Here is a 57,671-nt window from a genome sequence, read left to right on the forward strand (position 1 = left end):
ACAAGGCTTGGGGTGAAGTTCGCGAGGAACGCTCGGACTGGGCCAAGCAGCACGGCCTGGGCAACCCGATTCGCTTCCAGGGGCAGTATCACGATCACGAGACGGGGCTGCATTACAACCGCTTCAGGTATTATGATCCACGGGCTGGCCGATTTATCGGACAAGATCCGATTGGCTATGCGGGTGGCTTGAACCTCTTTGCGTACGTCCCTAATCCCATCGGGTGGATAGATCCACTTGGCTTGTCGTCTAAGGTTAAAGATGGCGTAGGAAAATTGGTTGATGTTACTGACTTAGGTATACCGGACAGCTCGCAATTTGAGCCTAATCCAAATGTCAGTCAGCCTTATGCTAGGACAAGTAAGCTAGGCCCGACGAAAGCTCAAACAGATAGCGTCGCAAACTTGCCGTGCGTTAGATGTGGAACAGTTCAACCGAAAATGGTTGCAGACCACAAGGATCCTTTAGTTGTAGAGTACTATCGGACAGGCACCAATGACGCCACTGCACAAACTTCGCTTTCGGCGGTGCAGCCACATTGCCAGATATGTTCTAGGCAACAGGGTGGGCAGGCTTCCGTGTTTTCAAAGTCGATGAAGAAAAAGCGAGGACTATAATGGTTAATGAACTCGAAATTTCCCCCAGCAGTGATCAGATAGATGTCTGTAACCGTTACAATGTTGTACCTAGGACACCCGAAGATCGAGTAGCTGTAGCGCTCCATACGCTAAGCGATTCTCCAATTTATGGTACCCGCATACGAGATGCTAAAAGCGGCGCAATTAGTTGGTTTCTCTACTGTGGAAAGTTTTCAGAAGCCGATGATTTTTTTCAGCCGCTTCATACTGATCACCTGGTGGAAGATTTACCGGAGGTGGTGAAGTACTTGTATCTTCCTGAGGGCGCTAACTTCATCATTGACAGGAGTGGGTACGAAGATGTCTGGTTTGAATAACTGACTCTAAACATGCGTTCCCGCTGCCCAAGGAAGGCAAGCCGCACTACAACGCAGTGGAGTACTTCACTCTGGTGCGCACCAGTGAGGAGCAATTGCTGCGCGGCCTGGGCCGCCGTGAGACCTACGCCCGCCACGGTGAGCGTTTCTACCTGACCCATATCCACCTGCGAAGCGGCGCGGTGGCAAGAGCAGAAAGGGGACAGATTTGAATGGCACTTACTTAACAGTTCGATGCTTTGCCCGTGGCAAACGCGACCCCAAAAAAGGGGCGCCGACCAAGCGCCCCACAAGCCGTGTAGCACACAACGAAATCGGTCAGTCCAGCAACGCCATCGCCTCGGCGCTGCACGCCTCGATCCGCGCCCAGTCGCCGTTCTTGATCCAGCTGCTGTCGAGCATCCAGGTGCCACCCACGCACATTACATTGGGCAGGGCCATGTAGTTACGCACGTTGGCCGGGTTCACCCCGCCGGTGGGGCAGAAGCGAATGTCGCCGAACGGGCCGGCAAAGGCCTTGATCGCCGCCACACCACCGCTGATCTCGGCGGGGAACAGCTTGAAGCGCCGGTAGCCGAGGGCGTAGCCCATCATGATTTCCGACGGTGTGCTGATGCCCGGCAACAACGGGATATCGCTGTCCACGCCGGCCTCGAGAATGTCCTGGGTAATGCCCGGGGTGACGACGAACTGCGCGCCCGCCGCCTCGACAGCCGCGAACATGCCGCGGTCGAGCACGGTACCGGCGCCGACGCACAGCTCCGGGCGCTGCTCGCGCAGCACCTGGATGGCCTTCAGGCCGTGCTGCGAGCGCAGGGTCACTTCCAGGGTGCGGATGCCGCCCGCGGCCAAGGCGTCGGCCAGGGGCAGGATGTCTTCCTCACGGGCGATGGTGATCACCGGCAGGATGCGCGCCTTGTCGCAGATCGCGTCGATGCGTTGGGCTTTATCGGCCATCGAGAGCAAAGGCTGGGGGCGTTCGAGGGTGGTCATGACAATGGGTCCTTGGCTCATGGGCACCAGTAGATGTCCAGGGGGTCGTGAAGAAAGGCGCGGATCGGCATTTCGGTTGGGTCTTCGCCCGCCAGCGCGGTGCGCAGGGTGGCGAGCTTGCCCGCGCCCTGTACCGCCAACAGGGTCAGGCCGGCACTGGCCAGCAGCGCGCGGGTCATGCTCAGGCGCTGGTGCGGTACGCTGGGCGCCAGCATCGGCAGGCAGCGGCGCTCGCCGACCTTGGCCAGGCCCTGGCGCAGGTTGGGGCTGGCCGGGAACAGCGAGGCGGTATGGCCATCGTCGCCCATGCCCAGCACCAGCACGTCGATCGGCGGCAGGTCGGCCAAGACCTGGTCGGCTTGCTCGGCAGCAGCTTCCAGGGTCGCGGCGCTCTGGTACAGCCCGATGAACCGCGCCTTGGCTGCCGGCCCCTTGAACAGGTGGCGGGCCAGCAGGCCGGCATTGCTGTCGGCGTGGGCCACCGGCACCCAACGCTCATCGGCCAGGCTCACGGTCACCTTGGACCAGTCCAGCACCTCGGCCGCCAGCTTCTCGAGGAATGGCACCGGGCTACGCCCGCCAGACAGCACCAAGCAGGCCTGACCCTTGCTGGCGATCGCCTGGCGCAGGCGCTCGGCCACATCATGGGCCTGGGTCGCCGCCAGGGTTTTCGGATCGGCCAGCTCGTGAACCTTCACGGTCGCCGGCAGTTGCAGTTCAGATATCGCCATACCAGGCCCTCCCATCGCGGGTGATCAGTGCAATCGAGCTCATCGGCCCCCAGGAACCGGCCGCATAGGGCTTGGGCGCGTCGCCGGTGTGCTTCCAGCCGGCGATCAGCTGGTCGCACCACTTCCAGGCGTACTCGATCTCGTCCTTGCGCACGAACAGGTTCTGGTTGCCGCGCATCACTTCCAGCAGCAAGCGCTCGTAGGCATCCGGAATCCGCGCGCTGCGCCAGGTGTCGGAAAAATTGAGTTGCAGCGGGCCGCTGCGCAGTTGCATGCCCTTGTCCAGGCCCTGCTCCTTGGTCATCACCCGCAGCGAGATGCCTTCGTCCGGCTGCAGGCGGATGATCAGCTTGTTGCCGATCTGCAAGCGCTGCTCCGGGGCGAAGATGTAGTGCGGGGTTTCCTTGAAGTGGATGACGATCTGCGACAGCTTCTGCGGCATGCGCTTGCCGGTCCGCAGGTAGAACGGTACGCCCGACCAGCGCCAGTTGCGAATATCGGCACGCAGGGCGACGAAGGTCTCGGTGTCGCTCTGGGCATTGGCGTTGTCTTCCTCGAGGTAGCCCGGCACCGGCTTGCCGTCGCTGTAGCCGGCGATGTACTGGCCACGCACCACGCGGGTGCTCAGTCCATCACCGGTGATCGGCGCCAGGGCCTTGAGCACCTTGACCTTCTCGTCGCGGATACTGTCGGCCGACAGGTCGCTCGGCGGGTCCATGGCGATCAGGCACAGCAGCTGCAACAGGTGGTTCTGGATCATGTCGCGCAGCTGGCCGGCCTTGTCGAAGTAGCCCCAGCGGCCTTCGATACCGACCTTCTCGGCGACGGTGATCTCCACGTGGGAGATGGAGTTCTGGTTCCACTGGGTTTCGAACAGGCTGTTGGCGAAACGCAGGGCGATCAGGTTCTGCACCGTCTCCTTGCCCAGGTAGTGGTCGATGCGGTACACGCGGTTCTCGGGGAAGAAACGCGCCACGGCATCGTTGACCCGCCGCGACGACTCCAGGTCGTGGCCGATGGGTTTCTCCAGCACGACCCGGGTGCGCGGCGCCAGGCCTGCACGGTCGAGGTTTTCGCAAATGGCGCCATAGACTGCCGCCGCCGTGGCGAAATAGGCGATCAGTGGTTGATCGCTCGGCGCCTGTTCGGCCAGGGCCTGGTAGCCCTCGGGCTCGACGAAGTCCAGGTGCAGGTAGCTCAGGCGCCCGAGGAAACGGCCCAGGGAGGCAGCGTCGATTTCCGCCTCCGGCACATGCAGGCGCAAATGGGCCTCGATGTTGTCCAGGTGCGCTTGCGCGCTACCGGCTTCGCGGGCCAGGGCCAGCAGGCGGGTATCTGGGTGCAGGAGGTCGGCACGGTCGAGCTGGTAGAGCGCAGGAAACAGCTTGCGCAATGCCAGGTCGCCGAGGGCGCCAAAGAGGGCAAAGGTGCAAGGTTCGACACTGATCGCTGCCATGATGTTGGTTCTTTTATAAAGTTGAGCTAGGAATACCGCTTTCAACCCTGCTTTTCAAGGGTCAATGTAGTAAAAACCACAACATTAGTTACACCCATTACAGACAAGTGGTGTGACAATCTTACCGACAGTAGGATACACACCATCGCAAAAAGCCTGCTTCCCGACCCAAGGACCCACCATGGACCGCGTGCGCAACCTCCTGGAACAGATCCAGGGCCGCCTCGACGAGCTGAACAAGGCCGAGCGCAAAGTCGCCGAAGTCATCCTGCTCAACCCGCAACAGGCCACCCGCTTCAGCATCGCCGCCCTGGCCCAGGCGGCCAAGGTCAGCGAACCGACCGTCAACCGCTTCTGCCGCTCGTTCGGCGTCAGCGGCTACCCCGAGCTCAAGCTGCAACTGGCGCAGAGCCTGGCCAGCGGCGCCGCCTACGTGAGCCGCGCGGTGGAGGCCGACGACGATCCGGCGGCCTATACCCAGAAGATCTTCGGCAGCGCCATCGCCTCGCTGGACAGCGCCTGCCAGGCGCTCGACCCGCAGCAGGTCAGTCGCGCCGTGGACATGATGATCCAGGCCCGGCAGATCCACTTCTTCGGCCTTGGCGCCTCGGCCCCGGTGGCCCTGGACGCCCAGCACAAGTTCTTCCGCTTCAACCTGGCGGTGTCGGCCCATGCCGACGTGCTGATGCAGCGCATGCTGGCCTCGGTGGCGCACACCGGCGACCTGTTCGTGATCATCTCCTACACCGGGCGCACCCGCGAACTGGTCGAGGTGGCGCGCCTGGCGCGGGAAAACGGCGCCTCGGTGCTCGGCCTGACCGCCGCCGGCTCGCCGCTGGCCCAGGCCTGCAGCCTGAGTTTGTTCATCCCGCTGCCCGAAGACACCGACATCTACATGCCGATGACCTCGCGGATCATCCAGCTCACCGTGCTCGATGTGCTGGCCACCGGCATGACCCTGCGCCGCGGCGTGGACTTCCAGCCGCACCTGCGCAAGATCAAGGAAAGCCTCAACGCCAGCCGCTACCCGGCCGCCGACGACGACCTCAGCTGAGCCGGTGCGCCTGCAAGCGCAGGTGTGCCCGTTCGCCCGGGGCCAGGCTCAGCCCCTCGTCGCTGCCACTGGCGACTTCGACGCAGACGAACCCCTGGCACTCGCGCCCGCTCACGCCCATCAATGGCCGGTTGCCCGGGTGCCAGACCACGGTGTCGTCGCTGTCCCCGGTGTCGATGCACAGCTCACGCTGCCAGGCCGGGTCCTGCAACTGCACGCGCGGCGTGCCCGGGTAGACCTTCTGGCAGCCGCCCTTGAGCGTCAGCGCGCCGTCTTCGCGACAGGCCTGGCGATTGAGGCGATCATAGCCGTCGATGTCCTCGAGCCCAGACAGCGCTATCTTCGACACGTCGCTGATGCGCCAATAGGCCAGTAGCGCATGGCTCAGCTGGCAGGGCTCGCTGTCCTGGTGCTCGGTGCACAGGCTCAGCTCCATGCTCGCGCCCAGGCGGGCGTGCAGATCGACCTGCCAGTCGCACAGGTCCAGGCGCCAGGTCAGGCTCACGCCCTCCTCGTCCTCGCGGCTGTCGATCAGCTTCCAGTCCAGCAGCCGCGCCCAGCCATGGGCCGGCCACAGGTCTTCGCTGGGATGACGGCCGTACCAGGGCCAGCACACCGGCACGCCGCCACGGATGGCGCCAACCTGCGGCCACTGCTCGGCACACCACAACCAGGGCTTTTCACCGGCCGGCTGGAAATGCAGCAACTGCCCGCCCTGGCGGCTGAACACCGCCTGGCACCGGGGGTGATCGATGATCAGGACATCGCGCTGCTGGTAACGCTCCCACTCGAAGGTCGGCCTGGGCCGTTGCGAGGTGAAAAAGTGATGTAGCGGATGTTCAGGCATGGTTCCAAGCTCTTTTGTTGTTCGAGATAGCGCTGTCTTGGCCTGGACCCATTCACCACTGCGCAGCAGTGGTGAATGGCAGACCAAATGGATGGCGTAAATTTACAACAATTTTTCTCAGAATGACGACTGAATCTTCAAGCCCGCGACCAGCGCGTTGTCCACCTCGTCGACACCGCCCGGGCTCTTGATGTACTGCAGGTTGGGGCGCACGGTCAGCCAGTTGGTGACGTGGAAGCCGTAGTAAAGCTCGGCGTTGTATTCGGTGCGTTGCAGCGGCACGAAGCCTGGGTTGTCGTAGTCGTTGATGCCGGACTGGGCGTTGAGCAGTTCGGCGCGTTTCTTCACGTCGTCGTTGACGTGGATACGGGCGATGCCGAAGCCGATGTCGTCCTTGGGCCGGGCATCGAAGGCGCCCTTGTAGACCAGGCCAACCTGCTGGTAGTTGTCGACCACGTTGGTGGCCTTGTCGTGCACGGTGAAGTTGGCGAACAGGCTCAAGCCACGGTTGACGTCACCGGCCTGGGCAGTGACCTGCTGCTGCGCCACCACCCACCAGCCATGCTTGCTGGAGTGCGACTTGAACGCCGCGCCAGTCAGTGCCTGCGGGTTGCCGTTGACGTCGTCGTATACGTCGTCGGCCTTGGCGGTGCTGTAGTAGTAGCCCAGGCGGTATTCGCCGGGCAGGCCGTTGACCTTGGGCGACCACACCGCCTCCACTGGCAGGATCGCGCCCTTGGTGCCGCTGCCGCTGAGCTTGAAGCCGTTGCCGGTCTCCAGGTTCGACGGGTTCTGCTCGAAGGCGCCGACCTGGACGAAGAATTGCGGGGTGATGTTGTACTTGACCCGCAGCGCCCACTGGCTGACCGGCCAGTTGTACCAGATGCCACCGACCCAGTTGCCCACCTGCGAGCCGCAGAACGCCAGGTTCTGGAAGTCGCAGGGGAAGCTGTTGAAATCCTCCCCCTCGCCGAAGCGGCCGAATTTCACGTCCAGCGCGCCGTCGAAGTACTTCTGCTTGATCCACATCTGGGTCAGGCGCCAGGTCTGGCCCCGGCCCCAGACTTCCTGCACCGAGCTGAACTGCCCGGCACGTGGGTCGCTGATGCGGTCGTTGGACAGGTTGCGGCCGCTACGCTCGGTGATCGCCAGCTTGAACTCGGTGTCCTTCCAACCGAAGATCTTCTCCAGGTCCAGGTGTGCGCCGAGGGCGAACTGGTCGCTGTAGCGCGCGGTCTTGTCGTCGTTGTAGCCGCCGTGCAGGTTGCCGGCCACCTCGCCCACATAATCGAGGGTGAAGTCATAGCCCTTCTCCAGCAGCTCGGTGCGGGTGCCGCCCCAGTCGCCGGTCATCCATTTCGATTCCGACGAGAAAGCCTCGGCGGCCTGGGCCCCGCCGCTGCCGACCACGGCCAGCAACGCCAGCGAGCCCAGTGTCCTGATGCGATTGCGATGTTCCATCCCTTTGCGTCCTCTTTTCTTGTTATTAACAGAACGGTTTAACGGCGCGGGTCTGTAGGAGCGGCCTTGTGTCGCGATAGGGCTGCGTAGCGGCCCCAGGATCTGCGCATCCCGCACAATTGCCGGGGCTGCTTTGCAGCCCTTTCGCGACACAAGGCCGCTCCCACAGGGTACGACCGCCGTCCTTAACGGCCTTTGAAACGCGTCACGTTGTCCTTTATGGCGGTGGCGGCAAGATCCAAGCGTTCGCCGCTACTGGCGTCGAACAGCAGCACCCGCGCCGGGTCGAACTGCAAGTCGAGGCTGTCGCCGACCCGGCACGCCACATCCGGCGCCAGGCGGCAGCAGACCTTGGTCTGGTTGAGGGTGACGAACACCAGCAGGTCCGGCCCGGTGGGTTCGGTCACCTGCACCTCGGCGCGGATACCCGGCAGGCCATTGCCCTGCGCGGTGCCCAGGCTGATCTGCTCCGGACGCACGCCAAGGATCACCTCACGCCCCTCCAGCTCATCCGCCGCCACGCCCAGCGGCAGCTCGCAGCGCGCCTGACCGCTGTCGAGCAGGGCCAGCACGCGACCTTCCTGGCGGCTCAGGCGTACCGGAATGAAGTTCATCGGCGGCGAACCGATGAAGCTGGCGACGAACAGGTTGGCCGGGTCGTTGTAGATCTGCTGCGGGGTGCCGAACTGCTGGATGATGCCGTCCTTCATCACCGCCACCTTGTCGCCCAGGGTCATGGCCTCGATCTGGTCATGGGTGACATACACCGTGGTGGTCTTCAGGCGCTGGTGCATCAGCTTGATCTCGGTGCGCATCTCCACCCGCAGCTTGGCGTCGAGGTTCGACAGCGGTTCGTCGAACAGGTAGATCTTCGGCCGCCGCGCCAGTGCCCGGCCCATGGCCACGCGCTGCTGCTGGCCGCCGGACAGCTGGCCGGGCTTGCGCGCCAGCAGGTGCTCGATCTGCAGCAGCTTGGCCACCCGCGCCACCTCGTCGTCGATGGCCGCCTGGGGCAGCTTGCGGATCTTCAGGCCGAAGGCGATGTTGTCGCGCACGTTCATGGTCGGGTACAGCGCGTAGGACTGGAACACCATGGCGATGTCGCGATCCTTGGGGCTCATGCCGCTGACGTCTGCGTCGTCGATGAGGATCGCCCCGCCGCTGATGCTTTCCAGGCCGGCGATGCAGTTCATCAGCGTCGACTTGCCGCATCCCGAGGGGCCGACCAGGATCAGGAACTCGCCGTCCTTGATCGCCAGCTGGATGTCCTTGAGCGTGTCCGGCAGGCCCACGCCGTAGGTCTTGTGCACATTGCGAAGTTCGAGTGTTGCCATGACTTACCCCTTGACCGCGCCGGCAGTCAGCCCGCGCACGAAATACTTGCCTGCGACCACGTAGACCAGCAGCGTCGGCAGCCCGGCGATCATCGCCGCGGCCATGTCGACGTTGTATTCCTTGGCCCCGGTGCTGGTGTTGACCAGGTTGTTCAGGGCCACGGTGATCGGTTGCGAGTCGCCGCTGGAGAACACCACGCCGAACAGGAAGTCGTTCCAGATCTGGGTGAACTGCCAGATCAGGCAGACCATGACGATCGGCGTCGACATCGGCAGGATGATCCGCCCGAAGATGGTGAAGAACCCCGCGCCATCCAGGCGCGCAGCCTTGACCAGCGCCTCGGGGATGCTCACGTAGTAGTTGCGGAAGAACAGCGTGGTGAAGGCCAGGCCATAGACCACATGCACCAGCACCAGTCCGCTGGTGGTGCTGGCCAGGCCCAGCTTGCCAAGGGTGAACGAGGCCGGCAGCAGCACGGTCTGGAACGGCAGGAAGCAGCCGAACAGCAGCAGGCCGAAGAACAGCTGCGAGCCGCGAAAGCGCCACATCGACAGCACATAGCCGTTGAGCGCGCCGATGGCCGTGGAAATCAGCACCGCCGGCACGGTGATCAGGATCGAGTTGACGAAGTAGCCGTTGACCGTGGCCCAGGCCTTGCTCCAGCCAATGGCGGTGAATGCGCTCGGCCAGCTCAGCAGATTGCCGCTGCCAATGTCCTCGGGGGTCTTGAAGCTGGTCAGCAGCATCACCACCAATGGCACCAGGTACAGCAGCACGGCAAGCAGCAGCACGCCATGAATGGCGATGCGGCCAAGGTTCAGCGTTGGTTTGTCGGCAAGGCTAGTCATGGCGTTTGCCCCGCAATTCGGAGTACAGGTAAGGCACCAGGATGGCCAGGATCGCCCCCAGCATGAGGATGGCGCTGGCCGAGCCCATGCCCATCTGCCCACGGCTGAAGGTGAACGAATACATGAACATCGCCGGCAGGTCGGAGGCGTAGCCCGGGCCACCGGCGGTCATCGCCGCGACCAGGTCGAAGCTCTTGATGGCGATGTGCGACAGGATCATCAGCGCGCTGAAGAACACCGGACGCAGGCTGGGCAGCACCACGGTCCAGTAGATCCGCGGCAGGCTGGCGCCGTCGAGCTGGGCGGCGCGGATGATCGACGGGTCGACGCCCCTGAGCCCTGCCAGGAACATCGCCATGATGAAGCCCGAGGCCTGCCACACGGCGGCGATCACCAGGCAGTAGACCACCCGGTCGGGGTCGATCAGCCAGTCCAGGCGAAAGCCTTCCCAACCCCAGTCGCGCAGCAGCTTGTCCAGGCCCATGCCAGGGTTGAGCAACCATTTCCAGGCGGTACCGGTGACGATCATCGACAGCGCCATGGGGTACAGGTAGATCGTGCGGATGAAGCCTTCGCGGCGGATGCGCTGGTCGAGCAGCACGGCGAGTAACACGCCGATGGCCAGGGTGATGCCGATGAACAGGCCGCCGAACAGCAGCAGGTTCTTGCTCGCCACCCACCAGCGGTCGTTGTCGAACAGCCGGGCGTACTGCGCCAGGCCGGCCCATTTGTAGGTGGGCAGGAAGGTCGAGGTGGTGAACGAGAGGACGAAGGTCCACAAAATGTAGCCGTAGAAGCCCACCAGGACGATGAACATGCTCGGCGCCAGCACCAGTTTCGGTAGCCAGCGCTGCAGCGCGTCCAGTGGGGAAGCCCGCAGGCGGGCGGTTGCTGTGGTCATGGTTCGGATCTCGTTTCGAGAGCGACACGGAGCCCTGTAGGAGCGGCCTTGCCGAGGCGTCGGACCGGTCGGAAAGGGCTGCGCCGCAGCCCCGGGGCCTGATGAGCTAAACCGCAAGGACCTTCCTGCTGGGTTCCGGGACCGCTACGCGGTCCTTTCGCGGCGCAAGGCCGCTCCCACAGGAAGCCTCGCCAGACAAGGACTATTGAGCCGCCTTCACCGCCGCGTAGAGCTTCTTCGCCGCATCGGCCGGATCGGCCTTGGGATCGTTGATGTAGTTGGTCACCACATCGAAGAACGCCCCCTGCACCGCCAGCGTGGTGGCCATGTTGTGCGCCATGCTCGGTTGCAGTCCGCCGGTCTTGGCGTCGGCCAGGAAGTCCTTGGCCGCGGTCTGGGCGCAGCTGTCGAAGCCGTACTTGCCCATGTCGGCAAGCATGTCGTTGCGCACCGGGATCGAGCCCTTGTTGATGCTGAAGACCTTCTGGAAGTCCTCGCCCAACACCTTGCGCGCGATGTCCTGCTGGCCCGCCGCAGTACCCTTGTCCTTCTGCTTGAACACCACCAGCGAGTCGATGTTGTAGAGGAACGCCTGGTCGGTGCCGGGGAACGGCACGCACTGGTAGTCCTTGCCGGCGGTCTTCTTGGCCAGGGTCCATTCGCTCTTGGCCCAGTCGCCCATGATCTGCATGCCGGCCTTGCCGTTGATGACCTTGCCCGCTTCCAGGTTCCAGTCCTGGCCCTTGCCGTCGGGGTCCATGTAGGTGGCGACCTTCTTCAGCTCGGTGAGCGCCTTGACCATTGCCGGGCCGGTCAGGGCATCCTTGTCCAGCTCGACCAGGGCCTTCCTGTAACCGTCGGCGCCCATGACCGAGAGCACCACGCTCTCGAACACCGTGCTGTCCTGCCACGGCTGGCCACCGTGGGCCAGTGGGATGAAACCGGCGGCCTTGAGCTTGTCGGCGGCGGCGTAGAATTCGTCGAGATTGCTTGGGGCCTTGTCGACACCAGCCTTCTTGAACACCTGCGGGTTGATCCACAGCCAGTTGATGCGGTGGATGTTGACCGGCACGGCCACGTAGTCACCTTCGTACTTCACGGTGTCGGCCACTTTCTTGTCGAGCAGGCTGTCCCACTTTTCTTGCTTGGCCACATCCTTGAGTACGTCGGGATCGAGCAGCCCGGTGGCAGCCCAGTCCTGGATATCCGGGCCCTTGATCTGCGCGACTCCAGGCGGGTTGCCGGCCACGGCGCGGCTCTTGAGCACGGTCATGGCGGTGGCGCCACCGCCACCGGCAACGGCGCCGTCCTTCCAGGTGAAGCCATCTTTCTCGACCTGGGCCTTGAGCACATCCACCGCGGCCTTTTCACCGCCGGAGGTCCACCAATGGACGACTTCCACGCTGCCTTTGGAATCGGCGGCCTGGGCGCTGAGGGAGAACAGGGAAGCGAAGGAGATCGCGGCGGCGAGACGAAGCGTCGGATGCATGGGAATACCTTTCTTGTTGTTATGCGAGGCAAGACTGTCGCTTGCATGGCATGGAGTGTAGGGAGGTCGCGCGCGGCGCCAGGTAACGAACGGATGGGCGAATGTCATCATTTGGTTACATAGCCAGGGCGCAAGCCAAGCTGGGCGCCAAGGGCAGGCGTGGCAGCAGCAGCGCCTGCAGGGCGTGATAAAGGTCAGGCTTGCCACCCCAGATACGCGCGCTGGGCTGGTTGGACGGGTCGAGCTCGTGGTGCCAGCTGCCATGCACGGGGTCGATGAAGTGCGCGGCGATGAACTCCCAGAAGCAGCGATACCAACCCTCGTACTGCGCCTCGCCGGTGCGTTGCAGCAGGGCCGCGGCGCAGGCGCTGGCCTCGGCATGCACCCAGTGCAGGCGCTCGCGCACCACCGGGCGCGCGTGCCAGTCGAGGGTATAGACCAACCCCGGCGCGCCATCGGCTTGCCAGGCGTGGCGGCAGGCACCGTCGAACAGGCCCCTGGCGGCCGACAGCAATGAGCTGGGCACGGGCAACCGCGCCCGTTGCAGGGCCGCCTCCAGGTGCAGCACCAGGCGCGCCCATTCGAAGGCATGCCCTGGCGTGGTGCCGTAGGGGCGAAAGCCATCGGCGGGGTTGTCGCGGTTGTAGTCGGGCAATGGCTGCCAGTGCGCGTCGAAGTGCTCGGTGACCCGAAAACCGTCGGCGGCGGCCTGGGCGAGGATCAAGCGTTCGACGATCCGCAGGGCACGGCGCAGCCACCGCGTGTCGCCGGTCACATCGGCCAGGGCGAGAAACGCTTCGACGCCATGCATGTTGCTGTTGGCGCCCCGGTAAGCCTCCACCTGCCGCCAGTCGCGGGAGAACGACTCGCGCCAGGCGCCCTGCTCCTCGCACCAGAAGCGCTGCTCGATGACCTGGACCACCGCATCCAGCAGGGCCTGGGCCTGGGTGACACCCGCCACCAGCGCCGAACTGGCGGCCAGGGCGACGAAGGCATGCAGGTAGGCGGCCTTGGCAGTGTCGCCATGACCTTCGGGCTGCGCGTACCAGCCGTCGTGCTCCTGGTCGCGTAGCGGGCCTTGCAGGGCCTGGACACCATGCTCGACCAGTTCGCGACACCCCGGCACACCCTGGATATGCGCCAGGGCGAAGCTGTGGCTCATGCGCGCGGTGTTCAAGGTCTCGGCCAGGGCGCAACGGGGCAGACGACCTGCGTCGTCGAGGTTGCCGAAACCCTGGGGCAGGCGCGAGGCTTTAGCGAAGGCAAGCAGGCGCAGGGCCTCGGCGTCGAGCCAGGCACGGTGTGTCGGGGAGTCGATCCAGCGGTTGGCCATGGGCGATGTCTTCCTTGTTGTTGTCAGCCGAGTCTAGTCAGCCGTCCTGGCTGGCATGTCACGAAGACCGGCTCGATTGTCACCGTTTAGTGACATCAGTCCCCTGTAGGAGCGGCCTTGTGTCACGAAAGGGCTGCAAAGCAGACCCAGCAATTTCAGTATCTGCGCCGAGATCCTGGGGCCGCTCTGCGGCCCTTTCCGACCGGTCCGACGCCTCGGCAAGGCCGCTCCTACAGGGGATCGCGTCATTCGGCTGTACGGGGTAGGTACAAGGTCACCCGCAACCCACCTTCACGCAGGTTCACCAGGCTCACCTCGCCGCCATGGCTGTGGGCGATGTTGCGCGCGATGCCCAGCCCCAGCCCATAGCCCTGCTGCTGCCCGGCCAGCCGGAAGTGCGGCTCGAAGACCTGCTCCAGGCGCTGTTCCGGCACCCCCGGCCCTTGGTCGTCCACCTGCAGGACGAAGCTCTCGGCACTGTCGAGGATCCGCAGTTGCGCCCGTTCGCCGTACTTGATGGCGTTGTCGATCAGGTTGCCGATGCAGCGCCGCAACGCCAGTGACTTGCCCAAATACGGCGCCAGCGCCCGGCCCTCGAGGGTGATGCGGCCATCGCCCAGGTAAGGCTCGGCGAGCATCTCCAGCACCTGGTTGAGGTCGATCGGCTCGATGTTCTCGTGAATGTCGGTGTCCTTCACGCACTGCAAGGCGCCCTTGACCAGCAGCTCCAGCTCGTCGAGGTCGCGGCTGAACTTCGCTTGCAGTTGCTCGTCCTCGAGCAGTTCGACCCGCAGGCGCAGGCGGGTGATCGGCGTGCGCAGGTCGTGGGACACCGCGCTGAACAGCTGGGCGCGCTCGGTCAGGTAGCGGCTGATGCGCTCGCGCATGCTGTTGAATGCCCGCCCCACCTCGACCACCTCGCTGCCGCCGCCCTCGGCCACCGGCGCCACGTCGGCGCCCAGCGACAACTCCCGCGCCGCCCGCGCCAGGCGCTTGAGCGGCCGGCTCTGCCAGTGCACCAGCAAGCCGATGAACAGCAACAACAAGGCAGTGGTCAGGGCGATGAAGCCGATCTGCTGGCGCGGCAGGCGCTCGGCCTCGAGGCTGGTGTAGGGCTCGGGCAGCAACGAGGCGATGTACAGCCATTCGCCTTCGCCCAGGCGGATCTGGGTCACCAGCACCGGGGGGTTGAGCGGCTCCAGGGTCAACGAGTAGTGCGCCCAGGAGCGAGGCAGCTCATCGAGCTTCAGGCCGCTGTTGAAGATGCGCAGATCGTCCGGGCTGACGAATTCGACGGAAATCTCCATCTGCTGGCCCAGGCGCTCGTGCAACACGTCCTGGAACACCTCGATCACCGCCAGCTTGCGCGGCGTCACCGGCAGCACCGCCATGTCCAGCGGCTTGACGTTGAGCGAGACGAAAAAGCGCGTGCCGCCCATGCTGCGCAACTGGTCGAGGACCATCGGCCGGTACGCCACCGGCAACGAGCGGAAGTAGCTGACACTGGCGCTCATCGAGTGGGCCAGGCTGCTGGCGCTGGCGCGCAAGCCCTGCAACTGGCTGGCGCGCAGCTGCGCCACCCAGATCAGGCTCGACAAGCCCTGGGCCAGCAGCACCACCAGCAAGGTGAGCAGCAGCATGCGCCCCAGCAGCGAGCGCGGCAGCAGGCGCCAGCGCCCGTCGCTAGCCCGCGCAGACATGGGCCGCCAGCAGGTAGCCACTGCCACGCACGGTGCGGATCAGCCGCGGCGGCTTGTCGGTGTCGCGCAGGCGTTGGCGCAGGCGGCTCACCGCCATGTCGACGATACGGTCCAGTGGCATCGGCTCGCGGCCCCGGGTGGCGTTGCCGATGGTGTCGCGGTCGAGGATCTGTTGTGGGTGGTCGAGGAACAGCTTGAGCAAGGCAAAGTCAGCGCCGGAGAGAATCACCTCCTCGCCGTCGCGGTGGAACAGGCGATGGCTGACGGTGTCCAGGCGCCAGTCGTCGAAGGCCAGCACGGCACTGGCCGGCGCGGCCTGGCCAAAGTCGGCGCGGCGCAGCAGGGCCTTGATCCGCGCCTGCAACTCGCGCGGGCTGAAGGGCTTGCCCAGGTAGTCGTCGGCGCCCAGTTCCAGGCCGATGACCCGGTCGGCCTCGTCGGAGCTGGCGGTGAGCATGATGATCGGCACCCGTGCCTGGCGCGGGTGCTGGCGCACCCAGCGGCACAGGCTGAAACCATCCTCGTCGGGCAGCATCACGTCGAGGATCACCAGGTCGTAGGGGGTGGCGTCCAGGGCGCGGCGAAAGCCCTGGCCATCGGGTTCGGCATGGACCTGCAAGCCGCAGCGGGCGAGGTAGGTCTGCAACAGTTCGCGGATGTCCTGGTCGTCGTCGACCATCAGGATCGATTTGCCGGCAGTGGTCACAATGGTCAATCCTCTTGTCAACGCAGGTCTTCATGCCTGCTGTTGGGGCCTCATCGCGGGGCAGGCCCGCTCCTGCGATGAGGATCAGTGAACCAGCGACTGCTGCAAGGCGACCCCGGCCCCCAGCAACCCGGAAAACTCCGCCGTCACCAACCATACCGGCACCCCGGCGAAGTAGCCGCTCATGCAGCCCTTGTCGGCGAAACTGGCGGCAAAGCCACTGCGCAGGAACAGTTCGGCGAAGCGCGGGATCACCCCCCCGACAATGTAGACCCCGCCCCGGGCGCCCAGGGTAAGCACATTGTTGCCCGCCACCCGGCCGAGGAAGCGGCAGAACTGCTCGACCACCGCCAGCGCCCGTGGCTCGCCGCCCAGCGCCGCGTCGGTGATCTGCGCCGGGGTCTTGTGCGTCGGCGTGGCGCCATCGAGGGTACAGATCGCCTGGTACAGACGCACCAGCCCACCACCACTGAGCACCGTCTCGGCGCTGACATGGCCGATCTGCCGTTGAATTTCCTGGTGGATCGCCGCCTCGCGGGCATTGCCCACCGGCAGGTCGACATGCCCGCCCTCCCCCGGCAGTGCCAGCCAATGCTCGCCCAGGCGCAGCAGGCTGCCCACGCCCAGGCCGGTACCGGGGCCGATCACCAGCGCCGGGCGCGACGGGTCGGCGAGGCCTGCGCAGACTTCGCGGAACTCACCGTCACGCAAGCGCGTCATGCCCAGGGCCATGGCGGAGAAATCGTTGATCAGCAACAGGCGCTCGACCTGCAGCGTCTGGCAGAACGCGCTGCGGCTCAGGCGCCAGTGGTTGTTGGTGAAGCGGAACTGGTCGCCGTCCACGGGCCCTGCCACCGCCAGGCAGACCGCTGCCAGGCCGTCGCGGGCGATGCCCTGATCGGCCAGGTAGGCCTCGATGGCTTGTTCGGGGCTGCTGTAGTCGGCAGTGGCCAGCACCTGCACTGCCTGCAATTGATTGTTCCGCCACAAGGCGAAACGTGCGTTGGTACCACCGATATCGCCGACCAGCAGGGCGTTCATTCAAGGTGCTCCAGAGCCGAGGTAAAGGCGCTCGCGCCCTTTTCGGCCGAGCTGAACGCCACGCGCATGAAGCCGAACAGCTCGCGCCCGCAACCCAGGTCGTTGCCCGTGGGCGGCGTGGGCAGCTCACGGCTGGCCAGTTCCTCGGCCGACACCATGATCCGCAGCGTGCCTTCGGCACCATCGACGCGCACGATATCACCATCGCGTACCCGTGCCAGCGGGCCGCCGTCGTAGGCTTCCGGGCACACATGGATGGCCGCCGGGATCTTGCCCGAGGCGCCGGACATGCGCCCGTCGGTGACCAGCGCCACCTTGTAGCCGCGGTCCTGCAGCACGCCAAGGAAGGGGGTCAGCTTGTGCAATTCGGGCATGCCGTTGCAACGCGGACCCTGGAAGCGCACCACCGCGACGAAGTCGCGCTCCAGCTCGCCGGCCTTGAACGCATCGGCCAGCGCCTGCTGGTCGTGGAACACCCGCGCCGGTGCCTCCACCAAGCGGTGCTCGGGGGCCACGGCGGAGACCTTCATCACCCCACGGCCCAGGTTGCCCTCCATCACCCGCAGGCCGCCCTCGGCGGAAAACGGCCGCGCCACCGGGCGCAGGATGCTCTCGTCGAGGCTGGCCTGGGGGCCGTCGCGCCACACCAGCTGCCCCTGCTCGAGGAACGGCTCCTGGGTGTAGCGGCGCAGGCCATGGCCGGCCACGGTGTTGACGTCCTCGTGCAGCAGGCCGGCATCGAGCAGCTCGCGAATGAGGAAGGCCATGCCGCCGCTGGCCTGGAAGTGATTGATGTCGGCCTTGCCGTTGGGGTAGACGTGGGACAGCGTCGGTACCACCTCGGACAGGTCGGCCATGTCCTGCCAGGTCAGCTGGATACCGGCAGCCTGGGCGATGGCCGGGATGTGCAGGGTGTGGTTGGTCGAGCCACCGGTGGCGTGCAGGGCGACGATGGCATTGACCAGCGCCTTCTCGTCGACGATCTCGCCGATGGGCATGAAGCTGCCGCTGGCCTTGGTCATGCGCGTGACCTGGCGCGCGGCCTCGACGGTGAGCGCGTCGCGCAGCGGCGTGTAAGGGTTGACGAACGAAGCCCCCGGCAGGTGCAGGCCCATCACTTCCATCACCAGCTGGTTGGTGTTGGCGGTGCCGTAGAAGGTGCAGGTGCCGGGGCTGTGATAGCTCTTCATCTCCGACTCGAGCAGCTCCTCGCGGCTTGCCTTGCCCTCGGCGTAGCGCTGGCGCACATCGGCCTTCTCCTTGTTGGAGAGGCCCGAGACCATCGGCCCGCCGGGGACGAAGATGGTCGGCAGGTGGCCGAAGCGCAGCGCGCCCATCATCAGGCCCGGCACGATCTTGTCGCAGATGCCCAGCATCAGCGCGGCATCGAACATGTTGTGCGACAGCGCGATGGCGGTGGACATGGCGATCACTTCGCGGCTGGCGATGGCCAGCTCCATGCCCGGTTCGCCCTGGGTCACGCCGTCGCACATGGCCGGCACGCCACCGGCGAACTGGCCGACCGAGCCGATCTCGCGCAGCGCCTGTTTGATCTGTTCGGGGAAGTGCTGGTACGGCTGATGCGCCGAGAGCATGTCGTTGTAGGCCGAGACGATGGCCACGTTGGCGGCGTTCATCAGCCGCAGGGTCTGCTTGTCGTCCCCACCGCAGCCCGCCACGCCATGGGCGAAGTTGGCGCACTGCAGGTGGGCGCGCATGGGGCCATCACTGGCCGCGCCGCGGATCAGCTCAAGGTAGTGTTCACGGGTGCGGCGGCTGCGGGCGATGAGCCGTTCGGTGACCTCAAGGATGCGCGGGTGCATGTACTGGACTCCAGGCTAACGGTAAGGGCGGTTTTACCAGGGTTTGCCCCTCCAAACGATTGCGACCTAGGCTCTGGATAGAGGCTCGCGGCCCGTTTGCGACAGGGTGACCCAACCACTCGTTGTATGTTTAAACAAAATACTGCCAGCAAAAAGGCTTGTTTTCTATCTCTCGGTGAATAATCTTGTTATTCCAACAACAAAACCGTTTCAGTGAAGCTGTTCTTTGTGCCACAGGCTTCACCCGACTGCCAGAGGTAACGTCATGACCCTACGCATCGCCATCAACGGATTCGGCCGCATCGGACGCAACGTCCTGCGCGCACTCTACACGCACGGCTACCGCCAGGACCTGCAGGTCGTCGCCATCAACGACCTGGGCGACAGCGCGATGAACGCCCACCTGCTCAAGTTCGACAGCGTCCACGGCACCTTCGACGCCACTGTCGAGGCCGACCACGAAAGCCTCACCGTCAACGGCGACCGCATCGCCGTCAGCGCCATCCGCAACCCCAGCGAACTGCCCTGGAAGGCCCTGGGCATCGACGTGGTGTTCGAGTGCACCGGGTTGTTCACCGAGCGCGCCAAGGCGGCGGCGCACCTGACAGCCGGCGCCGGCAAGGTGATCGTCAGCGCCCCGGCCAAGGGCGCCGACGCCACCGTGGTCTACGGCGTCAACCACGACGTGCTGCGGGCCTCGCACCAGGTCATCTCCAATGCCTCGTGCACCACCAACTGCCTGGCGCCGATCGCCCAGGTGCTGCACCGCGAGTTCGGTATCGAACAGGGGCTGATGACCACCATCCACGCCTACACCAACGACCAGGTGCTCACCGATGTCTACCACAGCGACCCCTACCGCGCCCGCTCGGCCACCCAGTCGATGATCCCGAGCAAGACCGGCGCCGCCGAGGCGGTGGGCCTGGTGCTGCCGGAACTGGCCGGCAAGCTCACCGGCATGGCGGTGCGGGTACCGGTGATCAACGTGTCGCTGGTCGACCTGACCGTCAACCTGGCCCGCGAGACCAGCGCCGAGGAGGTCAACCAGCTGTTCCTCGAGGCCAGCCGCCATTCGCGGGTGCTGGGCTACAACGCCCTGCCGCTGGTGTCGTGCGACTTCAACCACAACCCGCTGTCGTCGATCTTCGACGCCAACCATACTCGCGCCAACGGGCGCATGCTCAAGGTACTGGCCTGGTACGACAACGAGTGGGGCTTCTCCAACCGCATGCTCGACAACTGCCTGGCGCTGTTCAACGCCAGGTGAGTTCTTGCGTGATCCCTGTAGGAGCGGCCTTGTGTCGCGAAAGGGCTGCGAAGCAGCCCCAGGGATTTTTGCATTCACACCGAAACCCTGGGGCCGCTTCGCGCCCCTTTCGCGACACAAGGCCGCGCCTACAGGGATCGCGTTAGCCGCAATATTTACCTGTTCGTGACATTTGCGCGCTTGACCTCGAGCATGGATGATAAGCATTATCATTCACCCCAAAGCGACCAGGTTTCCCCGTGAGTCAGTCCCGGTTCAACTCAGTGTTCCTCGTCCAGCGCCTCAGCCTGCTGCGTACCTTGCAGCGCATGGTGGGCAACCCCAGCACCGCCGAGGACCTGCTGCAGGAAACCTACCTGCGGGTGACCCGCGCCTTGGGCGAGCGCCCCATCGAGCACCTCGAGCCGTTCGTCTTCCAGACCGCGCGCAACCTCGCCCTGGACCACCTGCGCGCACGCCGGGTGCAGGCTCGCACCCTGGTCGACGACGTGCCCGACCAGGTGCTGCACAACGTCGCCGCCCCGGTGGGCAGCAGCGAGGACGCCGCCCACGCCGAGCAACTGCTCAAGCACCTGAGCCTGAGCCTGGGCCAGCTCAGCCAACGCCAGCAACGCATTTTCATCCTCAGTCGCCTGCACGGCGCCAGCTACCTGGAAATCGCCGAGCAGTTGCAGGTTTCGGCCAGCACGGTGCAGAAGGAACTGAAACTGATCATGGCCATCTGCATGGGTGTGGCCGACCGTCACCAGTGATGCGACCGCTCGCCGCTGGCGTGCGCAAAGCCCTTGCCATGCGCCGGGCCTGCGCAGATCATGCGCAAAAAACGCACCCCGCAAGGATCCCCCGTGACCGACCCGTGCCCACCTCGCCCGACAGCCGCCGCGCCTGACGCTCGCGCCCGTGCCCGCGAAGAAGCGCTGGACTGGTTGATCCGCCTGCAATGCGCCGACGCCGACGACACCCAGGCCTTCGAGCAGTGGCTCGGCGCCAATGCCGAAAACGCCGAAGCCTATGTCGAGGCCGAAGCGCTATGGAACGGCGCGGCGCTGCGCCAGGCCGCCGGCCAGTTGCACCAGCAGCGCAAGCGTTCGCTGGGCGGGCGCCTGCGCAGCCACTGGAAACCGCTGGCCAGCGCCGCCGTGCTGCTGGTCGGGCTGTTCACCTTCGGCAACCTGCCGGTGCGCTTGCAGGCCGACCACCTGACCGTGGTCGGCGAGCGCCAGCGCCTGCACCTGGACGACGGCGCCCAGGTGCTGCTCAACACCAACTCGGCCTTTGCCAGCGATGTGCGCGATGGTCGCCAGGTCGCCCGGCTGTTGCAAGGCGAGGCGTACTTCCAGGTGCCGGCCAGCAGCCAACCGGCGCTGGAAGTGCAGGCCGGGCCGTTGCGCGCCAGCGTGCGCGACACCGACTTCGCCGTGCGCTACCTCGACGGCGAGGCCCAGGTGCGCGTGCAGCGCGGCGATGTCGACCTGCAAGGCGCAAGCGACCAGCGCATCCGCCTGCGTGCCGGCGACAGCATCAGCCTCGGCCCCCAGGGTTTCAGCCAACCCCAGCGCCCCGACCTGCACAAGGACCTGGCCTGGGTCGAAGGCCGCCTGGTCTTCGAGAACTGCCCGCTGAGCCAGGTGCTCGCCGAAGTACGCCGCTACTACCCCGGCTGGATCATCAGCCGCAACGCGCACCTGGAGCAGGTCGCGGTCACCGGCAACTACCGCCTCGACCAGCCGCTGGAAACCCTGCGCGCCCTCGCCCACATCACGTCGGCACAGCTGCACGAATACCCGGCGCTGGTCATTCTCAACTGACGCAAAAGTTTTTTTACGCGATCGCCTGCCCTGGCCCGTCTCGTTATAGCCAATACGATTGATTCTCGTTCGAAAACGAGAACAGCCACTGCCTATAACACCTCGCGCGACAGGGAGCGCTCTCGATGCCCACAGGTCAAACCCGCCCGTCCTCTTCTTCCCGCCGCTGCGGGCAATTGTCCCTGTTGACCCTGGCCTTGCTCGCCAGCGGCGCCTGCAGCCTGCCGGCCCTGGCCGTGGAGCCGGCCCAGGCCAGCAGCCCGCGCATGGGCGACTACCGCTTCGCCATCGGCCAGCAGCCGCTGGTCGAAGCGATCAATGCCTTCAGCAAGGTCACCGGCTGGCAGGTCGGCTTCAGCGCCGAGCTGGCCGACGGCGTGGCCTCGCCCGGCGTACAGGGCGCGCTGCCCCCGGAAGCGGCGTTGCAGCGCCTGCTGCGCGGCACCGGCCTGGGCTATCGGAAGATCGGCAACGCCAATGTGGTGCTCGAACGCCAGGCGGCGAGCAACGTCATCGCCCTGCAGCAGGTGACCGTCAGCGCCACCCGCAGCGCCCAGGACGTCAGCCAGGTGCCGAGCAGCGTCAGCGTGCAGACCCGCGAGCAACTGGACCGGCAGAACGTCAACGACATCAAGCAACTGGTGCGCTACGAGCCCGGCGTGTCGGTATCCGGCACCGGCCAGCGTAGCGGCTTGAACGGCTACAACATCCGTGGCATCGACGGCGACCGGGTGCTAACCCAGGTTGACGGCGTGTCGGTACCCGACAGCTTCTTCTACGGGCCCTATGCCCAGACCCAGCGCAACTACGTCGACCCCGAGATCGTCAAGCGCGTGGAGATCCTGCGTGGTCCGGCTTCGGTCCTGTACGGCAGCAATGCCATCGGCGGAGCGGTCAGCTACTTCACCCTCGACCCCGAGGACATCATCAAACCCGGCAAGGATGTTGGCGCGCGCTTGAAAACCGGCTACAGCTCGGCCGACGAAAGCTGGCTCACGTCGGCCACCGTCGCAGGCCGCCACGGTGATTTCGACGGTTTGCTGCACCTGAGCCAGCGCAACGGCCACGAGACCGACGCCTATGGTGAGCACGGCGGTACCGGCCTTGCCCGCAGCGAAGCCAACCCCGAGGATGTCCGCACCACCAACGTCCTGGTCAAGATGGGTTGGAACTACGCCGATGACGCGCGCCTGGGGCTGACGTACGAGCGCTACAAGGACGACCGCGACCAGAACGTCCTGAGCGCCGTTGGCGGGCCGTTCGTTCCCGGTTTCCCGGCGATGAACGCCTACCGTGCACGCCAGGGCAACGATACCGTCACCCGTGAGCGCTTCGGCATCAATCATGAGTTCGGGCTGGACAGCCTGCTGGCCGACAACATGAAGTGGAGTCTGAACTACCAGATCGCCAAGACCGACCAGACTACCGACGAGCTCTACTTCGCTCGCGGCCGCCAAGTCGCCCGGGATCGCCAGACCACCTACAAGGACCGCCAGTGGGTGTTCGACGCGCAACTGGACAAAGCCTTCAGCATCGGCGCGACCGATCACCTGCTGACCTACGGCACTACCCTCAAGCACGAGAAGATCACCGGTTCGCGCAGCGGCACCGGTACCTGCCTGAATGTCGGCGGATCATGCCGCGCGATCGGCCAGGTCAGCGCGGACGACACCCAGGCACGCGTGAGCGACTTCCCGGACCCGACCGTCGATACCTATAGCCTGTTCGCCCAGGACGAAATCCGCTGGAACCAGTGGACCTTCCTGCCCGGCCTTCGCTACGACTACACCCGGCTCGACCCGCGCATGACCGACGCCTACCTGCTGGGGCTGCAGAACGGCGCTAGCGCGCCAGCGAACCGCGTGGATGATTCCGAGAAGAAGTGGCACCGCGTCTCGCCCAAGCTTGGCGTCACCTACGCCTTCGATGACCACTACACCTGGTATGGCCAATACGCCGAAGGTTTCCGCACGCCGACCGCCAAAGCCTTGTATGGACGCTTCGAGAACCTCGCCGGCGGCTACGTGGTCGAGCCCAACTCGAACCTGGAACCGGAAAAAAGCAAAAGCTACGAAACCGGCCTGCGCGGCAACTTCGACGCCGGCAACTTCGACGTGGCGGTCTTCTACAACAAGTACCGCGACTTCATCAACGAAGATGCCGTGCAGTCCTCCAACCTGGGCTCGACCTTCCAGGCCAACAACATCAAGCACGCCACCATCAAGGGCGCGGAGATCAAAGGCCGCCTGAACCTGGACCGATTCGGCGCCCCCCAAGGCCTGTACTCGATCGCCTCGGTGGCCTACGCCTACGGCCGTAACGACGATACCGGCCAGCCGCTGAACAGCGTCAATCCGCTGACTGGGGTGTTCGGCCTAGGCTACGAACAGGTTGACTACGGCACCCAACTGAACTGGACAGTGGTCAAGCGCAAGAACCGCGTGGACGACACTCAGTTCTTCGCCCCCGATGGCTCCAGTTCCGAGTTCCGCACCCCAGGCTATGGCGTGCTCGACCTGACCGGGTTCTATCGGATCAGCGACGACCTGACCATCAACGGCGGCTTGTACAACCTGACCGACAAGAAGTACTGGCAATGGGACGATGTGCGCAAGTACGCGAGCGTCGGCAACAACACGGGGGTAAGCGAGGCCGCGGTCACCCAACCGGCCAACCTCGATCGCCTGACCGCGCCTGGCCGCAACTTCGCCATCAACCTGGTGTGGGATATCTGACCGATTGAACTCGTCGTCGCGGGGCAAGCCCGCTCCCTCGGCCCTCGGGCCACCTGTGGGAGCAGGCTTGCTGCGCCAAACCTGGTGAGAATGATTTCACTTCGCAGGTGAGGTTTTTTTACTGTTCCGCGTCTTCTCTTTCGTCTTGTCACTAGACAGCCCCATTTTCCAAGGATGCCCCCATGACCGCCCCTTCTTCCGAACGCGCCGCCCTGCGCTCCCAGCGCCTCAACCAGGTAACCCACGCCCCGCACACCGAGCTGGACGCCCTGGTCAAGTCGCACAAGCCGTTCGACAGCCGCGAAAGCTTCGCCCGCTTCGTCGTCGCCCAGTACCTGTTCCAGTCCGAGCTGCAGGCGCTGTACACCGACCCACAGCTGATCGCCATCGTGCCCGACCTCGCCGAGCGCTGCCGCGCCGAGCAAGCCCGCCTGGACCTGGCCGACCTGGACACCGAAGTCCCGGCGCCTTTCGCCGGCGCGCTGGGCAAACCCAGCCTGGGTGAAGCCCTGGGCTGGATCTTCGTCTCCGAAGGTTCCAAACTGGGCGCCGCGTTCCTGATCAAGCGCGCCGTGGCCCTGGAGCTGTCCGAAACCTTCGGCGCCCGCCACCTGGGCGAGCCGGCCGGTGGCCGTGCCGAAGGCTGGAAGCAGTTCACCCGCATTCTCGACAGCCTGGAACTGTCGCCCGAGGAAGACGCCGCCGCCGAACGTGGCGCGGTCGCGGCCTTCGAGCGCTTCACCGAGCTGCTCAAGCATGCCTATGCCGCCGACGCGGCGCTGGCCTGACCCGCTTTACCCGGCCGCCTGCGGGCGGCCGCACCGTTGCAGTGAGACCATGACCCGAATCGCCCGCTCCAAAGTATCCCGCCTGCTGTATGCGATCCTGGCCTATGCGAGCTTGGGCATAGGCCTGGTCGCCATCGTCATCCCCGGGCTGCCGACCACCGAGTTCATCCTCCTCGCCGCCTGGGCCGCGACCCGCAGCTCGCCGCGCCTGTCCGCCTGGCTGGAGAACCACCGGCTGTTCGGGCCGATCCTCTACAACTGGCGCAACGGCAAGGTGATCCAGCGCCGCGCCAAGGTCAGCGCGACCATCAGCATGCTGCTGTGCGCCGGCCTGATGCTGACCTTCCTCGAGCACCACTGGCCGGTGTTCCTCGCCATCACCGGCATGACCCTGGGCAACCTGTGGATTTGGTCGCGCCCGGAACGTCCGACGCCACCAGCCGCTGTCGAACTGCAAGGTTGATTCATTTGCGCTGCGACGCCGGATGTACTGCAATGGGATCCACGAAGGAGGATCCGGCATGCAGCCATTGCTCGACACCATCGCCCATTCACTACAACTCTCCCCCACCGCCGTAAGCTGGCACGGCATCGGCGCCCTGCCCTCCACATTTGCAGTAACCGAACTGGCCGCCGCCAGTCTCGCCGCCTGCGGCCTGGCCCTGGCCGATCTGCTCCAGGGCCAGTCGGGCCACTACCCCCTGGTGCACATCGACCGCCGCCTGGCGTCCTTCTGGTTCGCCACCAGCCTGCGGCCTCGCGCCTGGGAGCCACCGCCGCTGTGGGATGCCATCGCCGGCGACTATCAGGCCCGCGACGGCTGGATCCGCCTGCACACCAACGCGACGCACCACCGCACCGCCGCCCTGCAGGTACTGGGTGCCCAAGCCGACCGCGCCAGTGTCGCCGACAAGGTCGCCCACTGGGGCGCCGATGCACTGGAAGCTGCGGTAGTGGGAGCCGGTGGCTGCGCGGCGCGGATGCGCAGTTGGCCCGAATGGTGCGCGCATCCCCAAGGATTGGCAGTGAACCAGGAACCGCTGATCCTGCGCCAGGCCTTCACTGCAACCACACTTGCCTGGCGCGGCAGCGCAGAACGACCGTTGGCCGGCATCAAGGTCCTCGACCTCACCCGCATCCTCGCCGGCCCCATTGCCACCCGCCTGCTGGCCGCTTTTGGTGCCGACGTGCTACGGATAGACCCACCCGACTGGGAAGAGCCCGCGGTGGCCGCCGAGGTTACCCTGGGCAAGCGCTGCGCCCGCCTGGACCTGCGCACTCTTGCCGGCCGTCAATGCTTCGAGCGCTTGCTGGCCGAGGCCGATGTACTGGTACACGGTTACCGCGCCGATGCCCTCGAACGGCTCGACCTGGGTGTCGAACGACGACGCCAGCTCAACCCCGGGCTGATCGATGTGAGCCTGAACGCCTATGGCTGGAGCGGACCATGGCAAGACCGTCGCGGATTCGACAGCCTGGTGCAGATGAGCACCGGCATCGCCCGCGAAGGCATGCGCTGGCGCCAGGCGGATCGGCCCGTACCGCTCCCGGTGCAGGCGCTGGATCACGCCACCGGATACCTGATGGCGGCCGAAGTGATACGGGCGCTGGGGCGAGGCGAGGGATGTCGGTCGAGGCTGTCACTGGCACGCACGGCGGCATTGCTGATCGAACGAGGCACCGTGGAAGAGGACCTGGCGCTGGCCGCAGAGTCGGCGCTGGACATCGATCCGCGCATCGAATACACACCTTGGGGCGCAGCACAGCGGATCAAGGCGCCGTTGAAGGTGGGTGAGGCCACCATGAGCTGGGCGCGTGGAGCCTGCGAGCTTGGCTCAGCGCCTGCCCAGTGGTGAGTGCCGGATTCCCTGTAGGAGCGGCCTTATCACAGGCTCAACAACCCCGAGTACAGGGCATATGCCGCCACCCCCGCCCCCGCCAGCACCGCCGCGAAGATCAATTTCTCCCACGCAGTGAACAACACCTGCCCCTGCTCACGCTTGGCCTGGGCGAACAGGATCACCCCCGGCGCGTACAGCAGCGCCGACAACAGCACATACTTGAGCCCACCGGCATACAGCAGCCATACCGCATACAGCAGCGCGATCAGCGCCACCAGCATGTCCTTGCGCCGCAACCCCGGCTGGCCCTGGTAGCTTTCGCCCTTGAACGTCAGCAACACCGCATAGGCCGCTGACCAGAAGTACGGCACCAGGATCATCGACGAGGCCAGGTAGATCAGGCTGGTGTAGGTTCCAGCCGAGAACAGGGTGATCAACAGGAAGCCCTGGATCATCACGTTGGTCAGCCACAAGGCATTGGCCGGCACATGGTTGGCATTCTCCTGCGCCAGGAACTGCGGCATGGTCTTGTCACGCGCGGTGGCGAACAGGATCTCGGCACACAGCAGCGCCCAGGACAGCAACGCCCCCAGCAGCGATACCGCCAGGCCGATGCTGATCAGCAACGCGCCCCAGGGCCCGACGATATGCTCCAGCACCGAGGCCAGCGACGGGTTCTGCAACCCGGCCAGCTCCGGCTGGGTCATCACCCCCAGCGACAGCACGTTGACCAGCACCAGCAGGGCCAGCACCCCGAGAAAACCGATCACCGTGGCCTTGCCCACATCCGCACGGTGCAGCGCTCGGCCCGAATAGACACTCGCCCCCTCGATGCCGATGAACACGAACACGGTCACCAGCATCATGTTGCGCACCTGCTGCATGACACTGCCGAACTGCGGGTTGCTCAAGCCCCAGATGTCCCGGGTGAAGATGTCGGCGCGAAAGGCCGCCGCGGCGATGACGATGAAGATCAGTAGCGGCACCACCTTGGCCACGGTGGTCACCTGGTTGATGAACGCCGCCTCCTTGATGCCACGCAACACCAGAAAATGCACGGCCCACAGCAACAACGAGGCGCAGCCTATGGCCACCGGGGTGTTGCCCTGGCCGAACACCGGAAAGTAAAAGCCCAAGGTGCTGAACAGCAGCACGAAGTAACCGACGTTGCCCAGCCAGGCGCTGATCCAGTAGCCCCAGGCCGAGGAAAAGCCCATGTACTCGCCGAAGCCGGCCTTGGCATAGGCATACACCCCCGAGTCCAGCTCGGGCTTGCGATTGGCCAGGCTCTGGAACACGAAGGCCAGTGCCAGCATGCCCACCGCGGTGATGCCCCAGCCGATCAGCACTGCCCCCACATCCGCGCGGGCCGCCATGTTCTGCGGCAACGAGAAGATCCCGCCGCCAATCATCGATCCGACCACCAGCGCGATCAGCGCGCCAAGGCGCAGCTTCTGTCCCGGTTCGCTCATGGGGCTCCTCGTGCGCGCGTGCGCGTGAACGTATTAACCAACATAAATGTTACAAGTTCTTTATTGAATCGAGCCATTAAACCTATAGCACTCATAACCGAAATGTCTATAGCCGCCTCCTGTTAAAAATGACAGTTGCGAAGTGCCTGGCAGCTCGCCTAAACCTGTCGCTGTTTACTGTGAAAAATTTGCGAAAACTCTAAAAGAGACTAACTTCTCATTTCGCAGGCGAAACGGAGCGTTTGCTCTAGAAGGACATGGAGGTGCCAGCGCACAAGGCCTGCGGCGAAGCTGTCGGCATCCTCCAGGAGACGCATGAGGGATTTTTCTTACCTTCATGCGGGCATGAACTGATCTAAGTCAGCGAATGATCCAGGCGTCAGATTTATTCTGAGGTCAACTTTCTCCTGGTACGGAGTCGTTAAATGTCTGATTCTCCCGGAAAACTAAAACTGGGTGCACTTGTTGCACTTGTCGTCGGCTCGATGATCGGCGGCGGGATCTTCTCGTTGCCACAAAACATGGCCGCCAGCGCCGGCGTCGGCGCCGTGCTGATCGGCTGGGCCATCACCGCGGTGGGCATGCTCACCCTCGCCTTCGTGTTCCAGACCCTGGCCAACCGCAAGCCGGACCTTGACGGCGGGGTATATGCCTATGCCAAGGCCGGTTTTGGCGACTACATGGGCTTTTCCTCGGCCTGGGGCTACTGGATCAGCGCCTGGCTGGGCAACGTCGGCTACTTCGTGCTGCTGTTCAGCACCCTGGGCTATTTCTTCCCGGTGTTCGGCGAAGGCAATACCCCGGCGGCGGTGATCGGCGCCTCGGTGCTGCTGTGGGCCGTGCACTTCCTGGTGCTGCGCGGCATCAAGGAAGCGGCGTTCATCAACCTGGTGACCACCGTGGCCAAGGTCGTGCCGCTGGCGCTGTTCGCGCTGATCTGCCTGTTCGCCTTCAGGCTCGACATCTTCACCGCCGATATCTGGGCCCTGGGCACACCGGAGCTGGGCAGCGTGATGAACCAGGTGCGCAACATGATGCTGGTCACCGTGTGGGTGTTCATCGGCATCGAGGGCGCGAGCATCTTTTCCTCCCGGGCGGAAAAACGCTCGGACGTCGGCAAGGCCACGGTCATAGGTTTCGTCACCGTGCTGCTGTTCCTGGTGCTGGTCAACGTGCTGTCGCTGGGCGTGATGACCCAGCCGGAACTGGCCAAGCTGCAGAACCCGTCGATGGCTGCGGTGCTCGAGCACGTAGTCGGCCACTGGGGCGCGGTGCTGATCAGCGTCGGCCTGATCATCTCGCTGCTCGGGGCCCTGCTCTCCTGGGTGCTGCTGTGCGCCGAGATCATGTTCGCCGCGGCCAAGGACCACACCATGCCGGAGTTCCTGCGCCGCGAGAACGCCAACCATGTGCCGGCCAACGCCCTGTGGCTGACCAACGCCATGGTGCAGATCTTCCTGGTCATCACCCTGTTCTCCAACAGCACCTACCTGTCGCTGATCTACCTGGCCACCTCGATGATCCTGGTGCCCTACCTGTGGTCGGCCGCCTATGCGGTGCTCCTGGCGGTGCGCAGCGAGACCTACGAACAGGCCCTGGCCGAGCGCAAGAAAGACCTGATCATCGGCGGTATCGCCCTGCTGTATGCCATCTGGCTGCTGTACGCCGGCGGGGTGAAATACCTGCTGCTCTCGGCCCTGCTCTATGCCCCTGGCGCCATCCTGTTCGCCAAGGCCAAGCGCGAGGTCGGCCAACCGATCTTCACCAACGTCGAGAAACTGATCTTCGCCGCCGTGGTGCTAGGCGCCCTGGTGGCGGCCTACGGGCTCTACGACGGCTTCCTGACTCTTTGAACCCCACGTCTTCGCTTTACCGGAGGATTCACCATGTCCACTGAGAAACAGAAATACGGCGTCCATTCCGAAGCCGGCAAACTGCGCAAAGTGATGGTCTGCAGCCCGGGCCTGGCGCACAAGCGCCTGACCCCGAGCAACTGCGACGAGCTGCTGTTCGACGACGTGATCTGGGTCGACCAGGCCAAGCGCGACCACTTCGATTTCGTCACCAAGATGCGCGAGCGCGGCGTCGATGTGCTGGAGATGCACAACCTGCTGACCGACATCGTCCAGCAGCCCGAGGCGCTGAAGTGGATTCTCGACCGCAAGATCACCTCCGACACCGTGGGCGTCGGCCTCACCAATGAAGTGCGCAGCTGGCTTGAAGGCCTCGACCCGCGCCACCTGGCCGAATTCCTGATCGGCGGCGTGGCCGGCCAGGACCTGCCCGAAAGCGAGGGCGCCAGCGTGGTCAAGATGTACAACGACTACCTGGGCCACTCCAGCTTCATCCTGCCGCCGCTGCCCAACACCCAGTTCACCCGCGACACCACCTGCTGGATCTACGGCGGCGTGACCCTGAACCCGATGTACTGGCCGGCGCGACGCCAGGAAACCCTGCTGACCACAGCGATCTACAAGTTCCACAAGGAATTCACCAACGCCGACTTCCAGGTCTGGTACGGCGACCCGGACAAGGACCACGGCAACGCCACCCTTGAGGGCGGCGACGTGATGCCGATCGGCAAGGGCGTCGTACTCGTCGGCATGGGCGAGCGCACCTCGCGCCAAGCCATCGGCCAGCTGGCACAGAACCTGTTCGCCAAGGGCGCGGTGGAGAAAGTCATCGTCGCCGGCCTGCCCAAGTCCCGCGCCGCCATGCACCTGGACACCGTGTTCAGTTTCTGCGACCGCGACCTGGTCACGGTCTTCCCTGAAGTGGTCCGGGAGATCGTGCCGTTCATCATCCGCCCGGACGAAAGCAAGCCCTACGGCATGGACGTGCGCCGCGAGAACAAGTCGTTCATCGAGGTGGTCGGCGAGCAACTGGGGGTCAAGCTGCGCGTGGTCGAGACCGGCGGCAACAGCTTCGCCGCCGAACGCGAACAGTGGGATGACGGCAACAACGTGGTGGCCATCGAGCCGGGCGTGGTCATCGGCTACGACCGCAACACCTACACCAACACACTGCTGCGCAAGGCCGGGATCGAGGTCATCACCATCAGCGCCGGCGAACTGGGCCGCGGCCGCGGTGGCGGCCACTGCATGACCTGCCCGATCGTGCGCGACCCTATCGACTACTAACGCCCATTGCACCCGGCCGCGTCCAGCAGACAGCGGCCGGGCATACCTCACCGAATCCAAGGAGAACCGTCATGGCGTTCAACATCCACAACCGCAACCTGCTCAGCCTCGAACACCACAGCACCCGCGAGCTGCGCTACCTGCTCGACCTGTCCCGCGACCTCAAGCGCGCCAAGTACACCGGCACCGAGCAGCAGCACCTGAAGGGCAACAACATCGCCCTGATCTTCGAGAAAACCTCGACCCGCACCCGCTGCGCCTTCGAAGTCGCCGCCTATGACCAGGGCGCCAACGTCACCTACATCGACCCCAACTCCTCGCAGATCGGCCACAAGGAAAGCATGAAGGACACCGCCCGCGTGCTCGGGCGCATGTACGACGCCATCGAGTATCGCGGCTTCAAGCAGGAGATCGTCGAGGAACTGGCCAAGTTCGCCGGCGTGCCGGTGTTCAACGGCCTGACCGACGAGTACCACCCGACCCAGATGATCGCCGACGTGCTGACCATGCGCGAACACAGCGACAAGCCGCTGCACGACATCAGCTATGCCTACCTGGGCGACGCCCGCAACAACATGGGCAACTCGCTGCTGCTGATCGGCGCCAAGCTCGGCATGGATGTGCGCATTGCCGCGCCGAAGGCGCTGTGGCCCCATGACGACCTGGTCGAGCGGTGCAAAAAGTACGCAGAAGAAAGCGGCGCGCGCATCACCCTGACCGAAGACCCGAAAGCCGCGGTCAAGGGCGTCGACTTCGTCCACACCGACGTCTGGGTGTCGATGGGCGAGCCGGTCGAGGCCTGGGGCGAGCGTATCCAGCAACTGCTGCCCTACCAGGTGAACAAGGAGCTGATGAAGTCCACCGGCAACCCACGCACCAAGTTCATGCACTGCCTGCCGGCGTTCCACAACTCCGAGACCAAGGTCGGCAAGCAGATCGCCGAACAGTACCCGCACCTGGCCAACGGCATCGAAGTGACCGATGACGTGTTCGAGTCGCCGGCGTGCATCGCCTTCGAGCAGGCGGAAAACCGCATGCACACCATCAAGGCGATCCTGGTGTCGACCCTGGCCGACCTGTAATCCCGCGCGCCCTCTGTAGGAGCCAGCCTTGCTGGCGAACCGCTCCACCGATGCCGATGGCATTCGCCGGCAAAGCCGGCTCCTACAGGGACCGCGTCACCCAGCAGAAGGACATTCCCCATGCGTATCGTTGTTGCATTGGGCGGCAACGCCCTGCTGCGCCGCGGCGAACCGATGACCGCCGACAACCAGCGCGCCAATATCCGCACCGCCACCGAACAGATCGCCAAGATCCACCCCGGCAACGAGCTGGTCATCGCCCACGGCAACGGCCCGCAGGTCGGCCTGCTGGCCCTGCAGGGGCAGTCGTACAAGGCCGATGAAGCCTACCCGCTGGACGTGCTAGGCGCCGAGACCGAGGGCATGATCGGCTACATGATCGAACAGGAACTGGGCAACCTGCTGGACTTCGAGGTGCCGTTCGCCACCCTGCTGACGCAAGTGGAAGTGGATGCCAACGACCCGGCGTTCAAGGACCCAACCAAGTTCATCGGCCCGGTCTACGCCAAGGACGAGGCCGAGCGCCTGGCCAAGGAAAAAGGCTGGGTGGTCAAGCCGGACGGTGACAAGTACCGCCGCGTGGTGGCCAGCCCGAAACCCAAGCGCATCTTCGAGATCCGCCCGATCAAGTGGCTGCTGGAAAAGAGCAGCATCGTGATCTGCGCCGGCGGTGGCGGCATCCCCACCCTGTACGACGAAAACCGCAAGCTCAAGGGCATCGAGGCGGTGATCGACAAGGACCTGTGCTCGGCGCTGCTGGCCGAGCAACTGGAAGCCGACCTGCTGATCATCGCCACCGACGTCGACGCGGCGTACATCGACTGGGGCAAGCCGACCCAGAAAGCCATTGCCCAGGCCCACCCCGACGAGCTGGAACGGCTGGGCTTCGCTGCTGGCTCCATGGGGCCGAAGGTCCAGGCCGCCTGCGATTTCGCCCGCCATACGGGTAAAGTGGCGGTGATCAGTTCGCTGGAGAACATCGAGGACATCGTCAAGGGCACCGCCGGTACCCGCGTTTCCACCGCCAAGCCGGGAATCAGCTACCGTTGAACGCAGTTGGCCGGTGCCTGGCACCGGCCGTTTTCAACCTTCCGGAGGATTCTGTCATGGCTACTTTCGAACCCGGCCACGTGCATATTCAGCACACACCTCAAAACCTGGAGAAGTACAGCTATAACCTGAACATCTATTACTCCGTAGCGCAGGACCCCACGGAAGGCCGCTGCATGGAGTTTCGCTTGAAAGGTGAGGTTCAGGGCAAGGAGGTGGATGAAACCTTCAAGATGGCGAAAGACCAAGCTTTCAATTTCGCGAGCGATATCAGCAGACGATTGATCGTCCATGGTTTACCGGAATCCGCCATCGCTCTGGGCTCCAATCACAAATTCTATGACCTGATGTTCAAGGATATTCAGGAGCAGTTGGGGCGTAAGCCCGGCGACCCGATCAAGCCTGAGCATTTGGGATAACTCCGGGGGCTGCTTTGCAGCCCATTCGCGACACAAGGCCGCTCCCACAGGCATTTCACAGTTTACAAAAACGGTGCTTTACCCGTGGGAGCGGCCTTGTGTCGCCGGCCGTGTTGGGTTGGTCACGGCTCCCAAGGCATACTACGGCCTCCCTCGGCCATAACTGCCCCCCATGCGCATCCACGTCAGCTTCATCGACCGCGTCGGCATCACCCAGGAAGTCCTGGCCTTGCTCGGCGCCCGCAACCTCAACCTCGATGCCGTGGAGATGGTCCCGCCGAACGTCTACATCGACGCCCCGACCCTCAGCCCCGCCGTGCTCGAGGAACTGCACGACGCCCTGTTCGAGGTGCACGGCGTGCAATCGGTGGAAGTGGTCGACATCCTCCCCGGCCAGCGCCGCCACCTGCAGCTCGACGCCCTGCTCGCCGCCATGAGCGACCCGGTACTGGCGGTGGACAGCGCCGGCAAGGTGCTATTGGCCAACCCGGCGCTGATCGCCCTGTGCGGGCGCGAATCGGCCGGGCGCTCGGTGGGCGAGCTGTTCGCCGACCCCGACCTGCTCCAGGCCCTGCGGGACAACAACTTCCACCTGCCCATGCGCGAGATGCAGCTCAACGGCCAGAGCCTGTTGCTCGATGCCACGCCGATCACCCACGCCGGCGGCCTGCTGACCCTGTACCCACCGAACCGCATGGGCGAGCGCCTGTCGGCCCTGCACCACGACCACGCCGAAGGCTTCGACGCCATGCTTGGCGATTCCCCGGCGATTCGCACCCTCAAGGCCCGCGCCCTGCGCGTGGCCGCACTCGACGCGCCGCTGCTGGTGCATGGCGAGACCGGCACCGGCAAGGAACTGGTGGCCCGTGCCTGCCATGCCATCAGCAGCCGCCATGCCGCGCCGTTCCTGGCGCTGAACTGCGCCGCACTGCCCGAGAGCCTGGCCGAGAGCGAACTGTTCGGCTATGCCCCCGGCGCCTTCACCGGCGCGCAACGGGGCGGCAAGCCCGGGCTGATGGAGCTGGCCAACCAGGGCACGGTGTTCCTCGACGAGATCGGCGAGATGTCGCCGTACCTGCAGGCCAAGCTGCTGCGTTTTCTCAGCGATGGCAGCTTCCGCCGGGTCGGCGGCGACCGCGAGGTAAAAGTGGACGTGCGCATCATCAGCGCCACCCACCGCGACCTGGAGCGCATGGTTGCTGAAGGCACCTTCCGCGAAGACCTGTTCTACCGCCTCAACGTGCTCAACCTGCAAGTACCGCCGCTGCGCGAGCGCGGCCAGGACATCCTGTCGCTGGCACACTTCTTCATGCAGCAGGCCTGCACCCAGATCCAGCGCCCGGCCTGCCGCCTGGCCCCGGCCACGCACCCGGCGCTGCTGGCCAACCCCTGGCCGGGTAACGTGCGCCAGTTGCAGAACGTGATCTTCCGCGCAGCGGCCATCTGCGAAAGCAACCTGGTGGACATCGGCGACCTGGACATCGCCGGCACCTCGGTGGCACGTGGCCAGGATGGCGAGGTAGCGAGTCTGGAACAGGCGGTGGGGGATTTCGAGCGCGAACTGCTGCAGCGGCTGTATGCCAGCTACCCCTCGACCCGACAGCTGGCGGGGCGCTTGCAGACTTCGCACACGGCCATCGCCCAGCGCTTGCGTAAATATGGAATTCCAACCAAGGGTTGATTCAGCCGGCAACGACCGTATCGATTTAAATACACCGTATCGATATCGATACACATCCATTTGCATGCGTCTTTGCAAGGGTTTGATCCCTCGACGCTTTTGATTCTCTAGCCACCCGTATCGATTTCGTTCCACCCAAGCTACAAAAAACTCACGAAAAATATTCAACTACTTGATTAGAAAGGACTTTTATTAGCTGGCCGCATTATTGCTAAGGGAATTCCAACCTTAAGAGCGCGGAGCCTACCGCGCCCAACGCCCCTGCTTCCCGAGGAATTCCCATGAGCGAGTTGCGTTTCACCGAAGATCACGAATGGCTGCGCGTCGAAGCCGATGGCAGCGTCACCGTGGGCATCACCGCCTACGCCCAGAACGCGCTGGGTGATGTGGTCTATGTGCAACTGCCGGAGCTGCAGCAGTACGACAAGGGCGCCGAAGCCTCCACCGTGGAATCGGTAAAAGCCGCCAGCGGCGTGTACATGCCGCTCAGCGGTGAAGTGGTCGCGGTCAACGACGGCCTCAACGACAGCCCCGAGCGGGTCAACGAAGACCCGCTGGGCGAAGGCTGGTTCTTCCGCTTCATCCCCGCCGATATGAGCCAAGTGGCCGCCCTGCTCGACCAGGACGCCTACGACCGCCTGCTCAAAGCCAACGACGACGCCTGAGGTAGCCCACCATGACCATCAACCTCGGCACCGCCAACGAATTCATCGCCCGCCATATCGGCCCGCGCGCCGCCGATGAGCAGGCCATGCTCCGCAGCCTCGGCTTCGACTCGCTGGAGGCCATGACCGCCGCCGTCATCCCTGACAGTATCAAGGGCACCAGCGTGCTGGGCAGCCACGACGGCCAGAGCGAGGCCGACGCCCTCGCCGCGCTCAAAGCCATCGCCGGCAAAAACCAGCTGTTCAAGAACTACATCGGCCAGGGCTACTACAACACCCACACGCCGGCGCCGATCCTGCGCAACCTCCTGGAAAACCCGGCCTGGTATACCGCCTATACCCCGTACCAGCCGGAGATCTCCCAGGGCCGCCTGGAAGCGCTGCTGAACTTCCAGACCCTGATCAGCGACCTCACCGGCCTGCCGATCGCCAACGCCTCGCTGCTCGACGAAGCCACCGCCGCCGCCGAGGCCATGACCTTCTGCAAGCGCCTGTCGAAGAACAAGGCCAGCCATGCCTTCTTCGCCTCCGTGCACTGCCACCCGCAAACCCTCGACGTGCTGCGCACCCGCGCCGAACCCCTGGGCATCGAGGTAGTGGTCGGCGACGAGCGTGAACTAGGCGACGTCAGTGCCTACTTCGGCGCCCTGCTGCAATACCCGGCCAGCAACGGCGACGTGTTCGACTACCGCGAAGTGGTGCAGCGCTTCCACGGCGCAGGCGCCCTGGTGGCCGTGGCCGCCGACCTGCTGGCCCTGACCCTGCTCACTGCGCCGGGCGAGTTCGACGCCGACGTAGCCATCGGCAGCGCCCAGCGCTTCGGCGTGCCGCTGGGCTTCGGCGGCCCGCACGCGGCCTACTTCGCCACCCGCGACGCCTTCAAGCGCGACATGCCGGGCCGTCTGGTGGGCGTGTCGATCGACCGTTTCGGCAAGAGCGCCCTGCGCCTGGCCATGCAGACCCGCGAGCAGCACATCCGCCGCGAGAAGGCCACCAGCAACATTTGCACCGCCCAGGTGCTGCTGGCCAACATCGCCAGCATGTACGCCGTGTACCACGGCCCGGCGGGTCTCAAGCGCATCGCCGAGCGTACCCACGCGCTGACCGCGATCCTCGCCACCGGCCTGACCAAGCTGGGCATCAAGGTGGTCACCGAGGCGTTCTTCGACACCCTGACCCTGGCCACCGGCAGTGCTACCGCCGCCCTGCACGACAAGGCCCGTGCCCAGGGAATCAACCTGCGCCAGGTCGACGCCGCCCACCTGGGCCTGTCGCTGGACGAAACCAGCAGCCAGGCCGATGTCCAGGCCCTGTGGCAGCTGTTCAGCGACGACCAGGCAGCCCCGGACTTCGCCGCCCTGGCCGCCACCGTCGCCCGGCGCCTGCCAGCCAAGCTGCAGCGCCAGTCGGCCATCCTCGAGCACCCGGTGTTCAACCGCTACCACAGCGAAACCGAGCTGATGCGCTACCTGCGCCGCCTGGCCGACAAGGACCTGGCGCTGGACCGCAGCATGATCCCGCTGGGCTCGTGCACCATGAAGCTCAACGCCGCCAGCGAAATGATCCCGGTGACCTGGGCCGAGTTCGGCAACCTGCACCCGTTCGCCCCGGCCGAGCAGAGCCAGGGCTACCTGCAGATGACCAGCGAGCTGGAGGCCATGCTCTGCGCCGCCACCGGCTACGACGCCGTGTCGCTGCAGCCCAACGCCGGTTCCCAGGGCGAGTACGCAGGCCTGCTGGCGATCCGCGCCTACCACCGCAGCCGTGGCGACAGCCACCGCGACATCTGCCTGATCCCGTCCTCGGCCCACGGCACCAACCCGGCGACCGCGCACATGGCCGGCATGCGCGTGGTGGTCACCGCCTGCGACGCCCGCGGCAACGTCGACATCGACGACCTGCGCGCCAAGGCCATCGAGCACCGCGAACGCCTGGCCGCGATCATGATCACCTACCCCTCGACCCATGGCGTGTTCGAGGAAGCCATCGGCGAGATCTGCGCGATCATCCACGACAACGGCGGCCAGGTGTACATCGACGGCGCCAACATGAACGCCATGGTCGGCCTGTGCGCCCCGGGCAAGTTCGGCGGCGACGTCTCGCACCTGAACCTGCACAAGACCTTCTGCATTCCCCACGGCGGTGGTGGCCCAGGCGTCGGCCCGATCGGCGTCAAGGCGCACCTGGCGCCGTTCCTGCCTGGCCACGCGACGCTGGAGAACACCACAGGCGCCGTATGCGCCGCGCCGTTCGGCAGCGCGAGCATTCTGCCGATCACCTGGATGTACATTCGCATGATGGGTGGCGCCGGCCTCAAGCGCGCCTCGCAGATGGCGATCCTCAACGCCAACTACATCGCCCGTCGCCTGGAAGAGCACTATCCTGTGCTGTACACCGGTGGCAACGGCCTGGTGGCGCATGAGTGCATCCTCGACCTGCGCCCGCTCAAGGACACCAGCGGCATCAGCGTCGACGACGTCGCCAAGCGCCTGATCGACTTCGGCTTCCACGCCCCGACCATGTCCTTCCCGGTGGCCGGCACGCTGATGATCGAACCGACCGAGAGCGAGTCCAAGGAGGAGCTGGACCGTTTCTGCGATGCCATGATCCAGATCCGCGAGGAGATCCGTGCGGTGGAGACTGGCAGCCTGGACAAGGACGACAACCCGCTGAAGAACGCCCCGCACACCGCGGCGGAACTGGCCGGCGAATGGGCCCACGGCTACAGCCGCGAGCAGGCGGTCTACCCGCTGGCGAGCCTGGTGGAAGGCAAGTACTGGCCACCGGTGGGCCGGGTCGACAACGTGTTCGGCGATCGCAACCTGGTCTGCGCCTGCCCGTCGATCGAGAGCTATCAGGACGCCTGAGGCGATCTTGGGAAAGCTGGGGCCGCTTTGCGGCCCTTTCCGACCGGTCCGACGCCTCGGCAAGGCCGCTCCCACAGGGACGTCACCGCTCTTGTGGGAGCGGCCTTGCGTCGCGATGGGCTGCGCAGCAGCCCCAAAATCTTCAGGAGAAGTACCATGTCCCTGAGCGTCTTCGACCTGTTCAAGATCGGCATCGGCCCCTCCAGCTCGCACACGGTCGGGCCGATGCGCGCCGCCGCGCGCTTCGCCGAAGGCCTGCGCCGCGATGGCCTGCTGGCCAGCACGGCCAGCGTCAAGGCCGAGCTGTATGGCTCGCTCGGCGCTACCGGCAAGGGTCACGGTAGCGACAAGGCGGTGCTGCTCGGCCTGGAGGGCGAACACCCCGACAGCGTCGACACCGAAGCCATTCCCGCGCGCCTGCAGGCCATTCGCGACAGCGGCCGGCTCAGCCTGCTCGGTGAGCACGCCATCGCCTTCGTCGAAAAACAGCACCTGGCAATGATCCGCAAGCCGCTGGACTATCACCCCAACGGCATGATCTTTCGTGCCTTCGACGCCGCCGGCCTACAGATCCGCAGCCGCGAATACTATTCAGTGGGCGGCGGTTTCGTGGTCGACGAAGAGGCCGCGGGCCATGACCGCATCGTCGAGGACAGCACCGTGCTGGCCTACCCGTTCAAGACCGCCAGGGAGCTGCTGGCCCATTGCACCACGCAACAGCTGTCGTTCAGCCAGGTGATGCTGGCCAACGAAGCCGCCTGGCGCCCCGAAGCCGAGACCCGCGCCGGCCTGCTGCGCATCTGGCAGGTGATGCAGGACTGCGTCGAAGCCGGCTGTCGCCATGAAGGCATTCTGCCCGGCGGGCTCAAGGTCAAGCGCCGCGCCCCGGCGCTGTACCGCCAGCTCAGCCGCCATCCGGAGGCCAGCCTGCGCGATGCGCTGTCGGTGCTCGACTGGGTCAACCTCTATGCCCTGGCGGTGAACGAGGAAAACGCCTACGGCGGCCGCGTGGTCACCGCGCCGACCAACGGTGCGGCCGGCATCGTCCCGGCGGTGCTGCACTACTACATGCGCTTCGTCCCCGGCGCCAATGAAGATGGCGTGGTGCGCTTCCTGCTCACCGCCGCTGCCATCGGCATTTTGTACAAGGAAAACGCCTCGATCTCCGGCGCCGAGGTCGGTTGCCAGGGTGAGGTCGGCGTGGCCTGCTCGATGGCCGCAGGCGCCCTGTGCGAAGTGATGGGCGGCACCGCGCAACAGGTGGAGAACGCCGCCGAGATCGGCATGGAACACAACCTGGGCCTGACCTGCGACCCCATCGGCGGGTTGGTCCAGGTGCCCTGCATCGAGCGCAACGCCATGGGCTCGGTGAAAGCGATCAACGCGGTGCGCATGGCCCTGCGCGGCGACGGGCAGCACTACGTTTCCCTCGACAAGGTCATCCGCACCATGCGCCAGACCGGCGCCGACATGAAAAGCAAATACAAGGAGACCGCCCGCGGCGGTCTGGCCGTCAACATCATCGAATGTTGACCCGAACAAAAACCAAGGAGTCACCGATGTCCGAAACACTGCACAAGACCCCGCTGCACGCCCTGCACCTGGAACTGGGCGCGCGCATGGTGCCCTTCGCCGGCTACGACATGCCCGTGCAATACCCCCTGGGCGTGCTCAAGGAGCACCTGCACACCCGCGAGCAGGCCGGCCTGTTCGATGTCTCGCACATGGGCCAGATCATCCTGCGCGGCAGCGACGCCGCCCGCGCCCTGGAAACCCTGGTGCCGGTGGACATCGTCGACCTGCCGGTGGGCATGCAGCGCTACGCCATGTTCACCAATGCCGAGGGCGGCATCCTCGACGACCTGATGGTCGCCAACCTCGGTGACGACACCCTGTTCCTGGTGGTCAACGCCGCCTGCAAGGAGCAGGACCTGGCTCACCTGCGCCAGCACATCGGCAACCGTTGCGAGATCCAGCCGCTGTTCGAGGAGCGCGCGCTGCTAGCCCTGCAAGGCCCGGCGGCGGTCAAGGTGCTGGAGCGCCTGGCCCCTGCGGTGGCGAAGATGACGTTCATGCAGTTCCAGCCCGTTCAACTGCTCGCTGCCGACTGCTATGTCAGCCGCTCGGGCTACACCGGTGAAGACGGTTTCGAGATTTCCGTGCCGGCCGACAAGGCCGAGGCCCTGGCCCGCCGCTTGCTGGCCGAGCCCGAAGTGCAGCCGATCGGCCTGGGCGCGCGCGACTCGCTGCGCCTGGAAGCCGGCCTGTGCCTGTACGGCCACGACATGGACACCACCACCACGCCGATCGAAGCCAGCCTGTTGTGGGCGATCTCCAAGGTGCGCCGCGCCGATGGCGCGCGCGCTGGCGGCTTCCCTGGCGCAGACACCGTGTTCGCCCAGCAACAGGCTGGCGTGGCGCGCAAGCGGGTCGGCCTGCTGCCCCAGGAGCGCACGCCTGTGCGTGAGGGCGCGCAGATTGTCGACCAGGCGGGCAAGGTGGTCGGCGAAGTCTGCAGTGGCGGCTTCGGCCCGACGCTCGGCGCGCCCGTGGCCATGGGCTATGTCGATAGCGAACATGCGACCCTCGACACGGCGTTGTTTGCCGTTGTCCGTGGCAAGCAAGTTGCCCTGAAGGTCAGCAAAATGCCTTTCGTGGCGCAGCGTTACTACCGTGGCTGAATGAGTGGATTGGACGGGTTCGACATATTCGTTTTCGAACCTGTCCAATAACTTCTGAACATAGCGCCAGGCCAGGCGCCACGCCGTTTCCGACAAATCGGTCGGGGATCGGGAAAAGCCTGATTTTCACCCGCCGGAAGGGCTTGTTTTTCGCTCGGCAGTTGGCGTAGAGTCACTGCACTGTGTTTGCATGGGTCGCAACAGTTCGTGACCTGGGCCAGTAGCTGCAATCTGCTACAACCCGTTCGACGTCTCTTACTTTCCTGCAACCCAGCCCAGTAGTCTTTCACTTGCAAAAAGTGTGAAAGAAACTGTCATCAATATTTAAGCTTCATAGGAAATAAGACAATGGCTGAGCGTCAGAACGGTACCGTCAAGTGGTTCAATGACGAAAAAGGTTACGGCTTCATCACCCCAGAAAGCGGTGCTGATCTGTTTGTTCACTTCCGCGCCATTCAGGGCAACGGCTTCAAGAGCCTGAAAGAAGGCCAGAAAGTCACCTTCGTTGCAGTGCAAGGCCAGAAAGGCATGCAGGCCGACGAAGTCATTCCAGAAGCGTGACTTCCTGAAAAAAGCCCCTGTGTTGACGCACAGGGGCTTTTTTGTGCCTGTAATTCCCTAGAATGGGCCTTTGCCATCCGGAGCTGTCATGCATGTCCAAGCCTTTGCTCATTCCCCAGGGTGATTTCCCACCGGTCGGCCTGGGCCGTCGTCTGGCCGCGATGTTCTATGACTTCCTGCTGTGCACCGCACTGCTGATCGTGACCGCCGGCGCCTACAAGATGGTCCAGATGGCGATCATCGGCGAGGCGCGCATGCGCGAGCTGACCGACGCCGGGGCGCTGGATGGCGACCCGCTGCTGTCGACGATCCTGGTGTTCGCCCTGTTCGGCTTCTTCGCCAAGTTCTGGACCCATGGCGGCCAGACCCTGGGCATGCAGGTGTGGGGGGTACGCGTGCAGAATGCCGATGGTAGCGCCATCAGCCTGTGGCAGGCGCTGCTGCGTTTCGTGGTGGCGATCGCCTCGTGGCTGTGCCTGGGGCTGGGTTTCATCTGGTCGTTGTTCGACAAACGTAAACGCAGCTGGCATGACATCTACTCCGAGACCCAACTGGTACGCCTGCCCAAACGCAAGAAATAGCCACCACAGATCCCCTGTAGGAGCCAGCCTTGCTGGCGAACCCCGGCCCCCCGGTTCGCCAGCAAGGCTGGCTTCTACAGGCACAAAAAAGCCGACCCTGGGGTCGGCTTCTTGTTTGGCGGATCAGCCCGCCCTGCGCATCAGCCACAAACCGGCCAGCGCACAGATGCCGGCGGGTATCACCACCGCCAGCAACGGTGGGAAGCCGAACACCTGGCTCGACGGCCCCAGCAGATCACCCGCGATACGGAACACGAAGCCCACCAGCACGCCGGTGAACACGCGCTGGCCAAGGGTCACCGAACGCAGCGGGCCGAAGATGAACGAAATCGCCATCAACACCAGCGCCGCGGTCACTGCCGGCTGCAGCACCTTGGTCCAGAACGCCAGCCAGTAACGGGAGTTGTTCAGCCCCTGGTCGGACAGGTAGTGGATGTAGTCCCACAACCCGGTGATCGACAGCGACTCCGGTGCCAACACCACGGTATTGAGCAATTCCGGGGTCACCGAAACATCCCAGACTTCTTCAGGCGCGTTGAGCACTTCGGTGTGGTCGCCACGGAAATAGGTCGTGGCCACATCGTTCAGCACCCACTTGCCGTCCTGATACTGCGCGCGACGGGCGAAGCTGGAGGTCTGGATCTTGCGCTCGGCGTCGAAGCGGTAGCGGGTCACACCGAGCAACAGGCCGTTGGGCTGCACCGAGTTGATGTGCACGAACTCCTCGCCCTGGCGATGCCACATGCCGCGCTTGGAGCTTTGCGCCTCGCCACCGCCCTGGGCCAGCGAACGGTCGGCCTGGGCCTTGTTCTCGGTGACCGGGGCGACGTATTCGCCAATCAGCAGGCCGACCAGCATCAGCACCAGCATCGGCTTCATCACCGCCCAGACGATACGGCCGATGGACACCCCGGCAGCGCGCATGATGGTCAGTTCGCTGCTGCTGGCCAGGCTACCCAGGCCAATCAGGCAGCCGATCAGCGCCGCCATCGGCAGCATGTCGTAGAGCCGGCGCGGCGCCGTGAGCAGCACATAGGCGCTGGCATCCATCACCGTGTAGGTATTGCTCAGGTCGCTCATCTCGTCGATGAAGGCGAACAGCGAGGCCAGGCCGAGGATGATGCCGAGCACGGCGAGGATCGCCAGCAGCACGCTCTGGCCGATGTAGCGGTCCAGTTTAACCACGGGCCACCTCCGCACGACGCTCGGCACGCTTGAGGCGCAGCGGCTCCCAGTACATCAACCCGAGGCCGATCAGCAGGAACAGGGCATGGACCCACCAGATACCCAGCGAGAGGGGCAGCTTGCCCTTCTCCAGGGCGCCGCGCACGGAAATCAGCATTGTCAGATAGGCCATGTACAGGAGGATCGCCGGCAGCAGCTTGAGGAAGCGGCCCTGGCGAGGATTGACCCGCGACAGCGGCACGGCCAGCAGGGTCACCACGAACACCAGCAGCGGCAGCGACAGGCGCCACTGCAGCTCGGCACGCTCGCGCACGCCGTCATGACCGATCAGGTCGCGGGTCGGGATCGCCTCGCGTTCGGTCACCTCCTGGGCGACCTCAGGCTTGGGCAGCAGCACGCCGTAGGTGTCGTACTTGATCGCACGGTAGTCGGCCTGGCCAGGGTTGCCGTCGTAACGGTAGCCGTTTTCCAGCACCAGGTAGCGGTTGCCGTCGGCCTGCACCTCCTGGTGGCCCTTTTCGGCGACCAGTACCGAAGGCGCGCGGTCCTTGGTCTTGTCCTGGTTGAAGCGTTTCTCGGAGATGAACACCCCGGCCAGGTTGACGCGGTCATCGGACAGCTGCTCGGTGTAGGTCACCCGCGAACCGTCGCGCAGGGTCTGGAAACGGCCCGGCACCAGGGTGTCGAACTCGGTCAGGGCGTCCTGCTGGGCGATGATCTTCTGCACCTGGGCCACGCCCAGGGGGGCCAGGCTCAGGCTCAGCCAGGCCACCAGCAAGGCAATCAACGCCGCCGGCGCCATGGTCATCGCCAGCAGGCGCTGCTGGCTCATGCCGGTCGCCGAGAGCACGGTCATCTCGCTTTCGAGATACAGCCGGCCATAGGCAAGCAGGATGCCGAGGAACAGCCCCAGCGGCAGGATCAGTTGCAGGAACCCCGGCAGGCGGAAGCCCATGATCATGAACAGCACGCTCGGGTCGAGCACGCCCTGGGCCGCCTGGGCCAGGTACTTGATGAAGCGCCCGCTCATGATGATCACCAGCAGCACGGCGCTGACGGCGCTCAAGGTCACCAGGACCTCGCGGGACAGATAACGAAAGACGATCAAACCAGACACTCCTGGGTTGTCAGGGGCTCAAAGCCAGACGAACGATGCGGGCAGCCAAGCCCCATGCCGGTTCGCCAAGGCGAACCTCCATGTAAAAGTGCGCGCATTATCCTGTGATTGACGGCGCCTGTCACTTGGCGGCGCATGACGCCGCATGTCGGGGTTGTCATGAAGGTCGCGGCAGGCTCAAACTGGCAGCTTTTCCGCAGGCCGGCAGAGGTCGCCGGGGCGGTTTTCCGGGCGCGTTCACAAGACAGCGCCAACTGACAGATCATTCGGGGACTCCAGACATGGAACTGGTTGTAAAAAGCGTAGCCGCTGTATCCGTCAAGACCGCCACCCTGGTCGTGCCGGTGGGCGAAAACCGCAAGCTCGGCGCCACCGCCAAGGCCGTGGACGATGCCAGCGGCGGTGCCATCAGCGCCCTGCTCAAGCGCGGCGACCTGGCCGGCAAGCCGGGCCAGACCCTGCTGCTGCACAGCGTGCCGGGCCTGAAGGCCGAGCGCGTGCTGCTGGTGGGCAGCGGCAAGGACGAAACCCTCGGCGACCGCGCCTGGCGCAAGCTGGCCGCCAGCGTCGCCGGCGTGCTCAAGGGCCTGGGCGGCAGCGACGCGACGCTGGCCCTGGACGACCTGGCCGTCAGCGGCCGTGACGGCCACTACGGCAAGTACCGCCTGCTGGCCGAGACCCTGCTCGACAGCAACTACCTGTTCGACCGCTACAAGAGCCAGAAGGCCGAACCGCGCGCCCTGAAGAAAATCACCCTGCTCACCGCCAAGGCCGGCCAGGCCGAGGTCGAGCGCGCCGTCAAGCACGCTAGCGCCATCGCCACCGGCATGGCCTACACCCGCGACCTGGGCAACCTGCCGCCGAACGTCTGCCACCCAAGCTTCCTCGCCGAGCAGGCCAAGGACCTGGGCAAGGCGCACAAGGGCCTGAAGGTCGAGGTGCTGGACGAGAAGAAGATCAAGGACCTGGGCATGGGCGCGTTCTACGCCGTGGGCCAGGGCAGCGACCAGCCGCCACGGCTGATCGTGCTCAGCTACCAGGGCGCCAAGAAGAGCGAGAAGCCGTTCGTGCTGGTTGGCAAGGGCATCACCTTCGACACCGGCGGCATCAGCCTCAAGCCCGGCGCCGGCATGGACGAGATGAAGTACGACATGGGCGGTGCCGCCAGCGTGTTCGGTACCCTGCGCGCGGTGCTCGAGCTGCAGCTGCCGATCAACCTGGTGTGCCTGCTGGCCTGCGCCGAGAACATGCCGAGCGGCGGCGCCAGCCGCCCGGGCGACATCGTCACCACCATGAGCGGGCAGACCGTCGAGATCCTCAATACCGACGCCGAAGGGCGCCTGGTGTTGTGCGACGCACTGACCTACGCCGAGCGCTTCAAGCCGCAAGCCGTCATCGATATCGCCACCCTGACCGGCGCCTGCGTCGTTGCCCTGGGCGGCCACACTTCGGGCCTGATGGGCAATGACGACGAGCTGATCGGCCAACTGCTGGACGCCGGCAAGCGCGCTGACGACCGCGCCTGGCAACTGCCGCTGTTCGACGAGTACCAGGAGCAACTGGACAGCCCGTTCGCCGATATCGCCAACATCGGCGGGCCGAAAGGTGGCGCCATCACCGCTGGCTGCTTCCTGTCGCGCTTCACCAAGCAGTACCACTGGGCGCACCTGGACATCGCCGGCACCGCCTGGATCAGCGGCGGCAAGGACAAGGGCGCCTCGGGCCGCCCGGTCCCGCTGCTCACCCAGTACCTGCTGGACCGCGCCGGCGCCTGATGGCGCCCCACCGCTGGCGCCCTCGCGCCGGCGGCGGGCACTGACCGACCATGAGCCAAGTCGACTTCTACATCCTGCCCACCGACGCCCTGTCGGCGCGGCTGGATTTCGCCTGTAAACTCTGTGAAAAGGCCTGGCGCCTCGGCCATCGGGTGTACCTGCATTGCCAGGACGAGGCGCAACGCAGCGAGCTCGACCTGCGCCTGTGGCAGTTCAAGGGCGAGGCCTTCGTGCCCCACGACCACGCCGAACAGCATCCGCACGCCATTGTCGCACTGGGCATCGGCAGCGATGCCGGCGAACACCGTGACCTGCTGATCAACCTGGGCGGCGCTGTCCCCGCCTTCGTCGGCCAGTTCGAGCGGGTCGCCGAGATCGTCGTCGAGGAGCCGGCCATCCGCCTGGCCGCACGCGAGCGATTCCGTTTCTACCGCGAACAGGGCTATGCTCTGCAAGACCACCGCTTACAGCGACTTTGACGACGATGGACAAGCAGCTGAACTCCCTCACCCATTCCGCCCACCTGCTCGACGACCTCGAATCGATTCGCGAGCTGCTGGGTGACGCCGACCTGCAACCGCCCCTGCTGACCGAGACGGTCGAGCAGATTCCGTTGCTGCTCGACGAACCCGCCGGCGCCCCGGCGCCGGTCGCCGAGCCGGCATCTGCGCCTGCCCCCGAAGACGATGCCCAGACCCGCCGCCAGGACACCCTGCTGCACCTGGACGCCGAACTGCGCACCGCCGCCCAGCAGATCATGCAGGACGTGATCAACGACTTCACCCCGCATATCGAGACCGAGATCAAGCGCCGCCTCGATGCGCGCCTGGAGCGCTTGCTCAAGCGTTCCGAGTGATCCCGTTGGCCAGCCAGGCTGGCTCCTACGCACGATCCCCTGTAGGAGCCAGCCTGGCTGGCGAAATCGCTCATCCCCTCCCCTGTCGCCTGCGGCCTCCACGTTGGTTATACTTCCCGGCTTTCCCGAATTAATGCCTAAGGGTCCCGCCGCGCATGGATAAGACCTACCAGCCGCACGCCATCGAAACTTCCTGGTACAACACCTGGGAGTCCGAGAACTATTTCGCCCCACAAGGTGCAGGCGAGTCCTACACCATCATGATCCCGCCGCCGAACGTCACCGGCAGCCTGCACATGGGCCACGGCTTCAACAACGCGATCATGGACGCCCTGATCCGTTTCCGCCGCATGCAGGGTCGCGACACCCTGTGGCAGCCAGGCACCGACCACGCCGGCATCGCCACCCAGATGCTGGTGGAGCGCCAACTGGAAGCCAAGGGCCAGAATCGCCACGACCTGGGCCGCGACAAGTTCCTGGAAAAGGTCTGGGAATGGAAGGACCAGTCCGGTGGCAACATCAGCCGCCAGATTCGCCGCCTGGGCTCGTCGGTGGACTGGAGCCGCGAGCGCTTCACCATGGACGACGGCCTGTCCGAAGCGGTCAAGGAAGCCTTCGTGCGCCTGCACGAGGACGGCCTGATCTACCGCGGCAAGCGCCTGGTCAACTGGGACACCAAGCTGCACACGGCGATCTCCGACCTCGAAGTGGAAAACCACGACGAGAAAGGCCACCTGTGGAACCTGCGCTACCCGCTGGCCGATGGCGCCAAGACCGCCGAAGGCAAGGACCACCTGGTGGTCGCCACCACCCGTCCGGAGACCCTGCTCGGTGACGTCGCCGTCGCCGTCAATCCGACCGACGCGCGCTACCAGGCACTGATCGGCAAGTTCGTCGAGCTGCCGCTGGTCGGCCGTCGCATCCCGATCATCGCCGACGACTACTGCGACCCCGAGTTCGGCACCGGCTGCGTGAAGATCACCCCGGCCCACGACTTCAACGACTACGAAGTCGGCAAGCGCCACAACCTGCCGCTGCTGAACATCTTCGACAAGAACGCCACCGTGCTGGCCGCGGTCCAGGCATTCAACCTCGACGGCAGTGTCAACGAGCAACTCGACACCTCGCTGCCGGCCCAGTACGCCGGCCTCGACCGCTTCGTCGCGCGCAAGCAGATGGTCGCCGACCTCGACGCCCAGGGCCTGCTGGTGAGCATCGACGACCACGCCCTGAAGGTGCCCAAGGGCGACCGCTCCGGCACCGTCATCGAGCCGTGGCTGACCGACCAGTGGTACGTCTCCACCAAGCCGCTGGCCGAGCCTGCCATCGCCGCCGTGGAAGACGGCCGCATCCAGTTCGTGCCCAAGCAGTACGAGAACATGTACTTCTCCTGGATGCGCGACATCCAGGACTGGTGCATCAGCCGCCAGCTGTGGTGGGGCCACCGCATCCCGGCCTGGTACGACGAGGCCGGCCAGGTCTATGTCGGCCGCGACGAGGCCGAAGTGCGCGTCAAGCACAACCTGGGCGCCGACGTGGCGCTGCGCCAGGACGACGACGTACTCGACACCTGGTTCAGCTCGGGCCTGTGGACCTTCTCGACCCTGGGCTGGCCGGAGCAGACCGAGTTCCTGAAGAAATTCCACAGCACCGACGTGCTGGTCACCGGCTTCGACATCATCTTCTTCTGGGTTGCGCGCATGATCATGCTGACCATGCACCTGATCAAGAACGAGGACGGCACCCCGCAGGTCCCGTTCAAGACCGTGTACGTGCATGGCCTGGTGCGCGACGGCCAGGGCCAGAAGATGTCCAAGTCCAAGGGCAACGTGCTGGACCCGCTGGACATCGTCGACGGCATCACCCTCGACGCCCTGCTGGAAAAACGCACCAGCGGCATGATGCAGCCCAAGCTTGCCGAGAAGATCGCCAAGCAGACCAAGGCCGAGTTCCCCGAAGGCATCGCCAGCTACGGCACCGACGCCCTGCGCTTCACCTTCTGCTCGCTGGCCTCCACCGGCCGTGACATCAAGTTCGACATGGGCCGCGTAGAAGGCTACCGCAACTTCTGCAACAAGATCTGGAACGCCGCCCGCTACGTGCTGGACAAGGGCGAGGACTGCGGCCAGAACGGCGAGGCCTACGAGCTGTCGCTGGCCGACCGCTGGATCATCTCGCAGTTGCAGCGCACCGAAGCCGAAGTCACCCGCCAGCTCGAGCAGTTCCGCTTCGACCTGGCCAGCCAGGCGCTGTACGAGTTCATCTGGAACCAGTACTGCGACTGGTACCTGGAGCTGTCCAAGCCAGTGCTGTGGGACGAAAACGCCCCGGTCGAGCGCGCCCGCGGTACCCGTCGCACCCTGGTGCGCGTGCTGGAAGTGGCCCTGCGCCTGGCCCACCCGTTCATGCCGTTCATCACCGAAGAGATCTGGCAGCGCATCGCGCCGCTGGCCGGCATCGACGGCAAGACCATCATGCTGCAGCCGTGGCCGGTAGCCGTCGAGGCGCGTATCGACGCTGCCGCCGAAGGCGACATCGAGTGGCTCAAGGAACTGATGGTCGGCCTGCGCAACATCCGCGCCGAGATGAACATCGGCCCAGGCAAGCCGTTGCCGCTGTTCCTGAAGAACGCCAACGCCGACGACCAGCGTCGCCTGCAGGAAAACGAAGCCCTGCTCAAGAAGCTGGCCAAGGTCGAGTCGTTCACCGTGCTGAGCGAACAGGACGAAGCACCGCTGTCGGCCACTGCCCTGGTGGGTGACCTGCAAGTGCTGGTACCCATGGCCGGCCTGATCGACAAGGACGCCGAACTGGCGCGCCTGAGCAAGGAGATCCAGCGTCTGCAGGGTGAAGTCCAGCGTGTCGGCGGCAAGCTGTCCAACGCCGCCTTCGTCGACAAGGCCCCGCCGGCGGTCATCGAGAAAGAACGCGCCAAGCTGGCCGAGTCGGAGCAGGCCCTGGCCAACTTCACCGAGCAGCACGCGCGGATTGCAGCGCTGTAACAACCTGATAGACCGCTGGGGCCGCGTTGCGGCCCTTTCGCGACACAAGGCCGCTCCTACAAGGACGGCGCCGGATCGAGAGGCGCCGCTATCCTGTAGGAGCGGCCTTGTGTCGCGAAAGGGCTGCAACGCAGCCCCAGGGCCTGCAACACCGGATCCGACCATGACCGACAAACCTACCCTGCACCCACGCAACCGTCACCAGGGCCGCTACGATTTCCCGGCGCTGATCAAGGCCCACCCGGACCTCGCCCGCTTCACCATCACCAACCCCCACGGCAAGCCCAGCATCGACTTCGCCAACCCCGAGGCCGTGCGGGTGTTCAACCGCGCCCTGCTCAAGGCCCAGTACGGTATCCAGCACTGGGACATCCCCGCCGACTACCTGTGCCCGCCGATCCCTGGCCGCGCCGACTACATTCACGTGCTGGCCGACCTGCTGGCCGAGGACAATGCCGGCGAAATCCCCCGTGGCGCCCAGGTGCGCGCGCTGGATGTCGGCGTCGGCGCCAACTGCATCTACCCGCTGCTTGGCCACAGCGACTATCGCTGGCGCTTCCTCGGCTCGGACATCGACAGCGTCGCCCTGGCCTCGGCCAAGGCCATCGTCCAGGCCAACAAGCTCGACAAGGCCATTGGCCTGCGCCTGCAACCTGAGCGCAAGCACATCCTCAGTGGCCTGCTGCAGGCCGACGAGCGCTTCGACGTCACCCTGTGCAACCCGCCCTTCCACGCCTCGCGCGAGGAAGCCACCCGCGGCAGCCAGCGCAAATGGAAGAACCTCGGCAAGCAGGACCCCAAGCGCAAGCTGCCGGTGCTGAATTTCGGGGGGCAGAACAATGAACTGTGGTGCGAAGGCGGCGAGATCCGCTTCGTCAGCCAACTGGTCGGCGAAAGCGTGCAATACGCCGCGCAGGTGCTGTGGTTCACCAGCCTGGTATCCAAGGCCAGCAACCTGCCGGGCATCGAGGCGGCCTTGAAGAAGGCTGGGGTGAAAGCCTTGCGCATCGTCGAGATGGGCCAGGGGCAGAAGCAGAGCCGCATGGTCGCCTGGAGCTTCCAGGACGACGCGGCGCGCCAGCAATGGCATGCCTTGGGTAAATCGCAGGCATGAAAAAACCGCGCCCGGGCAAGCCGGGCGCGGTTTCGTCAAATCAACAATTACTTGTTGATCGAGTCGGTCAGCACCTTGGCTGGAACGAACTTGACGACTTTCTTGGCAGCGATTTCGATGGCGGCGCCAGTCGAAGGGTTGCGGCCGGTGCGGGCAGGACGCTCGGTGACTTTCAGCTTGCCGATGCCTGGCAGGGTGATTTCGGCGCCGTTTTCCAGTTGGTCGGCAACGATCTGGCCCAGTTGCTCCAGAGCAGCACGCGCGGTGGTTTTCGGCGCGTCGATGGATTCAGCGATATCGGCAATCAGTTGGTCTTTGGTCAGTGCCATGGTGGTGTTCCTTCCCTATCAAATTCAGAGGTTGTGCAGCGTGCTTGTCGGTGGTCGGGCCAGCCCGGGACATTCCAGAGGCCGCGTCGATCGCGTATGTAGATACGCAAATCGGCGTTTGGTTCGACGCCCGCAAGCGGTCTGCCAGCAATGCGCCACCCAAGGGGCGCAAGACCGCGCAAAGCTACCACAGGAATCGATAAATATCCGCCCTCGACACTGATTTTGTGCAGGTTTTTCGGGGGTTTCGGAAAAAACCGCAAAAAATTGAACAAAAAACGAACAACCGGCATTTACGCCAACATCTGGCCACTGCACCGTGCTCACCCTGAGGTAAACTTAGCGCCTTTTGCAGCGCGGCCCATGCCGCCCTTTACCCCGAGAATTCCATGCCAATCCGTCATTGCATCGTTCACCTGATCGACAAGAAGCCCGATGGCAGCCCCGCCGTGCTGCATGCCCGCGACAGCGAACTGGCAGCCTCCGACGCCATCGAAAACCTGCTGGCCGACCTCAACGACAGCTACAACGCCAAACAGGGCAAGGCCTGGGGCTTTTTCCACGGCGAGTCGGGTGCCTACCCGTTCAGTGGCTGGCTCAAGCAGTACCAGGACGGGGAAAAGGACTTCGCCAGCTTCAGCCGTATCGCCGTCGAGCACCTGCAGAAGCTGATGGAAGAATCCAACCTCTCCACTGGCGGGCACGTGCTGTTCGCCCACTACCAGCAAGGCATGACCGAGTACCTGGCCATCGCCCTGCTGCACCACAGCGAAGGCGTGGCGGTGAACGCCGAGCTGGACGTGACCCCATCACGCCACCTGGACCTGGGCCAGCTGCACCTGGCGGCGCGGGTCAACCTGTCGGAGTGGAAGAACAACCAGCATTCCAAGCAGTACATCTCGTTCATCAAGGGCAAGAACGGCAAGAAGGTCTCGGACTACTTCCGCGACTTCATCGGCTGCCAGGAGGGCGTCGACGGCCCGGGCGAAACCCGCACCCTGCTCAAGGCGTTCAGCGATTTCGTCGAGAAGGAAGACCTGCCCGAAGAAGCTGCCCGGGAGAAGACCCAGACCCTGGTCGACTACGCCACTACACAGACCAAACTGGGCGAGCCGATGGCGCTGGAGGAGCTCTCCAGCCTGATCGACGAGGACCGCCCCGAGGCGTTCTTCGACCACATTCGCAACAGCGACTATGGCCTGTCGCCGGAGATCCCGGCCGACAAGCGCACCCTCAACCAGTTCCGCCGCTTCACCGGGCGCGCCGAAGGCCTGTCGATCAGTTTCGAGGCACATTTGCTGGGTTCGAAGGTCGAGTATGACGAAGAAGCCGGGACGCTGGTGATCAAGGGCTTGCCGACCCAACTGATCGACCAGCTGAAACGGCGCAAGGACTGAGATCGCGGGGGGCGCATTGCGCCCCTATCGCGACACAAGGCCGCTCCCACAGGGAAACGCGATCATCTGTAGGAGCGGCCTTGTGTCGCGAAAGGGCTGCAAAGCAGCCCCAGTGATCTCAAGTAGATCGCCGTTTTTAAGACTTTCCCCATTCCCTGTAGTCCATTTCCCAAACATACTTCCAAGCCCTTTCAAGCCATTGCGGTGCTCTGGGTTGGCCTCTAGTCTCGGACGGTCGCTGCAAAATCAGCGACCGTGCTTTGACAGGCCGACTCAAATACGAACCGTATGGCTTTGCCTTTATGGCGGCTGTGCGTGGGGCATCCGAGCCCAATCGGGGGGCAAGACCAAGCTCTACCAAGGCGAAGGCATGACCGACCCGCTGTTCTGCATCGAGCCCGGCATCCCCTGCCAGCACGCCCGCGACCAGGCCTCGGAGTTGATGGGCTGCGTACGCGACCTGACCATCACCGGGATCATGGAGGAAAAGCCCCAACTGCTCTGGGCATCGTATTACCTGAGCGCGCTGGCCAAGGCGCTGATGGATGATGCCGAGCTCGGCATGAAGCACTAGAAACCTCGCGGGACAAGGCGGCGCAGCAGATCTGCACGGTGACGTGTCATGGGGTCGTGGCGAGCGTGACGACACCACCGGTGTAGGAGGCCACCAACGCCTCCTTCGCCGCCTTACGCAGCTTCTTCACCAACCGCTCCTGGCGCAGCGCCTCGCCCTTGTCGGGCCACTGCTCGACGTACACCAGCGCTTGCGCCGGGCTGGTCTTGAAATACCGCGCCCCCTGCCCTTTCTGGTGCTTGATGAAGCGCCGCTGCGGGTCGTCGCTGATACCGCAGTACAGCGAGCCGTTGGCGGCACGCACCAGGTAGACGTACCAGGGTTTGCAGTCGGGGGAAGGCGCTGATTCGCTCACGGCTCGGTTCGGTGCAACGGAAGAAGGTCGCCAGCTTAACGCCTCAGCGCGCCTGCTGGAATGCGCGAAGCCCCTTGAACGCCTGCTGGCGCACCTTGTTCTGCAGCATCGGCGTCCAGCCCAGCAGCACGCCGGGCATGCCCAGTGCCTGGCGCGACCAGCGCCACAGGTCGAAGGTATCGTCGTGCTGGCATATCAGCCCGTCGCGAATCACGAAGCGTGCCTGGATATCGTTGACCACCACCCGCCCCGTCTGGCTGAACAGGTAGGTGGCCACCCAGTGCGCGCCATCGCTGCGCACGTCGTCGAAGGTCAGGGTGAAGTCCTTGGCGCGGGTGGTGAGCATCCGCCACATGTCCCCCGCGTCGCGCCCGCACAAAGTGCCAAAGACCGGGTCGCTGAAGACGATGTCTTCGCTGTAGCAGGCCACCATGGCCTCGGCGTCCAGGCGCTGGAAGGCCTGGTAGAAACGGGTGATCAGGGCGCTGTTGGCATCGCTCATGGACTGTTCCTGCGCAAGGTGCGAAACCCGCAAGATACTGCCTGGATGCCCGCAACACCATGCTCATTCGCCGCGTGAATGACGATCGCGGTACAGGCCCTCGGCCTAGACGCGCTCGCTGTCGACCTGCACATGCAGCGCCCGCCCGGCGCCCAGCCCGCATACGATCGCGCCGATACCCAGCACCGCGAAGATCCAGCCCACCGCGCTCCAGCCTGCGGTCAGATCATGCACCAGCCCCACCGCGAACGGCCCCATGGACGCCAGGGTGTAGCCGACCCCTTGGGCCATGCTCGACAGGTTGGCGGCCACGTGTGCGTCCTTGGAGCGCAGCACGATCAGGGTCAATGCCAGGGCAAAGGTGCCGCCCTGCCCCAGCCCGAGCAGGATCGCCCAGCCCCACAGGCCCTCAATCGGCGCATACAGGCAGCCGAACAACCCGGCCAGGGTCACCAGCATCACGATGACGATGGCCAGCCGCTGGTCCTTGCCGCGCGTCGCCAACCAAGGCGCGCTCAAGGCGCTGACCAATTGCACGATCACCGACCCGGACAGCACCAGCCCTGCCTCGGTCGGGCTCAGGCCACGGCCGATGAGGATCGACGGCAGCCAGCCGAAGACGATATAGGCCAGCGACGACTGCAACCCCATGTACAGGGTGACCTGCCAGGCCAGCGGGTCGCGCCACAGCCCACGCACCCGGTAGGTGGCCTTGTGCAACCCATGGCCCTGGCGTGCCTGGGGCAGCCACACCAGCATCGCCAGCAGGGCCGGCAGCAGCCAGAAGCCCAGGCCGATGGCCCAGCTGTCGTCGAAGTGCCGGGTCAAGGGCACGGTGGCGCCGGCGGCCATGGCCGCGCCCAGGCACAGCGCCATGGTGTAGACCCCGGTCAGGGTGCCGGCGTGCTGCGGGAAGTCGCGCTTGACGATGCCGGGCAACAGCACGCCGATGATGCCGATGCTGGCCCCGGCCATCAGGCTGCCGAGGAACACCCCGGCGCTACCCAGCGCGCTGCGCACCAGGATGCCCAGGGCCAGGGTCAGGAGGATGCCGAGGATCACCCGCTCGCTGCCGAAACGCCGCGCCAGGATCGGCGCCAGCGGTGCGAAAAGCCCCAGGCACAACACCGGCAGGGTGGTCAGCAGGCCTGCTTGCGAGGCATTCAGGCCTAGACCTGCGCTGACCTGGCCGAGCACGGGCGCCATGCTCGACAGGGCCGGGCGCAGGTTCAGCGCCACCAGCACCAGCCCCAGCAACAGCAACCAGGGCCGGCGCAGCAACACGGGTTGCTGCTGGACCTGCTCGTCGTCGGCTTCGGCGTCGATCAACAGCTCTTCAAGTTCCGCCTCGCGTTGGGCGGTGTCGTGGTTCGCTCGTTCGGCCATGGCCTTCTCGCTGTCAGGATTCGATGAGGGTCCGGCTCAGGTGCTTGGCCCGTTGCGGATCACGTTGTTCGAGGGCGTCGACGATCTCTGCGTGCAGGTCGAACACGGCCTGGCAGCGGGGGACGGTGGACATGTTGTGTTGCAGGGCGGCGGCGGCCACGCCGGAAAAATAGCGGTAGAGCTCGCTCAGGGCGGGGTTGTGGGCGGCGTCGACCAGCAGCTGGTGAAACTGGATGTCGCAGGCGACATAGGCGGTGATATCGCTGTGAAAATGCGCGGCGCTGTGTTGCAGGGCTTCGCGCAGTTGCTGCAGGTCGTGCTCGGTGCGGCGCAGGGCGGCCAGGCCGATGGCTTCGGCCTCGAGGATGTGGCGGGTTTCGCGGGCGTGTTCGACGGTGCAGCGGGACATGGCCTGGACGGCTTGCAGCGGGTCCGAGACGGTACGCAGGTAGCTGCCGTCGCCCTGGCGGATTTCCACCAGGCCGCTGAAGGCCAGGACGCGCATGGCTTCGCGCACGGTGTTGCGGCTGATGCCCAGGTCGCTGGCCAGCTCCGGTTCGGTGGGCAGGCGTTGGCCTATCGACCAGGAGCCCCTGGCGATGCGGTCGCGGAGCTGGTCTACGGCTTGTTCTACCAGGGAGCGTTTGGTTAGCTGGGACACTTAGCGGGAACGTCCGGTCATCGGATGAATTTTTTGGGACGATAGCGGGTTGGTGGGGGGGATGCAAGGGTTCGGGTTCGGGTTTTATAGTGTGGGTTTTGTATTCT

General features: G+C 64.9%; 52 protein-coding genes. 30 read left to right on the top strand and 22 right to left on the bottom strand.

Annotated elements, in window-relative coordinates:
- The 3 genes from NJG22_RS24600 to NJG22_RS21265 all read left to right on the top strand — a co-directional run.
- Positions 1-617, top strand: a 617-nt coding sequence (locus NJG22_RS24600) for an RHS repeat-associated core domain-containing protein (protein WP_290445344.1), incomplete at its 5' end; no start/stop codon positions are given.
- Positions 617-955: a hypothetical protein gene (locus NJG22_RS21260; protein ID WP_253097527.1), complete on the top strand. Its 339-nt coding sequence runs from the start codon at positions 617-619 to the stop codon at positions 953-955. The genes NJG22_RS24600 and NJG22_RS21260, both read left to right, overlap by 1 nt.
- A gap of 74 nt (positions 956-1,029) precedes the next feature.
- On the top strand, positions 1,030-1,167 hold the full coding sequence (locus tag NJG22_RS21265) for a hypothetical protein (RefSeq protein ID WP_253097529.1): 138 nt from the start codon (positions 1,030-1,032) through the stop codon (positions 1,165-1,167).
- A 106-nt stretch (positions 1,168-1,273) separates the two neighbouring features.
- Here the strand turns inward: NJG22_RS21265 and NJG22_RS21270 are convergent, their stop codons facing one another.
- The 3 genes from NJG22_RS21270 to zwf are packed head-to-tail and all read right to left on the bottom strand — an operon-like array spanning position 1,274 to position 4,135.
- Positions 1,274-1,948, bottom strand: a complete 675-nt coding sequence (locus NJG22_RS21270) for a bifunctional 4-hydroxy-2-oxoglutarate aldolase/2-dehydro-3-deoxy-phosphogluconate aldolase (protein WP_253097531.1) — start codon at positions 1,946-1,948, stop codon at positions 1,274-1,276.
- A gap of 17 nt (positions 1,949-1,965) precedes the next feature.
- Positions 1,966-2,679: a 6-phosphogluconolactonase gene (gene pgl, locus NJG22_RS21275; protein ID WP_253097533.1), complete on the bottom strand. Its 714-nt coding sequence runs from the start codon at positions 2,677-2,679 to the stop codon at positions 1,966-1,968.
- The gene (zwf, locus tag NJG22_RS21280) at positions 2,666-4,135 is read right to left on the bottom strand and encodes a glucose-6-phosphate dehydrogenase (RefSeq protein ID WP_253097535.1); all 1,470 of its coding nucleotides are present in this window, start codon (positions 4,133-4,135) and stop codon (positions 2,666-2,668) included. Before zwf ends, pgl begins: the two co-directional genes overlap by 14 nt.
- Positions 4,136-4,325: 190 nt before the next feature.
- Between zwf and hexR the strand changes: the two genes are divergently transcribed.
- Positions 4,326-5,189 carry a DNA-binding transcriptional regulator HexR gene (gene hexR, locus NJG22_RS21285; RefSeq protein WP_253097640.1) on the top strand — a complete coding sequence of 288 codons (864 nt, stop codon included), beginning with the start codon at positions 4,326-4,328 and terminating at the stop codon, positions 5,187-5,189.
- Here hexR and NJG22_RS21290 read toward each other — a convergent pair.
- From NJG22_RS21290 to edd, 11 genes are all read right to left on the bottom strand, one after another.
- On the bottom strand, positions 5,182-6,036 hold the full coding sequence (locus tag NJG22_RS21290; protein ID WP_253097536.1) for a D-hexose-6-phosphate mutarotase: 855 nt from the start codon (positions 6,034-6,036) through the stop codon (positions 5,182-5,184). The genes hexR and NJG22_RS21290 overlap by 8 nt on opposite strands.
- A gap of 117 nt (positions 6,037-6,153) precedes the next feature.
- Positions 6,154-7,497 (bottom strand): carbohydrate porin, encoded by a 1,344-nt coding sequence (locus NJG22_RS21295; RefSeq protein WP_253097538.1) that lies wholly within the window; start codon positions 7,495-7,497, stop codon positions 6,154-6,156.
- 185 nt (positions 7,498-7,682) lie between these two features.
- Positions 7,683-8,831: a sn-glycerol-3-phosphate ABC transporter ATP-binding protein UgpC gene (ugpC, locus tag NJG22_RS21300; RefSeq protein ID WP_253097540.1), complete on the bottom strand. Its 1,149-nt coding sequence runs from the start codon at positions 8,829-8,831 to the stop codon at positions 7,683-7,685.
- A 3-nt stretch (positions 8,832-8,834) separates the two neighbouring features.
- Positions 8,835-9,680 carry a carbohydrate ABC transporter permease gene (locus tag NJG22_RS21305; protein WP_253097542.1) on the bottom strand — a complete coding sequence of 282 codons (846 nt, stop codon included), beginning with the start codon at positions 9,678-9,680 and terminating at the stop codon, positions 8,835-8,837.
- The gene (locus tag NJG22_RS21310; RefSeq protein ID WP_253097544.1) at positions 9,673-10,581 is read right to left on the bottom strand and encodes a sugar ABC transporter permease; all 909 of its coding nucleotides are present in this window, start codon (positions 10,579-10,581) and stop codon (positions 9,673-9,675) included. The genes NJG22_RS21305 and NJG22_RS21310 overlap by 8 nt, the downstream gene beginning before the upstream one ends.
- 202 nt (positions 10,582-10,783) lie before the next feature.
- Positions 10,784-12,070, bottom strand: a complete 1,287-nt coding sequence (locus tag NJG22_RS21315) for an ABC transporter substrate-binding protein (protein ID WP_253097546.1) — start codon at positions 12,068-12,070, stop codon at positions 10,784-10,786.
- 115 nt (positions 12,071-12,185) lie between these two features.
- Complete coding sequence (locus tag NJG22_RS21320) at positions 12,186-13,403, bottom strand: AGE family epimerase/isomerase (RefSeq protein WP_253097548.1); 1,218 nt, start codon at positions 13,401-13,403, stop codon at positions 12,186-12,188.
- Between the two features lie 245 nt (positions 13,404-13,648).
- A complete protein-coding gene (locus NJG22_RS21325) occupies positions 13,649-15,103 on the bottom strand; it encodes an ATP-binding protein (RefSeq protein ID WP_290445346.1) in 1,455 nt (484 codons plus the stop codon).
- Complete coding sequence (locus NJG22_RS21330) at positions 15,087-15,809, bottom strand: response regulator transcription factor (RefSeq protein ID WP_217849784.1); 723 nt, start codon at positions 15,807-15,809, stop codon at positions 15,087-15,089. Before NJG22_RS21330 ends, NJG22_RS21325 begins: the two co-directional genes overlap by 17 nt.
- Positions 15,810-15,893: 84 nt before the next feature.
- A complete protein-coding gene (locus tag NJG22_RS21335; RefSeq protein ID WP_253097550.1) occupies positions 15,894-16,850 on the bottom strand; it encodes a glucokinase in 957 nt (318 codons plus the stop codon).
- Entirely contained in the window at positions 16,847-18,673 is a 1,827-nt protein-coding gene (gene edd, locus NJG22_RS21340; protein ID WP_253097552.1) for a phosphogluconate dehydratase, read from the bottom strand. The genes NJG22_RS21335 and edd overlap by 4 nt, the downstream gene beginning before the upstream one ends.
- Positions 18,674-18,938: 265 nt before the next feature.
- Between edd and gap the strand changes: the two genes are divergently transcribed.
- From gap to NJG22_RS21375, 7 genes are all read left to right on the top strand, one after another.
- Positions 18,939-19,940 (top strand): type I glyceraldehyde-3-phosphate dehydrogenase, encoded by a 1,002-nt coding sequence (gap, locus tag NJG22_RS21345; protein ID WP_253097554.1) that lies wholly within the window; start codon positions 18,939-18,941, stop codon positions 19,938-19,940.
- A gap of 239 nt (positions 19,941-20,179) precedes the next feature.
- Positions 20,180-20,692, top strand: coding sequence for a sigma-70 family RNA polymerase sigma factor (locus tag NJG22_RS21350; protein WP_253097556.1), 513 nt, complete (start codon positions 20,180-20,182; stop codon positions 20,690-20,692).
- A 93-nt stretch (positions 20,693-20,785) separates the two neighbouring features.
- A complete protein-coding gene (locus tag NJG22_RS21355) occupies positions 20,786-21,748 on the top strand; it encodes a FecR domain-containing protein (RefSeq protein WP_253097558.1) in 963 nt (320 codons plus the stop codon).
- Between the two features lie 125 nt (positions 21,749-21,873).
- On the top strand, positions 21,874-24,483 hold the full coding sequence (locus NJG22_RS21360; RefSeq protein ID WP_253097560.1) for a TonB-dependent receptor: 2,610 nt from the start codon (positions 21,874-21,876) through the stop codon (positions 24,481-24,483).
- A 182-nt stretch (positions 24,484-24,665) separates the two neighbouring features.
- Positions 24,666-25,271 carry a biliverdin-producing heme oxygenase gene (locus tag NJG22_RS21365; RefSeq protein WP_134691693.1) on the top strand — a complete coding sequence of 202 codons (606 nt, stop codon included), beginning with the start codon at positions 24,666-24,668 and terminating at the stop codon, positions 25,269-25,271.
- Positions 25,272-25,320: 49 nt separating this feature from the next.
- On the top strand, positions 25,321-25,734 hold the full coding sequence (locus NJG22_RS21370; protein ID WP_253097562.1) for a YbaN family protein: 414 nt from the start codon (positions 25,321-25,323) through the stop codon (positions 25,732-25,734).
- 58 nt (positions 25,735-25,792) lie between these two features.
- Entirely contained in the window at positions 25,793-27,127 is a 1,335-nt protein-coding gene (locus tag NJG22_RS21375; protein WP_253097564.1) for a CoA transferase, read from the top strand.
- Between the two features lie 29 nt (positions 27,128-27,156).
- Here the strand turns inward: NJG22_RS21375 and arcD (NJG22_RS21380) are convergent, their stop codons facing one another.
- Positions 27,157-28,584 carry an arginine-ornithine antiporter gene (gene arcD / locus NJG22_RS21380; RefSeq protein ID WP_253097566.1) on the bottom strand — a complete coding sequence of 476 codons (1,428 nt, stop codon included), beginning with the start codon at positions 28,582-28,584 and terminating at the stop codon, positions 27,157-27,159.
- Between the two features lie 425 nt (positions 28,585-29,009).
- On the opposite strand from arcD (NJG22_RS21380), the gene arcD (NJG22_RS21385) reads away from it, so the two are divergent.
- The 12 genes from arcD (NJG22_RS21385) (at position 29,010) to NJG22_RS21440 (ending at position 43,311) form a co-directional block, all read left to right on the top strand.
- A complete protein-coding gene (gene arcD / locus NJG22_RS21385; protein ID WP_253097568.1) occupies positions 29,010-30,437 on the top strand; it encodes an arginine-ornithine antiporter in 1,428 nt (475 codons plus the stop codon).
- Between the two features lie 33 nt (positions 30,438-30,470).
- A complete protein-coding gene (gene arcA / locus NJG22_RS21390; protein WP_253097570.1) occupies positions 30,471-31,724 on the top strand; it encodes an arginine deiminase in 1,254 nt (417 codons plus the stop codon).
- Between the two features lie 71 nt (positions 31,725-31,795).
- Positions 31,796-32,806: an ornithine carbamoyltransferase gene (locus NJG22_RS21395; protein WP_186658225.1), complete on the top strand. Its 1,011-nt coding sequence runs from the start codon at positions 31,796-31,798 to the stop codon at positions 32,804-32,806.
- 120 nt (positions 32,807-32,926) lie between these two features.
- Complete coding sequence (gene arcC / locus NJG22_RS21400; protein WP_253097572.1) at positions 32,927-33,856, top strand: carbamate kinase; 930 nt, start codon at positions 32,927-32,929, stop codon at positions 33,854-33,856.
- A gap of 56 nt (positions 33,857-33,912) precedes the next feature.
- Positions 33,913-34,275, top strand: coding sequence for a DUF5064 family protein (locus NJG22_RS21405; protein ID WP_253097581.1), 363 nt, complete (start codon positions 33,913-33,915; stop codon positions 34,273-34,275).
- 172 nt (positions 34,276-34,447) lie between these two features.
- On the top strand, positions 34,448-35,956 hold the full coding sequence (locus NJG22_RS21410; RefSeq protein WP_253097583.1) for a sigma-54-dependent transcriptional regulator: 1,509 nt from the start codon (positions 34,448-34,450) through the stop codon (positions 35,954-35,956).
- A 281-nt stretch (positions 35,957-36,237) separates the two neighbouring features.
- Complete coding sequence (gene gcvH, locus NJG22_RS21415; RefSeq protein ID WP_253097597.1) at positions 36,238-36,621, top strand: glycine cleavage system protein GcvH; 384 nt, start codon at positions 36,238-36,240, stop codon at positions 36,619-36,621.
- 11 nt (positions 36,622-36,632) lie between these two features.
- Positions 36,633-39,488 carry an aminomethyl-transferring glycine dehydrogenase gene (gene gcvP, locus NJG22_RS21420; RefSeq protein WP_253097599.1) on the top strand — a complete coding sequence of 952 codons (2,856 nt, stop codon included), beginning with the start codon at positions 36,633-36,635 and terminating at the stop codon, positions 39,486-39,488.
- 156 nt (positions 39,489-39,644) lie between these two features.
- Entirely contained in the window at positions 39,645-41,021 is a 1,377-nt protein-coding gene (locus NJG22_RS21425) for an L-serine ammonia-lyase (protein ID WP_253097601.1), read from the top strand.
- A 26-nt stretch (positions 41,022-41,047) separates the two neighbouring features.
- Positions 41,048-42,169, top strand: coding sequence for a glycine cleavage system aminomethyltransferase GcvT (gene gcvT, locus NJG22_RS21430; RefSeq protein WP_253097609.1), 1,122 nt, complete (start codon positions 41,048-41,050; stop codon positions 42,167-42,169).
- Positions 42,170-42,517: 348 nt separating this feature from the next.
- Positions 42,518-42,730 carry a cold-shock protein gene (locus NJG22_RS21435; protein ID WP_253097611.1) on the top strand — a complete coding sequence of 71 codons (213 nt, stop codon included), beginning with the start codon at positions 42,518-42,520 and terminating at the stop codon, positions 42,728-42,730.
- A gap of 92 nt (positions 42,731-42,822) precedes the next feature.
- Complete coding sequence (locus NJG22_RS21440) at positions 42,823-43,311, top strand: RDD family protein (RefSeq protein ID WP_253097613.1); 489 nt, start codon at positions 42,823-42,825, stop codon at positions 43,309-43,311.
- 123 nt (positions 43,312-43,434) lie between these two features.
- Here the strand turns inward: NJG22_RS21440 and lptG are convergent, their stop codons facing one another.
- Together lptG and lptF are read right to left on the bottom strand one after the other, a co-directional pair.
- Positions 43,435-44,496, bottom strand: a complete 1,062-nt coding sequence (gene lptG / locus NJG22_RS21445; protein WP_253097615.1) for an LPS export ABC transporter permease LptG — start codon at positions 44,494-44,496, stop codon at positions 43,435-43,437.
- A complete protein-coding gene (gene lptF, locus NJG22_RS21450) occupies positions 44,489-45,604 on the bottom strand; it encodes an LPS export ABC transporter permease LptF (RefSeq protein WP_253097617.1) in 1,116 nt (371 codons plus the stop codon). The genes lptG and lptF overlap by 8 nt, the downstream gene beginning before the upstream one ends.
- A 290-nt stretch (positions 45,605-45,894) precedes the next feature.
- Between lptF and NJG22_RS21455 the strand changes: the two genes are divergently transcribed.
- From NJG22_RS21455 to rlmF, 5 genes are all read left to right on the top strand, one after another.
- A complete protein-coding gene (locus NJG22_RS21455; protein ID WP_253097626.1) occupies positions 45,895-47,388 on the top strand; it encodes a leucyl aminopeptidase in 1,494 nt (497 codons plus the stop codon).
- Positions 47,389-47,438: 50 nt separating this feature from the next.
- Complete coding sequence (locus NJG22_RS21460; RefSeq protein WP_253097628.1) at positions 47,439-47,867, top strand: DNA polymerase III subunit chi; 429 nt, start codon at positions 47,439-47,441, stop codon at positions 47,865-47,867.
- A gap of 5 nt (positions 47,868-47,872) precedes the next feature.
- The gene (locus NJG22_RS21465) at positions 47,873-48,244 is read left to right on the top strand and encodes a DNA polymerase III subunit chi (protein WP_253097630.1); all 372 of its coding nucleotides are present in this window, start codon (positions 47,873-47,875) and stop codon (positions 48,242-48,244) included.
- Between the two features lie 155 nt (positions 48,245-48,399).
- Positions 48,400-51,246, top strand: coding sequence for a valine--tRNA ligase (locus tag NJG22_RS21470; RefSeq protein ID WP_253097632.1), 2,847 nt, complete (start codon positions 48,400-48,402; stop codon positions 51,244-51,246).
- A gap of 163 nt (positions 51,247-51,409) precedes the next feature.
- Positions 51,410-52,360 (top strand): 23S rRNA (adenine(1618)-N(6))-methyltransferase RlmF, encoded by a 951-nt coding sequence (gene rlmF / locus NJG22_RS21475; RefSeq protein WP_253097633.1) that lies wholly within the window; start codon positions 51,410-51,412, stop codon positions 52,358-52,360.
- Positions 52,361-52,407: 47 nt separating this feature from the next.
- Here rlmF and NJG22_RS21480 read toward each other — a convergent pair whose 3' ends face one another.
- On the bottom strand, positions 52,408-52,689 hold the full coding sequence (locus NJG22_RS21480; protein WP_134691715.1) for an HU family DNA-binding protein: 282 nt from the start codon (positions 52,687-52,689) through the stop codon (positions 52,408-52,410).
- A gap of 389 nt (positions 52,690-53,078) precedes the next feature.
- Here NJG22_RS21480 and yejK point away from each other — a divergent pair, with 389 nt between their 5' ends.
- Positions 53,079-54,086: a nucleoid-associated protein YejK gene (gene yejK, locus NJG22_RS21485; protein WP_253097634.1), complete on the top strand. Its 1,008-nt coding sequence runs from the start codon at positions 53,079-53,081 to the stop codon at positions 54,084-54,086.
- Positions 54,087-54,456: 370 nt separating this feature from the next.
- A complete protein-coding gene (locus NJG22_RS21490) occupies positions 54,457-54,660 on the top strand; it encodes a DUF3077 domain-containing protein (protein ID WP_253097635.1) in 204 nt (67 codons plus the stop codon).
- A gap of 46 nt (positions 54,661-54,706) precedes the next feature.
- On the opposite strand, the gene NJG22_RS21495 is transcribed toward NJG22_RS21490, so the two are convergent.
- The 4 genes from NJG22_RS21495 to NJG22_RS21510 all read right to left on the bottom strand — a co-directional run bounded on the left by NJG22_RS21495 (position 54,707) and on the right by NJG22_RS21510 (position 57,564).
- Positions 54,707-55,015 (bottom strand): GIY-YIG nuclease family protein, encoded by a 309-nt coding sequence (locus NJG22_RS21495; RefSeq protein ID WP_253097636.1) that lies wholly within the window; start codon positions 55,013-55,015, stop codon positions 54,707-54,709.
- A gap of 43 nt (positions 55,016-55,058) precedes the next feature.
- Positions 55,059-55,517 (bottom strand): nuclear transport factor 2 family protein, encoded by a 459-nt coding sequence (locus NJG22_RS21500; protein ID WP_253097637.1) that lies wholly within the window; start codon positions 55,515-55,517, stop codon positions 55,059-55,061.
- Between the two features lie 105 nt (positions 55,518-55,622).
- Positions 55,623-56,903, bottom strand: a complete 1,281-nt coding sequence (locus NJG22_RS21505) for a CynX/NimT family MFS transporter (protein WP_253097638.1) — start codon at positions 56,901-56,903, stop codon at positions 55,623-55,625.
- Between the two features lie 13 nt (positions 56,904-56,916).
- A complete protein-coding gene (locus NJG22_RS21510) occupies positions 56,917-57,564 on the bottom strand; it encodes a FadR/GntR family transcriptional regulator (protein ID WP_253097639.1) in 648 nt (215 codons plus the stop codon).
- Between the last annotated feature and the right edge of the window lie 107 nt (positions 57,565-57,671).

It is taken from the genome of Pseudomonas sp. VA159-2, from assembly GCF_024126635.1.
GTDB lineage: Bacteria > Pseudomonadota > Gammaproteobacteria > Pseudomonadales > Pseudomonadaceae > Aquipseudomonas > Aquipseudomonas muyukensis.

Coding starts and splice junctions, on each gene's coding strand:
- NJG22_RS21295 (WP_253097538.1), bottom strand. CDS start 7,497: ATGGAACATCGCAATCGCATCAGGACACTGGGCTCGCTGGCGTTGCTG.
- arcD (WP_253097568.1), top strand. CDS start 29,010: ATGTCTGATTCTCCCGGAAAACTAAAACTGGGTGCACTTGTTGCACTT.
- NJG22_RS21375 (WP_253097564.1), top strand. CDS start 25,793: ATGCAGCCATTGCTCGACACCATCGCCCATTCACTACAACTCTCCCCC.
- NJG22_RS21270 (WP_253097531.1), bottom strand. CDS start 1,948: ATGACCACCCTCGAACGCCCCCAGCCTTTGCTCTCGATGGCCGATAAA.
- NJG22_RS21470 (WP_253097632.1), top strand. CDS start 48,400: ATGGATAAGACCTACCAGCCGCACGCCATCGAAACTTCCTGGTACAAC.
- NJG22_RS21410 (WP_253097583.1), top strand. CDS start 34,448: ATGCGCATCCACGTCAGCTTCATCGACCGCGTCGGCATCACCCAGGAA.
- NJG22_RS21305 (WP_253097542.1), bottom strand. CDS start 9,680: ATGACTAGCCTTGCCGACAAACCAACGCTGAACCTTGGCCGCATCGCC.
- NJG22_RS21435 (WP_253097611.1), top strand. CDS start 42,518: ATGGCTGAGCGTCAGAACGGTACCGTCAAGTGGTTCAATGACGAAAAA.
- NJG22_RS21500 (WP_253097637.1), bottom strand. CDS start 55,517: ATGAGCGATGCCAACAGCGCCCTGATCACCCGTTTCTACCAGGCCTTC.
- NJG22_RS21425 (WP_253097601.1), top strand. CDS start 39,645: ATGTCCCTGAGCGTCTTCGACCTGTTCAAGATCGGCATCGGCCCCTCC.
- gcvP (WP_253097599.1), top strand. CDS start 36,633: ATGACCATCAACCTCGGCACCGCCAACGAATTCATCGCCCGCCATATC.
- arcC (WP_253097572.1), top strand. CDS start 32,927: ATGCGTATCGTTGTTGCATTGGGCGGCAACGCCCTGCTGCGCCGCGGC.
- NJG22_RS21505 (WP_253097638.1), bottom strand. CDS start 56,903: ATGGCCGAACGAGCGAACCACGACACCGCCCAACGCGAGGCGGAACTT.
- NJG22_RS21395 (WP_186658225.1), top strand. CDS start 31,796: ATGGCGTTCAACATCCACAACCGCAACCTGCTCAGCCTCGAACACCAC.
- gap (WP_253097554.1), top strand. CDS start 18,939: ATGACCCTACGCATCGCCATCAACGGATTCGGCCGCATCGGACGCAAC.
- NJG22_RS21290 (WP_253097536.1), bottom strand. CDS start 6,036: ATGCCTGAACATCCGCTACATCACTTTTTCACCTCGCAACGGCCCAGG.
- NJG22_RS21315 (WP_253097546.1), bottom strand. CDS start 12,070: ATGCATCCGACGCTTCGTCTCGCCGCCGCGATCTCCTTCGCTTCCCTG.
- NJG22_RS21260 (WP_253097527.1), top strand. CDS start 617: ATGGTTAATGAACTCGAAATTTCCCCCAGCAGTGATCAGATAGATGTC.
- rlmF (WP_253097633.1), top strand. CDS start 51,410: ATGACCGACAAACCTACCCTGCACCCACGCAACCGTCACCAGGGCCGC.
- NJG22_RS21480 (WP_134691715.1), bottom strand. CDS start 52,689: ATGGCACTGACCAAAGACCAACTGATTGCCGATATCGCTGAATCCATC.
- NJG22_RS21365 (WP_134691693.1), top strand. CDS start 24,666: ATGACCGCCCCTTCTTCCGAACGCGCCGCCCTGCGCTCCCAGCGCCTC.
- NJG22_RS21465 (WP_253097630.1), top strand. CDS start 47,873: ATGGACAAGCAGCTGAACTCCCTCACCCATTCCGCCCACCTGCTCGAC.
- NJG22_RS21405 (WP_253097581.1), top strand. CDS start 33,913: ATGGCTACTTTCGAACCCGGCCACGTGCATATTCAGCACACACCTCAA.
- NJG22_RS21490 (WP_253097635.1), top strand. CDS start 54,457: ATGACCGACCCGCTGTTCTGCATCGAGCCCGGCATCCCCTGCCAGCAC.
- NJG22_RS21370 (WP_253097562.1), top strand. CDS start 25,321: ATGACCCGAATCGCCCGCTCCAAAGTATCCCGCCTGCTGTATGCGATC.
- arcA (WP_253097570.1), top strand. CDS start 30,471: ATGTCCACTGAGAAACAGAAATACGGCGTCCATTCCGAAGCCGGCAAA.
- NJG22_RS21335 (WP_253097550.1), bottom strand. CDS start 16,850: ATGAACGCCCTGCTGGTCGGCGATATCGGTGGTACCAACGCACGTTTC.
- NJG22_RS21325 (WP_290445346.1), bottom strand. CDS start 15,103: ATGTCTGCGCGGGCTAGCGACGGGCGCTGGCGCCTGCTGCCGCGCTCG.
- ugpC (WP_253097540.1), bottom strand. CDS start 8,831: ATGGCAACACTCGAACTTCGCAATGTGCACAAGACCTACGGCGTGGGC.
- arcD (WP_253097566.1), bottom strand. CDS start 28,584: ATGAGCGAACCGGGACAGAAGCTGCGCCTTGGCGCGCTGATCGCGCTG.
- NJG22_RS21460 (WP_253097628.1), top strand. CDS start 47,439: ATGAGCCAAGTCGACTTCTACATCCTGCCCACCGACGCCCTGTCGGCG.
- gcvH (WP_253097597.1), top strand. CDS start 36,238: ATGAGCGAGTTGCGTTTCACCGAAGATCACGAATGGCTGCGCGTCGAA.
- gcvT (WP_253097609.1), top strand. CDS start 41,048: ATGTCCGAAACACTGCACAAGACCCCGCTGCACGCCCTGCACCTGGAA.
- NJG22_RS21360 (WP_253097560.1), top strand. CDS start 21,874: ATGCCCACAGGTCAAACCCGCCCGTCCTCTTCTTCCCGCCGCTGCGGG.
- NJG22_RS21440 (WP_253097613.1), top strand. CDS start 42,823: ATGTCCAAGCCTTTGCTCATTCCCCAGGGTGATTTCCCACCGGTCGGC.
- NJG22_RS21310 (WP_253097544.1), bottom strand. CDS start 10,581: ATGACCACAGCAACCGCCCGCCTGCGGGCTTCCCCACTGGACGCGCTG.
- yejK (WP_253097634.1), top strand. CDS start 53,079: ATGCCAATCCGTCATTGCATCGTTCACCTGATCGACAAGAAGCCCGAT.
- NJG22_RS21455 (WP_253097626.1), top strand. CDS start 45,895: ATGGAACTGGTTGTAAAAAGCGTAGCCGCTGTATCCGTCAAGACCGCC.
- NJG22_RS21320 (WP_253097548.1), bottom strand. CDS start 13,403: ATGGCCAACCGCTGGATCGACTCCCCGACACACCGTGCCTGGCTCGAC.
- zwf (WP_253097535.1), bottom strand. CDS start 4,135: ATGGCAGCGATCAGTGTCGAACCTTGCACCTTTGCCCTCTTTGGCGCC.
- edd (WP_253097552.1), bottom strand. CDS start 18,673: ATGCACCCGCGCATCCTTGAGGTCACCGAACGGCTCATCGCCCGCAGC.
- pgl (WP_253097533.1), bottom strand. CDS start 2,679: ATGGCGATATCTGAACTGCAACTGCCGGCGACCGTGAAGGTTCACGAG.